A 54483-nucleotide genomic window follows, 5' to 3' on the forward strand; every position below is an offset into this window, starting at 1 on the left:
GCCACGGCCGCGGGCGCTCGCGGTGGCGGCTTGTGCCGGCGGGTCCGCCGGGACAGCGCGGGCCGCAGCGGGCAGGATCGGGGGATGCAGTTGGTGATCACCGCCGACACCCACGTACCGAAGCGCGCACGCGACCTGCCGGCCCCGCTGTGGGCCGCGATCGACGCCGCCGACGTGGTGCTGCACGCCGGGGACTGGGTGGACGTGTCGCTGCTGGACGCGCTGACCGCGCGGGCCAGGCGGCTGGTCGCCGTGTACGGCAACAACGACGGCCCGGACCTGCGCGCCCGGCTGCCCGAGGTGGCCCGGGTCGAACTCGCCGGGCTGCGGGTGGCGGTGGTGCACGAGACGGGGCCGAAGACCCGCCGCGAGGAGCGCTGCGCGGCCCGCTTCCCCGACTGCGACCTGCTGGTCTTCGGGCACTCCCACATCCCGTGGGACAGCGTCGCTCCGGGCGGGCTGCGGCTGCTCAACCCGGGCTCACCGACCGACCGGCGGGCCCAGCCGCACGCGACCTATCTGACCGCGCGGGTGGCGGCGGGGCGGCTCGACGAGGTCGAGCTGCACCGCCTGCCCCCGCGCTGACTACTGCCCGCGCCCGGTCTCCGCCTGGAGCTCGTCGATCCGGCGGGACGCCTCCGCCTTGGTCAGCCCCTCCGGCACCTCCTCGCCGGCCTCCCGGGCGAGGGTGTGCAGGTACGACTCCTGGGCGGCGGTCGGCGGCTCCTCGCCGGTCACCCACTCGTCCGGGTCCTTGATAGCCGCCTGCGGGTTGGGCTTGCCGCTGTCGCGGTCGGTCATCTCGATCACCTCTCCTCGAACACCTGTGCCAGTACCCCCGGTCCGTGCGCTTCATGCCGCCCGCCGCCCGGGCCGCATACGATCACCGGGTGACAGCGGACCGGACGGGCGTGGTGGTGGTCGGCGCCGGAATCGCCGGGGTGGCGTGCGCCGCCGAGCTGGCCCGGGCGGGCATCCCGGTGCAGGTCCGCGAGCGGGCCAGGGTGACCGGCGGGCGGATGGCGAGCAGGCGCTTCGACGGCCGACCCGCCGACCTCGGCGCCGCCTACTTCACCGTCAGCCACCCCGACTTCGCCGGCGTGGCCGAGGAGTGGCGGGCGGCCGGGCTGGCCCGGGAATGGACCGACACCCTGGTCGCGTACGGGCCGGACGGCCGGCGTGAGCTGTCCGGGTCGACCCGCTGGTCCGCCCCGCGCGGACTGCGGTCGCTGGTCGAGCACCTGGCCCGGGAGCTGCCCGTGACGCATGATTGGCTGGTGCTCTCGGTCGAGCCCGGCCCACGGGTCGACGGCCGGGACTGCACCGCGGTCGCGCTGGCCATGCCGGGTCCGCAGGCGGCCCTGCTGCTCGACCCGGCGCTCGCCGCGGCAACCGGGGCGGTGACGGCCCAGCAGTGGTCCCCGGCGCTGGCCGCCGTGCTGCGCTTCCCGCAGCGCCGGTGGTCCGACTTCCGGGGCGCCTTCGTCAACGAGCACCCGGTGCTCGGCCTGATCTGCGACGACGGGGACCGGCGGGGGGACGCCGCGCCGGTGCTGGTCGCGCACACCACCGCGGAGTTCGCCGCCGGTCACCTGTTGCAGCCCACCGCCGCCGGCCCGGCCATCGAGCAGGCGGTGCGGGACCTGTTGGGCCTGCCCGAGCCGGCCGAGCTGGTGCACGTGCACCGCTGGACGTACGCGAAGCCCACCGCGGGCGGGGACGGGACGTACCACCTGGACGACGACGGGATCGGCCTCGCCGGGGACGCCTTCGGCAAGCCGCGGGTGCAGAGCGCCTGGCGCTCCGGGCGGGACCTCGGCCGGGCACTGGTCGGCCGGCTCGGCGGCTGACCGGCGGCCCGGATCAGCCCAGCGCGGGTTCCTTCTCGCGGCCCCGCTCGGACGGGTCGCGGGTCCGCTCGCCCGCCCGGTCCAGCAGCTGCATGACCGGGGTGGCCGCGATCCCGTGCACCACCACCGAGACGATCACCACCAGGCCGACCGTGGCCCAGATCAACTCGGCCTGCGGGAAGTCGGTCCTGCTGGTGGCGTACGCCAGGTAGTAGAACGAGCCAACCCCCCGGATGCCGAAGAGCGCGATCACCCAGTGCTCGGCCGGTCTGCCGGGCGCCCCGCGCAGCGACAGCCAGCCGGTCAGTGGCCGGATCACGAAGACGAGCGACAGCCCGACCATTGCCGCCGGCCAGGTCAGCGGGGCGAGCAGGCCACCGATCACCGCGCCGCCGAACAGCAGCAGCAACAGCACGGTCAGCAGCCGCTCGATCTGCTCGGCGAAGTCGTGCAGCACCGAGTGGAACTCGTGGGTCCGCTCGGCGGCCCGGATCGCCCGGGCGGCCACGAAGACCGCCAGGAAGCCGTACCCGCCGACCACCTCCACCAGCCCGTACGCCAGGAAGGTGGCGGCCAGCGCGAGGAAGCCCTCGGCGTGCCGAGCCAGTCGCAGCTCGCTCGGCGCCCGGAAGAAGAGCTTGCCGAGCAGCCAGCCGATGAGCAGCCCACCCCCGACGCCGACGGCGAGTTTGTAGAGCACGTCGACGGTGAACCAGTGGGCCAGCCAGTCCGCCGGGGCGAGGCTGGTGGTGGCGATCGCGATGGCGGCGTACACGAACGGGAACGCCAGGCCGTCGTTCAGGCCGGCCTCCGAGGTGAGCGCGAAGCGCACCTCGTCCTCGGAGTCCTCCACGTCGGTCGGCTCACCCACCTGCACGTCGGCGGCGAGCACCGGATCGGTGGGGGCGAGCGCGGCGCCCAGCAGCAGCGCCGCCGCCGGTACCAGCCCGGCCCACCACCAGCCCAGCAGCGCCACCGCCGCGATGCACAGCGGCATCGCGATCGCCAGCAGCCGCCAGGTCGACGACCAGCGTGCCCAGCTCAGCGGCCGGTCGATCTTCAGGCCGGCGCCCATCAGCGCCACGATCACCCCGACCTCGGTGAGATGGGTGGTGAGCTCGGGCCAGCGCAGCGGGTCCGGCGTGGGCAGCCCGGTCGGCAGCAGGAAGACCAGCATGCCGAGGCCGAGGAAGGCGATCGGCATGGACAGCGGGCGCCGCTCCAGCACCCGCGGCAGGACGCCAGCCAGCAGCGCGCCCACACCCACCAGCGCGAACGCGACGTCCACCGGTTCCACAGCACCACCCTTCCCGCCACCCGCGGCGCGGGTAGGTGGTCACCAGTGCCCCCTCCTGCCGCCGGCTATGCGTCGGTGTCCGGCTTGTCCTCACGTGAGGCGGGTCACGCGTCAGCCCACCGTGCCCGTGACCGGGCGGGCGCGCGGGCTCAGCGGAGGCCGGCGACGGCGCTTTCGCCGAGGCCGTCGAGCAGCGCGGCCGGGTCGTCGTAGACGGCCACCGCACCGGCGCCGGCCAGCTCGGCCCGGCTGGTGCCGCCGCAGGTCAGCCCGATGCAGGGGATCTTCAGCTTGCCGGCGGCGGCGACGTCCCAGACCGAGTCGCCGACGAAGACCACCCGGTCCGGGGTGAGCCCGGACTGCGCCAGCGCGGCCTCCAGGATGTCCGGCGCCGGCTTGCTCTCCTCCGCGTCCGCCGAGGAGGTGACGGTGTCGATCACGTCGTCGGCGTCGAGGACGGCGCGCAGCGCGCCCACCTCGTGCTCGGCGGCCGAGGTGGCCAGCACCACCCGCAACCCGCGCGCCGCGCAGGCCCGCAGCAGCTCCGCGGCGCGGGGCAGCGGGGCCAACCGCTCCCAGTACTCGGCGTACAGGCTGTCGTGCGCGTCACGCAGCTTGCCGTCGCCGTCCCGGTCGCGTTCCGGACCGAGCAGATGGTCGAGCAGCTTGTCCGAGCCCATGCCGATCGATCGGTGGATCAGCGCCATGGGCACCCGGTGATCGGCCTGGCGCAGCGCCTCCCACCAGCTCACCGTGTGCAGATAGGTGGTGTCGACCAGGGTCCCGTCCACGTCGAAGAGGACGCCGCAGCGGTTGTCGGTAGGCATGGCTTCCCTTCTACCCGCCCCGGCGCGCGCCGACGCGCGACTCACCCGACGGGGATGAGGATCTCGAACCAGACCGTCGAGCCGCGGACCGTCGGGTCGGTGCCCCAGGCGTCGCTCAGCTCCTCGATCAGCCCCAGGCCGCGGCCCCGGCTGCTCAGCGTGTCCGTCTGCGCCCGGGTCACCGTGCCGCGGGTGCCCGAGTCGGCGACCGACACCAGCAGCCGTTCCGCGCTGAGGTCGATCTCCACCCGGGCGGCCGTGCCGGCGTGCAGCAGCGCGTTGGTGGTCAGCTCGCTGGTGCACAGCACCGCCGCGCCCACCACCGCCTCCGGCACCCGCCACTCGGACAGCTGCGCGGTCATCCAGTGCCGCACCCGGCTCGGTGCGGTCGGCTCCGCCGGCACCTCCATGCTGGCCGACCGGCTCGGCTTCACCGCGTGCTCCACCGCCAGCACCGCGACGTCGTCCTCGGTGGCCCCCGGTACGGCGGCGGTGGCCACCGCGCACAGCGCCCGTGGGTCGCCGCTGCCGGCCGCGGTGACCGCCCGGGCCAGCCCGGACAGCCCGCTGGTCAGGTCCTGCCAGCGCCGCTCCACCACCCCGTCGCTGAACAGCAGCAGGGTGTCTCCGGGGCGGAACGGCACGGTGGCCGTCCGGGGCCGGCAGCCGAGTCCCAACGGGGCGCCGGGCGGCACGTCGACGTACTCGGCGGTGGGCTCGCCGGTCGGCGAGCAGCGCCGGATCAGCGGGGCGGGGTGGCCGGCGCTGGCCAACGTGATCCGCTCCCGGTCCGCCTCGATGACGCCGAAGGCCACGGTCACGAAGAGCTCCTGCGTGCCGGCCTCGGCGCCCAGGCTGGACACCAACCGGTCCAGCCCGCCGAGCACCGCGTCCGGGCGGGGGTCGGTGAGCGCGAGCGCCCGCAGGGCGGCCCGCACCTGCCCCATTCGGGCGGCGGCCTGCACGTCGTGCCCGGCCACGTCGCCGAGGACCACCCCCAGTGCGCCGGTGGGCAGCAGGAAGGCGTCGTAGAAGTCGCCGCCGGCGGCGTTGCCGTCGACGCCCGGGTCGTACCGGGCGGCGATGCGCAGCCGGGGCAGGTCGGGTAGCTGTTCCGGGAGCATGCTGCGTTGCAGGAGCTGAGCGGTGCCGTGCTGGGTCTCGAACCGGCGGGCCCGCTCGGCCGCCTGGCCGACCAGCTCCGCGGAGGCGGTCAGCAGCGCCCGCTCGGCGGGGGACCAGGTGTGCGGCGCCTGGTAGCCGACCGACAGCGCGCCACGGACCACTGAGGAACGCAGCGGCAGTGCGGCCAGCGCCCGGATCTTCTGGTCGTGCCGGTCCACCGCGATGTCCCGCAGCGGCTGGCCGTCGCTGGTGTAGAAGGGCACGCCGCTGCGGGCGGTGACCACCATCGGCGCCGAGGAGTCGGCGGGGGCGCGCCGCCACAGCGGCGGTAGCCGCTCGTCGGCCTCGTCGAGCAGTTCGCCGCGGATCCGCCGGACCAGCCGCCAGTTGCCGCCCTCGTCGACGGTGAAGTCGACCCGGTCGGCGTCGAACGATTCGATGGCGTACCCGAGGGTGACCCGGGCGACGTCGTCGAGGGTGAGAGTGCCGGACAGCGCGGCGGCGAAGTCGCTCAGGCTCTGCAACTGCTGGGTGAGCTGGGTGGTCTGCGCGGCGACGGTGAGCACGCCGATGATCCGGCCGGCGCTGTCGCGTACGGGGGAGTGGCCCCGGGTGAACACCGCCGGCTCGGCCGCGCCGACGAGGTGCGGGTCGGCGGGCAGCATCGCCTCCCGTTCGAGGAAGGACTCGCCCTGCCGGTACGCCCGCTCGAGCACGTCGCCGTTGCCCGGCTCGTGCCAGATGTCCGCGAAGACCTCGGCGGCCGGCCGGCCGAGCGCCGTCGGGTGCCGGGCGCCGATCAGCTCGGCGTACCCGTCGTTGTAGAGCAGCACCAGATCGTCGCCGTAGAGCAGGGCCATCGGCACCGGCGAGGCGAGGACCAGGTCGACCACGGCGCGTAGCGCCGGGCCCCATGCCTCGGGCGGGCCGAGCGGGGTGCCCGCCCACGGGTGGGCGAGCACGGCGGCCGCCGCGCCGCCGCTGCTGGCGCCGGAGCCCGCAGGTGCTCCCGGGACGGGGGCTGATGGCGTGGGGACTCGCCCGACCGTGCCTGGCATGACCGCAGCCTAACCGGAGCGTGACGTGGAGGTTCCGATCATGCGTCCGGGCGCGCCTCGGGTGCCCGCCGGGCCGGCCGTTCCGGCAGGTGAGGGTGCTTTCCGGGAGAGATGTCGGGAAATTGGCGACCCGTGGCGCGGCGTGCCCCGGGGGTGACCGGGTATGCGGGCGGCGCAGTTCACGCGACAGGAGGGACATCATGCTGAAAACCCTCGCGGCCGGGCAGGCCGACATCGGTGACGCCGTGGCCGACACCTGGAGGTCGGTGCTGCTCTTCATTCCGCGGGCCGTCGCGTTCATCGCGATCCTCGTGGTGGGCTGGCTCATCGCCCGAGCCGTCCTGAAGCTCGTGGACGCGGCACTGGAACGGGTGGGCTTCGACCGGGCCGTCGAACGGGGCGGGATCAAACGCGCGCTCGAAAGAACGAAGTACGACGCCAGTGACATCCTGGCCAAACTGGGCTACTACGCCGTCCTGCTGTTCACCTTGCAGTTCGCCTTCGGCGTCTGGGGACCGAACGCGATCAGCGACCTGATCCGGGGTGTGGTCTCCTGGCTGCCGCGGGCCTTCGTGGCGATCGTGATCGTGGTGGTCGCGGCGGCCATCGCCAACGCGGTCCGGGATCTGGTCACCGGCGCGCTGGGTGGGCTGTCGTACGGCAAGATCCTCGGCGACCTGGCGGCGATCTTCATCCTGGCGCTCGGTGTGATCGCCGCGCTCAACCAGGTGGGCATCGCCACCACGGTGACCACGCCGGTGCTGATCGCGGTGCTCGCCACGGTGGCCGGCATCCTGATCGTCGGTGTCGGCGGTGGTCTGGTGAAGCCGATGCAGAGCCGCTGGGACGGCTGGCTCGACCGGGCCGCGGAGGAGTCCCGCGCGATCCGGGAGCAGCGTTCGGCGCAGGGCGCCGGTCGCAGCGACTACGAGCGGCAGATGGCCGACCGGGCCGGCGCCGAGCGTACCCGGGTGGCCCGGGAACAACAGGCGATGTCCGGCGCCCCGGGCACGTACCAGCCGGGGACCGTGGGCGACGAGACTCAGCAGATCCGCCGCCCGGGCGGCTAGCGCCGATGGCGGCAGGGGAGGGTGTCCGCGGGGCGATCGCGGCGCCCTCCGCCGCATTCAGGCCAGGTGTCGGGGATCCAGCGAGCGGGCGAGGGCGCAGACCGCCAGCAGGCGGGTGTGCAGCCAGTCCGGCCCCGACCAGTCGGTCGGCTCCGCGGTCGGCTGCCAGCCGTGGTCGAGGGCGGCGGCGCGGATGCCCTCGGCGTACCCGGCGAGCGCGGCGACGGTCAGCGGCCGGCGGTCGCCGTCCAGGCTGTCGCGGACGGCCGCGGCGTGCTGGTCGACCAGAGCGAGCAGCCCGGGGCTGGCGGCGGCCGCGGCCAGCCCGGCGGTGCCGACGGACGCGGTGAGCGCGACCAGGGCGGATCGCGCGGAGCCGGCGGCGGAGCGGGTCGCGACCCGATTGTTCGGCACACGCATGGGAACCGAGGCTAATCACGCCGTGACCGGGTCGACCTCGGCCGACCGGCTGACTGCCCGTCGGCCGGGCGGTGGCCAGGTTCCTCCGCCGGGATTGACCCGGGCGGGACCGGGCAGAAGGAGAACCGCGCGAACCGGCGCAGGGAGCCCCGCGGAGGAACGGAATGGGACAGCACGTGGACGGACCGGAGGAGCGGCACCGGCGCCCGGCCGGTGTGAGTGACGACACGGTCGAGGCGCTCGGCAAGCTCAGCGAGGCCCTGGAGACCGTCGAGCGGGCCCGCGGGCACCTCTACTCGCTGCACCAACTGATCGGCCACGCCGACCTCATGCTCGACGACGCGGTCGAGCTGTTCCGCAGCGCCGGGCACGGTGAGATCGCCGACCGGATCGACCGGGACCTGCTGGGCCGCAACGTGATCGCCGGACGCTGGACGTTCCAGATCGTCGAGGACTTCGACGACGGCTACTACGCGCTCTTCCGGGAGCTGGACCGCCGGGCCCGGGACGAGCTGGCCGGCGGCCGACGGCACCTCTACGAGGCGGAGATGAAGGAGCGCCGCCGCACCCGTGGGCGGCCCGGACACGAGGCGCGCCCCGGCGCGCAGGGCTAGTCCGACGAGGCGGCGCCCGCCGGGCGGCGCCGGGCCGCGTCGTCGGCGATGATCACGGTGGCCACCATCAGCGCGACGCAGAGGCTGAACAGCCAGGAGTCGTCGGCGACGAGTTTCGCCGCGATGGGCGCCTGGATGGCGGCGAGCAGAAAGCCCAGCCAAGCCAGGCGGCGCTGACGTGGGGTGAGGATGCCGGAGCCCTGTTGCATCCCGAAAGTCTGACGCGGGACCCGGCCATTGCCGTCACCCGTTCGGCCGATTCTGGACGACCTGTCCGGTTCCTCGACCATCCGGTTCGTACTTTTTGTCCTTTCGGGGGACCGGGTCGGGCGCCACTGACCGTCCCGCCGGATGCGGCAGGATGACCCACCGTGTCGACCACCACCACCACGCCCCGGGCGTCCCTGCTCCTGCTGGCCTATCTCGCCTTCGTGAGCCTCGGCCTGCCCGACGGGCTGATCGGGGTGGGCTGGCCGTCCATCCGCGCCGACCTCGGCGTGCCGACGGAGGCGGTCGGCGTGGTGCTCACCGCGGGCATGGTGGGTTACCTCACCTCCAGCGTGCTCGCCGGCTTCACCCTGGCCCGGCTCGGCGTCGGCTGGCTGCTCGCCGGCAGCACCCTGCTGGCGAGCCTGGCCCTCACCGGGTACGCGCTGACCCCCACCCTGGCCCTGATGGCCGGCTGCGCGCTGGTGCTCGGGCTGGGTTCGGGCGCGATCGACGCCGGGCTCAACGCGTACGCCGCCGGGGCGTTCGGGCCCCGCCACATGAACTGGATGCACGCGTTCTTCGGGCTCGGCGTGGCGATCGGCCCGCTGATCATGACCGGTGCGCTCAGCGCCGGCCTGGCCTGGCGGTGGGGGTACGGCACCGTCGCGACCGCCCAGCTCCTGCTGGCCGCGGCGTTCGCGCTCACCGTCCGTGCGTGGCGGGAGCGGACGCCGGGCGCCGCCGACGCGCTCGTACCGCCCGATCCGGTCGCGCCCGCGATGGTGCCCGGCCCGGACGCGGTGGCCGGCGCCGGGCCGGTCGAGGCCCGGCCGGTGCGGGTGGTGGAGACGCTGCGGCTGCCGGCGGTCTGGCTCGGCGGAGCCGCCTTCGCGGTCTACGTGGCCCTCGAGGTGGCCACCGGGCTCTGGGCCTTCCTGCTGCTGACCGAGGGGCGGGGCCTGGCCGCGGCGGTGGCCGGCCTCTGCGTCTCCGGCTACTGGGGCAGCCTCTTCGTGGGGCGGGTGGTCCAGGGGGTGGTCGCCGAACGGCTGGGCAGCGCGCGGGTGCTGCGCGGCAGCCTGCTCGGCCTGGCCGCCGGCGCGGCGCTGATCGCCCTGCCCGCCCCGGCCTGGTTGGCGGTGGCCGGGCTGCTCGTGGTCGGCTTCGCCGCCGCGCCGGTCTTCCCGCTGCTGACCCTCAGCACGGCCGAGCGGGTGGGTGGGGCGCACGCCGACCGGGCCATCGGCCTGCAGATCGGCGCGGCCGGCCTGGGCGCCGCCCTGGTGCCGGCCGCGATCGGGGTGCTGCTGGGACGTACCTCGGTACAGGCGCTGGGCCCGGCCCTGCTGGTGCTGGCGGTCGCGCTGATCGCCCTGCACGCCGCCGCCTCCCGGCGGGGCTGATCGGGCCGGCGAGGGCCGGCGGCGGATCCGCGACCCCGGCGGTGCCGCGCCCGTCCGCCCCCCGCCACCGCGGCGACCCCGCCGGCCGCCGGACTCAGACGTCCGGGCCGGTCCGTCCGGTCGTCGACGGGCGGTACGCCCGCTCCGGGTCGGTCATCTCCCGGCGCTCGCCCTCCGGGCCGGCGCCGCGGTCCACCGCCTCGGGACCGTGCCCGAACGCGGCCTCCTCGCCGGCGTCGTTGCCGGTGACGTCGTCGGCCTGCCCGTCGAGGCTGGAGCCCGCGAGCGCCCGCTCCAACTCGCGCAGCGGGGTCCGCTCCTCGTCGCGCCACACGTGACTGTCGTTGTCGGTCATTCCCCAGCGGTACCCGGGCGCGGTGATCGCAAACGGCCGCCGCCGGCACGGCGATGGCCGCCGGATCACCGGCGGCCAGCGGAGCTGTCTCGTATCCGGGGGTCAGGGGGTCACGGCGTCGGCCGGTCGACCTTGCCGCGCCAGGCGCCGGTCTCCTGACCGCGCCGCTCGATGAACTGCTTGAACCGCGCCAGGTCGCCCTTGGCCCGGCGGTCGACCACGCCCAGCTTGTCGCCGGCCTGCTCGACCACGCCGTGCGGCTCGAAGTCCATCTGCAGGGTCACCCGGGTGGTGCCCTCGTCGAGCCGGTGGAACGTCACCACACCGGCCTGGTGCGTGCCGCCGGTCGACTTCCAGGCGACCCGCTCGTCCGGCAGCTGCTCGGTGATCTCGGCGTCGAACTCCCGCTTCACCCCGGCGATCTCCACCGTCCAGTGGGTCATCGTGTCGGAGAGCTGCCGAACCTCCTGCACGCCCTCCATGAAGTGCGGGAACTCCTCGAACTGGGTCCACTGGTCGTAGGCGGTCCGGATCGGGACCGAGACGTCCACGTGCTCGATAACGCCGCTCATGAAGAATCCTCCTCTGCCCGCCGGTGCTGCTCCGGATCGTGGATCGATCCGGGTCACCAGCGCGTCGTCTCGTTCTTGTTCCCGAGCGCGGCCCACACCTCGGAAACCGTCTGGTAGCGGATGCCCTCGGGCAGGCCTTGCAACTGGGCCACGATGTCGTCGGGCGCCTCGTTGTCCCGCGCGTTCGCGATCAGCGCCTCCCGGTCACCGGGCAGCGCCGACATGGTGATGAACCGGCCGAGCCGGCTGCGCCGCTCGACGTCCTGCGAGCTCATCCCCTTCGGGGCGCCGGTGCGCAGCTCGCCCGCCGGGGCCGTGGTGGTCTCCGGCTGGTCCTCGCCGGCCGGTTCCGGCACGCGGTGCTCCTCGACCCGGGAGCCGCCGGTCCCCGGACCCTGAACGAGTCCACTGACCTCCTGGCTCATCTGTTCGTCGACCCTGGGTGAGTGCTTGCTGCTGGCACGTTCCATGCCCTCTGACATGCCCGAGGGGACCGCCGGTAAACCGGTGCGGGGCCGCGGAGCTGGTCATACCGTCACGAATCGGCAGCCGCGCGGGGCGGCAGGACCGGCTCGCCCGGGTCCTCCGCGCCGGTCTGGAGCACCCGGCCGCGCTGCAACTCCGCGTTGACCTGTACGCCGAGCATGAGGGCGCAGTTGGACAGGTACAGCCAGACCAGGAAGGCGATGACGGCGCCGAGACTGCCGTACGTGACGTCGTACGAGCCGAAGTTGGCGACGTAGAGGCCGAAACCGAAGGAGGCGAGCACCCACGCCAGCAGGGCGAGCCCGCCACCCGGGGTGAGCCAGCGGAACCGGGGTTGCTGGACGTTCGGCGCGATCCAGAACAGCAGCGAGAGCAGGCTCATCATCACCAGGGCCAGCACCGGCCACTTCGCGACGCTCCACACCGTGCGGGCCAGCCCGCCGGCGTGCACCAGGTCGCCGACCGCGTCGGTGACCGGGCCGCTGACGATCAGGCCGACGGCCACCACCGCGAGCAGGACCAGCGAGATCGCCGCCAGCCCGATCTGCAGCGGCCGCAGCCGGTAGAAGGGACGGCCCTCCGCCACCCCGTAGATGGCGTTGGAGGCCCGGGTGAACGCCCCGATGTAGCCGGAGGCGGACCAGAGCGCGCCGAGCAGACCGAAACTGAGCAGCACTCCCGAACTCTGCTGGTCGACCACGCCGCGCACCACCTTGACGAAGCTGTCGTCGCCCACCACCGAGCCGGCCCCGACGTCGCGGGCCAGGCCGATGACGGTGTCGACGGCGCGCTCCCCGTCGGAGACCAGCCCGACCAGGGCGACCACCACGATGGTGGCGGGGAACAATGCCAGCACCCCGTAGTAGGTGAGCGCCGCCGCCCAGTCCGCGCAGTTGTCCTTGAGGAAGTTCCGCCCGCTGCGGACCAGCACCCCCCGCCAGGTTGCCCAGCTCAGCTGCCGTACCCGCCGGGGGATCCGGGCCCGCTGCCGGTCGGTGACCACCGGCTCCGTCGTCGCTGCCATGACCGCTCCCTGTGTCCCACCGCCCGGGCGCCCCCCCGCACGTGGCCCCGGCGGTACCCCGCCGGGGAAATCGGCAAACCGGATGCCGGTTTGCCGCCGGGGGGTGCGGGAACTCCACTGGGTAACCCATCGACACGGAGGAGGACGAGATGCCCGGGCGCGAGGTACTGCCCAGCACGCTGCGGCGCTCCCCGGATAAGGCCCAGCGGACGTGGGAGAAGACGCACGACTCGGCGGTGGAGACGTACGGCGAGGGCCAGCGCGCCCATCGCACCGCGTTCGCCGCGGTCAAGCACGAGTTTGAGAAGGTCGGGGACCACTGGGAGCCGAAGGGTCGCAAGGGCCCGAGCGACCGGCAGGCCGCCGGGGGCGGCCCCGAGCGGCGGGCCCCCACGGCCGCCGGCGTGGACGCGAATGCGCCCAAGGAGCACCTGATGGAGGTGGCCAAGAAGCTGGACGTGCCCGGGCGGTCCCGGATGACCAAGCCGGAGCTGGTCAAGGCGATCCAGAAGGCGAACGACAAGCAGACCCGTGAGGCGCGTGCCCGCCGCTGACCGCCCCGGCACGACGGGAGCCCGGGACCGAATGGGTCCCGGGCTCCCGTGGCGTCGTCACCAGTGGCCGCCGCCCGGCGCCTCGATGTGCACGGCCTTCACCGTGCTGAACTCGTCGAGCAGCTCCGGACCGTATCCGAAACCCTGGCCGCTGCCGCGGCGGGGCTGCGCGGCGCCACCCGGCGCGCCGCCGAAGACCGCATTGACCTTGACGGTGCCGACCGGCAGTTCCCGCCAGGCCCGCTGGGCGTGGCTCATCGACCCGGTGAGCACCGTGGCCGCCAGTCCGTACGGCGAGTCGGCGGCGCAGCGCAGCCCCTCCGTGAACGAGTCGACCACCACCACCGGGGCGACCGGCCCGAAGGTTTCCTCGCGGACCAGCGTCATCTCGTGCCGACAGTCGGTGACCACGGTCGCCGGGTAGAACGCCCCCGGCCCGTCCGGCTCCGTCCCGCCGGTACGCACCCGCGCCCCCTCGGCCACCGCCGCGGTGACCTGCCCGTGCACGTGGTCCCGATGCCGGCGGTCCACCAGCGGGCCCAGCTGCGTACCCGGGTCGCGGCCCGGGCCGGTGGCCAGCGCCTCGGCGCGCTGCACCAGCGCGTCGACGAAGTCCTCCGCCACGTCCCGGTGCACGTAGATCCGCTCCACCGCCACGCAGATCTGCCCGGCGTTGGCGAAACAGCCGAGCGCCGCCTGCTCGGCCGCCCACACCGGGTCGACGTTCCCGTCCACCACCAGCGGATCGCTGCCACCGTTCTCCAGCAGCACCTTCGCGCCGGTCCGCGCCCCGGCGGCGGCGATCTGCCGGCCGGTGGCGGTGGAGCCGACGTGAGCGACCACGTCCACTTCCTGCCCGGCCAGCGCCGCGCCCACCTCGGCCCCGCCGGTGAGCAGCGACAGCACCCCGGCCGGCAGCGCGGAGTCCAGCGCCTTCGTCAACAGCCAGCCGGTCGCCGGGGTCCGCTCGCTCGGCTTGTAGAGCACCACGTTGCCGGTGACCAGGGCCGCGCCGAGCAGCCCGCAGGAGACCGCCACCGGGTCGTTCCACGGGGTGATCGCGGCGACCACTCCGTGCGGCTCGGGGGCCATGAAGTCGAGGGACGAGTGCCCGCCGTGCAGGGTCCGGCCGCCGCGCACCGGCCCGAGCTCCGCGTACTGTCGCAGGGTGCCCACGCCCGCCGCCACCCCACCGCGCGCGTCGTCCAGCGGCTTGCCCATCTCGGCGGTCGTCGCCTGCGCCAGCTCCTCGGCGGCGGCCTCCACCGCGTCCGCGGCCCGGTGCAGCGCGGCCGCCCGCTCCGCCGGGGCGGTCGCCGCCCACTCCGCCGTCACACCCCGGGCGGCCTCGACCGCCTTGGCCACCTCGTCCGCCGTCGCCACCGGCACGGTGGTCACCGGGGAGCCGTCGGCCGGATCGTGGACGACCAGCTCACCTCCCGCGCCACCCGCGCCCCACACTCCACCTATGAGTTGCGCAACCGTGTACATGCGGCAGTGGATGCCCCGGTCCCGGCGAGGCAAACGCGTTTCGTCCGGTAACCGGCCGGGTAGGCGGCTCGGATGACTTCGACCGCCACGGCGAGCGCCGACGCCGTCGTCATCGGGGCCGGCCACAACGGTCTGGTCGCCGCGAACCTGCTGGCCGACGCGGGCTGGGACGTGCTGGTGCTGGAGGCGACCGGCACCCCGGGCGGCGCGATCCGTTCCGCCGAGGTGACCGCTCCCGGCTATCTCAGCGACCTGTACAGCTCCTTCTACCCGCTCGGGTACGCCTCGCCGGTGCTGCGCCGGCTGGGCCTCGAGCAGTACGGGCTGACCTGGACGCACGCCCCGGACGTGCTGGCCCACCTGCTGCCCGACGGGCGCGCCGCGGTGGTCAACCGGGACCTCGACGTCACCGCCGCGTCGCTGGAGGCGTTCGCCCCCGGCGACGGGGAGCGCTGGCGGCACGCGTACGCCGACTGGTGCGCGGTGGCCGAGCCGATGCTCGACACCATCACCACGCCGTTCCCGCCGGTCCGCGGCGGGCTCGGCCTGCTGCGCCGGCTGCGCGTCTCGGGGGCGCTGCGGCTGGCCCGCCGCCTCGTCGTGCCGGTCCGCAAGCTGGGCGACGAGCTCTTCGCCGGCGACGGCGGGCCGGCCCTGCTGGCCGGCTGCGCCCTGCACACCGACCTGTCCCCGGAGGAGGCCGGCTCCGGGGTGTACGGCTGGCTGCTGGTCATGCTCGGCCAGCAGGTCGGCTGGCCGCTGCCGGTCGGCGGGGCCCAGAAGATCACCGACGCGCTGGTGGCCCGGCTGGTCGAGCGGGGCGGCCGGATCGACTACGGCGCCCGGGTGGACCGGGTGCTCACCGCCCGGGGCCGGGCGATGGGCGTGCGTACCGTGGGCGGCGCCACCTGGCGGGCCCGGCGGGCGGTGCTGGCCGACGTGCCCGCCCCGGCGCTGTTCCTGGACCTGGTGGGCGCGGCGGCGCTGCCGCCCCGGTTGGTGGAGGACCTCGCGCACTTCAAGTGGGACGGCTCCACGCTCAAGGTGGACTGGGCGCTCTCCGCGCCGGTGCCGTGGAAGAACCGGTCCGTCGCCACCGCCGGCACCGTGCACCTCGGCGCCGACCTGAACGGCCTCACCGCCTACTCCGCCGCGCTGGCCCGGGGCGAGGTGCCGCGCGACCCGTTCCTGCTGGTCGGCCAGATGTCGGTGGCCGACCCCAGCCATTCCCCGCCCGGGACGGAGTCGCTCTGGTCGTACACCCACCTGCCGTTCCGCCGGCAGTGGCATGCCGACGACGTCGTGGGACACGTCGAGCGGATGGAGGAGGTGCTGGAGGAGGCGGCCCCCGGCTTCCGGTCGCTGATCGTCGGGCGGCACGTGGCCGGGCCGGCCGACCTGGAGGAGGGCGACCCGAGCCTGGTCGGCGGCGCGCTCGGCGGCGGCACCGCCGCGGCGTACCAGCAGCTCTTCCTGCGCCCGATCCCCGGCCTGGGGCGGGCGGACACCCCGGTGGACCGGCTCTTCCTGGCCAGCTCGTCGGCCCACCCGGGCGGTGGCGTGCACGGCGCGCCCGGGGCGAACGCGGCCCGGGCCGCGCTGGCCCGGGACCGCGCGCTCACCGGTGAGCTGTACGCCGGGCTGATCGGCGCGGCGCACCGAGCGGTCTACCGCTGACCGCGCCGGGTGACGCAGAGCAGCGGGCGCAGCTGCGGTGACGGCCCCGCTCCGACCATCACCGCAGGTGACGACTCGGGGCGGGGCCGGGACGCGAGGGTCAGCCGAGGTTACGGTGCTTGGCGCGCAGCTTGAACGGCATCAGCGCGCTTTCGATCTTGGTGGCCGTGGTCATCTTGGAGATGCCGTCGCGCCGTTCCTCGAAGCGGATCGGCACCTCCAGGATGGTGTGCCCGAGCTTGGTGGCGAGGTAGTGCATCTCCACCTGGAAGCTGTAGCCGTTGGACTGCACCCGGTCCAGGCCGATGTCCCGCAGCGCGTCGGCGCGCCAGATCTTGAAGCCCGCGGTGAGGTCGCGGATCCGCACCTGGAGCAGGGTGTGCACGTACAGGTTGGCCCAGCCGCTGAGCGCCCGCCGGTAGAGCGGCCAGTTCTCGTCCAGCTGCCCGCCGGGAACGTAACGCGAGCCGATCACCACGCCGGCCTGGGTGGAGAGCAGCGCGCCGAGCATGCCGGGCAGCGCCTCCGGGGGATGGGACAGGTCCGCGTCCATCTGCGCCACGTACTCGGCGCCGCCGTCCAGCGCCCGGCTGATCCCGTCCACGTACGCCCGGCCCAGCCCCTCCTTGCCGGCGCGGTGCACGACCTGCACGCGGTCCGGGTGCTCGATGGCCAGCTTGTCCGCCACCTCACCCGTCCCGTCCGGCGAGTTGTCGTCGGCGACGAGCACCCGCAGCCCGGGCAGCGGCAGGGCGAAGAGCCGCTCGACCAGGACCGGGAGGTTCCCCGCCTCGTTGTAGGTGGGAACGACGACGGTCAGGCGTGCGTCCCGCCACGGAACGGGCAGCTGCACGGGTTCGATCATCACGGACATCCTCGGTCGGCCGACAGTGTTCACTGAGAGGGTAGCCAGTTGCCTCCAGCCGGTCCGCACAGACGCCCGTCCGGACGGCTCCGGAGCGTCGCCGCGAGGGCGGTCAGCGTAGCCGGCGGGCCAGGCCGGTCGCCGCCATCACCAGTCCGCCCAGGGCCAGGACGGACGCGCTGGGCTTGTGCGCGCTCACCCAGAGTGCGGCCGAGTGCCGCCGGGCCCGGTCGGTGAAGACCCCGGCCGTGCCCCAGTCCTGCTCGTCGTCGCCCGGCCGGTCCAGGTTGTCCCGCCACTCGGTCGGGTCGATCGGGGCGTCGGTCTGCTGGCTGTCGTACCCGCTGCGGGCCAGCTTCCGGTCCAGCAGGCCGGGAAAGAGCGCGTTGCCCAGCCGCGCCCGCCAGGTCGGGCCGCCCACGTTCAGCTCGCGCGGCCCGTGGTCGGCGGCCCAGACCACCGCCCGGGCGGCCACCTCGGGCGCGAAGATCGGCGGCACCGGCTGCGGGTGCCGCGGCAGCCGGGTGCGCACCCAGGAGAACTGCGGGGTGTTGATCGCCGGCAGTTGCACCATGGACAGCTTCACCCCCGGACAGTCGTGCAGCAGCTCGGCCCGCAGCGAGTCGTTGAACCCCTGCACCGCGTGCTTGCTCGCGCAGTACGCCGACTGCAACGGGATGCCCCGGTAGGCCAGGGCGGAGCCGACCTGCACGATGGCACCCCGGCCCTGCGCGCGCATGTGCCGCAGCGCGGCCAGGCTGCCGTGCACCGTGCCCAGGTAGTTCACCTCGGTGACCCGGCGGAACTCGTCCGCCGTGATCTCCCAGGCCGGCGCGAAGACCGACACCATCGCGTCGTTGATCCAGACGTCCAGGCCGGCGTAGTGGTGCACCACCTCGTCGGCGGCCCGCTGCACCGCGCCCGCGTCGGCCACGTCCACCCGGTACGTCCGCACGTCGGTGGCGCCGAGCCGGCGGCAGTCCCGCTCGGCGCCGCTCAGGCCGGCCCCGCCCCGAGCGATCAGGCCCAGGCGGGCGCCGCGGGCCGCGTACGCCCGGGCGATCGCCCGGCCCACCCCGGCGCTCGCGCCGGTGATCACGACGCGCTGGCTCACCGGTCCGCCCTCTGCCGGGTGGCGATGTCGGAGAGCCGGTTCAACGTCTCCTTGTTGCGCAGGTGCAGCACCAGATCGTTGAGCTTGTTGCGCACCCAGCGCAGCGGTCCGGCGGCGAAGTCCTCACCGATCCGGACGCGGGTGGCGCCGTCGCCCACCGGCTCCAGGGTGAAGACCACGGTCGCCTCGCCGGCCGGCCAGAGCCCCGCCTTGATGACGAGCTTGCGCGGCGGCTCGCAGACCAGCACGGTCGAGGAGTCCTGCAGGGAGAGCGGCCACGGCCCGGCCCGGTGGTGCAACTGGCTGCCCGCCCGCGGCCAGCTGTCGTCCACGTCCCGCACGTGCGCCGTGCCGACCACCCAGTCGCTGTACGTCCACCCGTCGGCGAGCACGTCGAAGACCTGCTGCGGGGGTGCGTCGATCACTTTCTCCACAATCGCCACCGCAATCCCATACCCCCGGCTGGTCCATGGCTAACGGGGCCGACGGGTTAGCTTCTCGGGGGCGGCGGGTAACGCCGCACCGGGCCGGGACAGCGGCGCGACGGCCCGGCCCGAGCGGGACGCCGGCGCGGCGGTCGGGGCGGCTCCGCCGAAGATGATGTTTACTCCTCGGGGCCTCGGGAACCCGCCGGCCGTGCGACGGGACCACGAGCGGGATCAGTGCAGGTCAGCCCGGGTTGCCCCCGGTTCTGACCGATTCCCGCCGAGGCTCTTCGACGCGGTGCTGCTGGACCGCGACGGCACGCTGATCGAGGACGTGCCCTACAACGGCGACCCGGAGAAGGTACGTCCGGTGCCGGGGGCGCGGGAGTCCCTGGACCGGCTGCGCGCCGCCGGACTGCGGCTGGCCGTGGTGACCAACCAGTCGGGGCTGGCCCGGGGCCTGTTCACCCACGACGAGCTGCGCCGGGTGAACGCGCGGGTGGAGGAGCTGCTCGGGCCCTTCGACGCCTGGCAGGTCTGCCCGCACGGCGAGCGGGACGGCTGCGCCTGCCGCAAGCCCGCGCCCGGGCTGGTGCACGCCGCCGCCCGGGCGCTCGGCACCCGCCCCACCCGTTGCGTCATGGTCGGCGACATCGGTGCCGACATGACCGCCGCGGCGGCGGCCGGCGCGACCGGAATCATGGTGCCCACCCCGGCGACCCGGATGGCCGAGGTGGCCGCCGCGCCCACGGTCGCCGACGACCTGCCCGCGGCGGTGGCGCGGATCCTGGATCGGATCGGCCTGGTCGCCGCCCCCGCGGCCACGCCACGGCGGCGGACCGTCCTGGTGGCGCGCAGCGACGCCGCCGGGGACGTGCTGGTCACCGGGCCCGGCATCCGGGCCGTGGCCGCCGGTGCCGACCGGGTCGTGCTGCTGTGCGGGCCGCGGGGGCGGGCCGCCGCCGAGTTGCTGCCCGGCGTCGACGAGATCGTCGAATGGCCGCTGCCCTGGATCGACGGCCATCCCGCCCCGGTCGAACCCGACGACATGCGCCGGCTCACCGCCCGGCTCGCCGGCGTCGGCGCCGACGAGGCGGTCGTCTTCACCTCCTTCCACCAGTCCCCGCTACCGCTGGCGCTGCTGCTGCGGATGGCCGGCGTACGACGGATCAGCGCGATCAGCGACGACTACCCGGGCACCCTGCTCGACGTCCGCCACCGCGTCCCGGTCGGGGTGCCGGAGCCGGAGCGCGCGCTGTCCCTGGCCGCAGCCGCGGGCTTCGCACTCGCGGCGGGGGACGAGCCGGGCCTGCGGCTGCGTGCCGACCGGCTACCGGCGGCGCCGGACGGCCCCGGCGAGCGCGGCTACGTGGTGCTGCACCCCGGATCCTCGGTCGAGACCCGGGCCTGCCCGCCCGAACTGGCCACCCGGATCGTCCGGGTGCTCAGCGCCGCCGGGTACCGGGTCGTGGTCACCGGCGGTCCGGACGAGCGGGAACTGACCGCCCGGGTCGCCGCCGCCGGGGGCACCGACCTCGGCGGCCGCACCGGACTCGGCGAGCTGGCCGCGGTCGTCGCGCGGGCCGGCGCGCTGGTCGTCGGCAACACCGGTCCGGCGCATCTCGCCGCGGCGCTGGGCGTGCCGGTGGTCAGCCTCTTCGCCCCCACGGTCCCATTCGGACAGTGGGGGCCGTACCGGGTGCCCGCCGTCCGGCTCGGCGACGCCGGCGCCGCCTGCCGGGACACCCGGGCCACCCGCTGCCCGGTGCCCGGACACCCGTGCATGTCGGCGGTCGAGCCCGGGCGGGTCCTCGAGGCGCTGCGGCTGCTCGGCGTACCCGCCGACGGGCCGGCCGCGCTCGTCGCCGCGCCGGCGGGCGGACCGGCGGTGACCGCCACCGGCGGGGTGGCCCGATGAACATCCTGCTCTGGCACGTGCACGGCTCCTGGACCACGTCCTTCGTGCACGGCAAGCATCACTACCTGGTGCCGGTCACCCCGGACCGCGGCCCGTACGGCCTCGGCCGGGCCCGGACCTACCCGTGGCCGGACGGCGCCGTCGAGGTGACCCCGCAGGAGCTCGGGCGCACCGACGTCGACGTGGTGCTGCTCCAGCGCCCCGAGGAGTTCGACCTCGCCGCCGAGTGGCTGAGCCGGCGGCCCGGCCGGGACCTGCCGGCGATCTACGTCGAGCACAACACCCCCAAGGGCGACGTGCCGAACACCCGACACCCGATGGCCGACCGCGACGACCTGCTGATCGCCCACGTCACGCACTTCAACGAGCTGTTCTGGGACAACGGCGGCACCCGCACCGGGGTCATCGAGCACGGCGTGGTCGCCCCTGCCGTCGACTGGACCGGCGAACTCGACCGGCTCGCCGTGGTGATCAACGAGCCGGTGCGCCGCTGGCGGGTCACCGGCACCGACCTGCTGCCCCGGTTCGCCGAGATCGCCCCGCTGGACGTGTACGGGATGGGGGTGGCCGGGCTCGCCGACCGGCTCGGGCTGCCGGCCGACCGGGTCACCAGCCACGACGACGTCCCGCAGCACGCCATGCACGCCGAGCTGGCCCGGCGGCGGGCGTACCTGCACCTGTGCCGCTGGACATCGCTGGGGCTCAGCCTCATCGAGGCGATGACCATGGGCATGCCGGTGATCGCCCTCGCCACCACCGAGGCCGTGGCGGCGGTGCCGCCGTCCGCCGGCGCCCTCTCCACCCGGGTGGACGACCTGCTGGACACGGCCCGCCGGTTCGTCGAGGAGCCGGCGGCGGCCCGCCGCGCCGGCGCCGAGGCCCGGACGGCCGCGCGGAACCGCTACGGCCTGGACCGTTTCCTCGCCGACTGGGACCGGCTGCTGGAGGAGGAAGTATGCGCGTCGCGATGATCTCGGAGCACGCCAGCCCGCTCGCCGTCCTCGGCGGCGAGGACGCGGGCGGCCAGAACACGCATGTCGCGGAGCTCTCCGCCGCGCTGGTGGCCGCCGGGCACGACGTCCGCGTCTACACCCGACGGGACGCCGTGGACCTGCCCGTGACGGTACGGGCCCCGGACGGCTTCGACGTGGTGCACGTACCGGCCGGCCCGGCCGAACCGGTCGCCAAGGACGAGCTGCTGCCCTACATGGCCGAGTTCGGCGACTGGCTGGCGGAGCGGTGGCGCACCGGCGACTGGCAGCCCGAGGTGGTCCACGCGCACTTCTGGATGAGCGGCCTGGCCGCGCTCGCCGCCGGCCGGCGCACCGGCGTGCCGGTGGTGCAGACGTACCACGCGCTGGGCACGGTGAAGCGCCGCCACCAGGGGGCGCAGGACACCAGCCCGCCGGGGCGGGTGCGGTACGAGCGGGAGCTGGGCCGCGCCGTCGACCGGGTGGTCGCGCAGTGCCAGGACGAGGTCGGTGAGCTGGTCCGGATGGGGGTGCCCCGGTCCCGGATGACGGTCGTCCCGTCCGGGGTGAACCTCGGCACCTTCGCCCCGCTGGGTCCGGCCGCCGCACGCGACGGCGACCGGCCGCGGATCCTCACCGTCGGCCGGCTGGTGGAGCGCAAGGGCTTCCAGGACGTGATCCGGGCGATCGCCCTGGTCCCCGGGGCGGAGTGCGTGGTGGTGGGTGGCCCGCCGGCGGGCCTGCTGGAGACCGACCCGTACGCGCTGCGGTTGCGGGCCCTCGCCGACTCCCTCGGCATCGCCGACCGGGTGAAGCTGGTCGGCGCGGTGCCCCGGGAGGAGATGGCCCGCTGGTACCGCTCCGCCGACGTGCTGGTCGCCGCCCCCTGGTACGAACCGTTCGGGCTCACCCCGCTGGAGGCGATGGCCTGCGGCGTGCCGGTGATCGGCACCGCCGTCGGCGGGCTGATCGACACGGTGGTCGACGGGCGGACCGGCGACCTCGTCCCGGCCCGCGACCCGCGGGCCCTGGGCGCGGCGATCCGGCGGTTGCTCGGCGACCGGATCCGCCGCTTCGGATACGCGACGGCGGCGCGGGAACGGGCCCGCCGCCGCTACTCCTGGTCGACCACGGCGGACCGGCTGACGGAGGTGTACGGCCAGGTGGCGACCGTGCGTCGGCCGACCCGGGTGGTCGCCTGATGACGGCGTCCGGCCGGAGCGACGCCGGGACGGTGCTGGACACCCACCTGGCCCACCTCGCCGCGGCGCTGCTGCCCTTCCGCCGGGCCGAGGAGCTGCTCGCCCGGTGGGGCGCCGAGCTGGCCGAGCGGCTGGCCGGTGGCGGCCGGCTGCTCGTCGCCGGCAACGGCGGCAGCGCCGCCGAGGCCCAACACCTCACCGCCGAACTCGTCGGCAAACTCCGCGACGACCGCGAACCCCTCTCCGCCATCGCCCTGCACGCCGAAACCTCCGCCCTCACCGCCATCGGCAACGACTACGGCTACGACCAAATCTTCGCCCGCCAGGTCCGCGCCCACGGCCGCCCCCACGACATCCTCCTGCTCATGTCCACCAGCGGCACCAGCACCAACCTCCTCACCGCCGCCCACGCCGCCCACGACACCGGCCTACGCTGCTGGGCCTTCACCGGCCCCACCCCCAACCCCCTCGCCGACGCCTGCCAGGAGGCCCTCGCCATCGACTCGCCGGAGAGTCAGGTGGTGCAGGAGCTGCACCTGGTCGCCACGCACGTGCTCTGCGAGTACGTCGAGCGGGCCCTGCCGGCGGCCCTCGCCGGCCGGGCGGCCGACCCGGCGGTCCCGGTCCGCGCCGACCCGGCGCCCGCGGTTTCCGCGGCCGACCCGGTGCCGGCCGGACACGCCCGCTCCGGCCCGGTGCGCACCGGGGTGGAGGTGGTGCTCGGTGACGAGGCCCCGGAGGTGGAGGCCCGATGAGGAGGTCGAGCGTGACCGGACCGGTGGTGGTGATCGGTGACACCCTGTTGGACCGGGACGTGGAGGGGGTGGTGAACCGGCTCTGTCCGGACTCCCCGGTACCGGTGCTCGACGAGACCACGTACGTCGACCGGCCCGGCGGCGCCGGCCTCGCCGCGGTCTTCGCCGCCGCCGGGGGCGGCGAGGTCGCGCTGGTCACGGCGATCGCCGACGACGCGGGCGGGGCCCGGCTCAGCTCGCTGCTGGTCGCCGCGGGCGTGCAGCTGTACCCGCTGCCGCTGACCGGGGCCACCCCGGAGAAGATCCGGCTGCGGGTGCGGGGCCGGGTACTGCTGCGGCACGACCGGGGCGGGACCGCCGGCCGGCCCGGCGAACCGGGCGAGGAGGTGCTGCGGCTGATCGCCCGCGCGTCGGTGGTGCTGGTCAGTGACTACGGCCGGGGGGTCGCCGGGCAGCCGGCGCTGCGGGCCGCGCTCGCCGCCACCCGGGCGCCGGTGGTCTGGGATCCGCATCCGCGCGGGCCGGCGGCGGTGCCCGGGGTGCGGCTGGCCACCCCGAACGAACTCGAGGCGCGCGAGTTGGCGAAGGCGCCCGCGGGGGCGTCCCGGCTGGTCACCGCGACCCGGGGCGCGCAGGCGCTGCGCGAGCGGTGGCGGGCCAGCGCCGTGGCGGTGACCCTGGGCGGCGACGGCGCGCTGCTCTGCCACGCCGGCACCACCCCGCTGGTGGTGCCGGCGCCCGCGAGCGCCGAGGGGGACACCTGCGGGGCGGGGGACCGGTTCGCGGCCGCGGCGACCCTCGCCCTGGCCCGCGGCGCGCTGACCTCCGAGGCGGTGCAGGCGGCGGTCGCCGAGGCGTCGGCGTACGTGGCGAGCGGGGGAGTGGCCGCCGCGCTGCCGCCGCCGCTGACGACGCCGTACGACCGGCCCGCCGTGGTGGCCGGGTCGGCCGTGACCGGGAGCGGCGGGGAGCGGATCGGTCCGGCCGCGGCCGGCGCGGTGATCGCCGAGGTACGCGCCGCTGGCGGCACGGTGGTGGCCACCGGCGGCTGCTTCGACCTGCTCCACGCCGGGCACGTGGCAACCCTCGAGGCGGCCCGGCAGCTCGGCGACTGCCTGGTGGTCTGCCTCAACTCCGACGCCAGCGTCGCCGGCCTGAAGGGGCCGGACCGTCCGGTGGTGCCGCAGGGTGACCGTGGCCGGCTGCTGGCGGCGCTGAGTTGCGTGGACGCTGTGTTGATCTTCGACGAGTCCACCCCGCACGCGGCCCTGTCCTGGCTCCGCCCGGACATCTGGGTCAAGGGCGGCGACTACGCCACCGGGGGTGGCGCGGAGACGTTGCCGGAGGCGGAGATCCTGCGCCGCTGGGGTGGGCAGACCGTGGTGGTGCCGTACCTGGACGGGCGCTCCACCACCGACATGATCGCCGCGGCCCGCGCCGGTCGCCGGGGCACCCCCGGCGGGCCGACCGTGGCCGGGCCCGGCGCAACGGCCGTCCGGTCGACGGCGGAGGGGGCACGATGAGCGGCGCTTCCCTGGGGGCCGGCCCCACCGTCCTGGTCACCGGCGGCGCGAGCGGCCTCGGCGCCGCCGTGGTCACCTCCGTCGCCCGCGCCGGCGGTCGGCCGCTCGTGCTGGACCGGCACCGGCCCGGCGACGGTGTGCCGTGGGTGGAGTGCGACCTGGCCGACACCCGGGCCGCCGAGGCGGCGACCCGCGAGCTCGCGGAACGCTCCGGCGGCCTCGATGCCGTGGTCACCGCGGCCGGCACGGACGTGCCCGGCAAGCTGGCCGACGTGCCCGGCGAGACCTGGGAACGGATCGTCGCGGTGGACCTGCTGGCCACGGCGGCGGTGATCCGCGCCGCGTTGCCGTACCTGGAGGCGTCCCGGGGCAGCATCGTCACCATCGCCTCGACCCTTGGCGTGAAGGCGGTCAGCGACGCCACCGCGTACTGTGCGGCGAAGTTCGGGGTGGTCGGCTTCACCCGGGCCCTCGCGGCCGAGCTCGCCGGGTCGGTCGGGGTCACCCTGCTGATCCCCGGCGGCATGCGGACCGCGTTCTTCGACGAGCGCGACGCGCAGTACCGGCCCGGCCCGGACGCCGCGCTCAACGAGCCGGCCGACACCGCCGCCGCGATCATGTTCGCGCTCTCCCAACCGCCGGGTTGCGCGGTACGGGAGATGGTCATCTGCGCCGCGCGCGAGTCGTCGTACCCGTGATCCTGGTCCTCCGGGCGCTCGGAGTCGGCGACCTGGCCACCGCCGTTCCGGCGCTGCGCGGGCTGCGGGCGGGGTTCCCCGACCGGGAGCTGGTGCTGGCCGCCCCCGGTTGGCTGGCGCCGCTGGCCGACCTGGTCGGCGGCATCGACCGGCTGCTGCCCACCGACGGCCTGGACCACCCGGTCCGGCCGGGACGGCCGCCCGCCGTGGCGGTCAACCTGCACGGCCAGGGCCCGCGCTCGCACCGGCTGCTCGCCGCCGCCGGGCCGGGCCGGCTGCTCGCCTTCACCAACGCCGCCGCCGGCCACACCGACGGCCCGGGCTGGGACGACGACGAGCACGAGGTCCGCCGCTGGTGCCGGCTGCTGCACTGGTACGACCTGCCGGCCGACCCCGCCGACCTGGCGCTGCTGCCGCCGCCCGCCGCCGCGGTCCCGGCCGGCGCCACCGTGCTGCACCCGGGCGGCAAGGTGCGCGCCAAGCGCTGGCCGGCGCGGCGGTTCGCCGCACTCGCCCGGGCCCTGGCCGACCGGGGCCACCGGGTGGTGCTGACCGGCTCGGCCGACGAGCGCGACCTCGCCGCCCGGGTGGCCCGCACCGCTGGGCTGACCGCGGACGCGGTGCTCGCCGGCCGGACCGGCCTGGCCGACCTGGCCGCGCTGGTGGCCGGCGCCCGGCTGGTGGTCAGCGGGGACACCGGGGTCGCCCACCTGGCCACCGGGTACGGCACCGCGTCGGTGGTGCTGTTCGGGCCGGTCTCCCCGGCCCGGTGGGGGCCGCCGCCGGACCGGCCCCGGCACCGGGTGCTCGACGCCGTCCGGCGCACCGGGATCGACCGCGATTGGGCCGCGACGGACGGGGTAGGAACGCGTCCGACGTTGGCGGCGATCTCGGTCGACGAGGTGCTGGCCGCCGTGGACGAGGCGGAACGGGCGGTGCGGGTCTCCGGTGCGGTTGCGGCGTAGTGATCCGGGCGGGCCGGGGTACGGACGCCGGCCGCGCGGCGAGGGCTGGCTCTTCCTCGACCCAGAGGGCCAACCGGTCCGCGACCCCGACGAGCTGGCCCGGCTGCGCGACCTCGTCATTCCGCCGGCCTGGCAGGACGTCTGGATCTCGCCGTACCCGAACGGGCACATCCAGGCCACCGGCATCGACGCGGCCGGCCGCAAGCAGTACCTCTACCACCCGCAGTGGCGGCAGAAGCGGGACGAGGCGAAGTTCGACCACGTGCTGGAGGTGGCCCAGCGGCTGCCGGTGCTGCGCGAGCGGGTCGACCAGGACCTGGCCCTGCGCGGACTTCGGCGCGAACGGGTCCTCGCCACCGTGGCCCGGTTGCTGGACATGGGCATGTTCCGGGTCGGCAGTGACCAGTACGCGACCGGCGAGGACCCGACCTTCGGCGTCTCCACGCTGCGTCCCGAGCACGCCCGCTCCCGTGGCGGCTGCGTGGTCTTCGAGTTTCCCGCCAAGGGTGGCATCGACCAGGTGCGCCGGATCGAGGACCCGGAGCTGTGCCGGGTGCTGACCGATCTGCGCCGGCGGCGGCGGACCGAGGAACGCCTCTTCGGTTACTGGGACGGCCGCAGCTGGCGGGACGTCCGCAGTGACGAGGTGAACGACTACCTGCGCGACGCCAGCGGCGGGGAGATGACCGCGAAGGACTTCCGCACCTGGCACGCCACGGTGCTGGCGGCGACGGAGCTGGCCATGGTCGGCCGGCAGCGGTCGGCCACGGCCCGGAAGAAGGCGGTGGCGGCGGTGATGCGCGCCGTCGCCGAGCTGCTCGGCAACACCCCGACCGTGGCCCGGACGTCCTACGTGGACCCACGGGTGGTGGACCTCTACCACGACGGGGTGGTGGTGCAGGTGGCGCCGGAGATGCCGCGCGGCGAGGTGGAGAAGGTGGTGCTGGCCCTGCTGGAGGAGGCCTGACCGACCCCGCCGCCTGTCCTGGGGGAAGAACGGCGAGGCCGGAGTCGGCGTGGCGCGGCAAGGGAACCCGGTGACGGCCGCCGGTGCGAGCGGGAGCCTCGGCACCGGGCGGTCGCCCGCGACGGACCGTCGCGGACGCCTCGCCACGGCCCCCCGATACCAGTGGGCCGGGCCGGTTTCCCGGCTGACGGCCCCGGATCAGTATGTCCGCCCGAAGTTGACGATGGATGCCACGGTGTTGCCGATCCGTGCCGGGTACCGGGGCGCGGGGTGGCCGGACCGTCAGTCGTTGAGCACCTGGGAGAGCCGGTCCCGGAAGCGGCGCTCCGAGTCGCTGACCACGTCGCCGCCGAGGCCCAGCATGCCGCCGCTGGGCGCCGCGGTCACCACCTGCTCGGCGATCTCCACCAGCCAGTGCTTGTACGCGCCGGCCTGCCCCTCGTCGACCCGCGCGGCCAGCAGGGCCGCCGCCTGCCCGGCCCGGGCCAGCACGTCGTCGATCATGGCGCGCGGGTCGGCGGGCGCGATGACCGGCAGTTCCTCGCCGGCCTCCGGGTCGCCCACCCGGCCGACGATCTCACCGGCGACCGCGGCCACCAGCGGGCTGGCCGACTCGCGCCCGGCGGCGATGCCCTCCAGCCCGGCGGCGCTCTCCGCCATGGTGCGCCTGGTGCCGTCCGACTCGGCCGCGCTCGCCGCGGTCAGCACGGACTGCGGCAGGCCGACCAGCAGCCCCCACTCCTCGTCGGAGAATCCGAACCCGGTGTACGCCGGCTGCTCGATCACGAGTGAGCCCCTCTCGCCTGGTCATGGTTTGTCGGTGGTGCCGGGCGCCGCGAGGGCGCCCGGGTCAGGCTAGTCCAGTTCCAGCAGGCCCTGTTCGGACACCACGCGCACGGACAGCGTCTTGTACCCCACCTCGTCGAAGAGCACCGTCATCCGGTCCTCCTCGTAGCTGAGCACCAGCCCGGCGCCCCACTCCGGGTGCCGGATCTGGCTGTGCACCGGGAAGGGCCCGCTGGCCCCGTCGTCGGCGACGCTGGTGCCGGCGTGGCAGTTGTCGCAGTGCCCGCAGACCTCGCTCATCTGCTCACCGAAGTACGCCAGCAGCGCCTGCCCCCGGCACCCGGTGGTCTCGGCGAAGGCCCGCATCATGTCCGTACGCGACCGGGTGACGGTCTGCTGCCGTTCCGCCTCGGCCACCGCCGCGGCCGCGGTCTCCGCCGGCGTCGGGGCGTAGCGCGGCGCGCCGAGCTGCTGCCTGGCCCGCCGCTCGACGGCCCCGACCTGCTCCAGCAGGGCGAGGTACTGGCCGAGCTTGCGCGGGCCGAGGCCGGTCAGCTCGCGCAGCTCCTTCTTGGTCCGGGCCTGCTTGCGCAGCAGCGCGGCGAGGTCCCGCAGCTCGGTGGAGTCCGGCAGGCCGCCGCTGAAGTAGCGCTGCAGCCCGATGTCCTCGGCGCGCCAGAGCAGCAGCACCCGGGCCGGCTCGCCGTCCCGGCCGGCCCGCCCGATCTCCTGGAAGTAGCTGTCCGGGGAGTCGGGCAGCGCCATGTGCACCACCCAGGCGATGTTCGGCTTGTCGATGCCCATGCCGAACGCGGACGTCGCCACCATGATCGGCACCTGGTCGGCGAGGAACGCCTCGTGCAGCTCGTTGCGGGCGCCGGTGGGCATCCCGCCGTGGTAGTACTGGGCCGGGAACCCGGCGTCGGTGAGCCGTTGGGCCAGCTCCTCGGCCGCTCGCCGGGTGGGCACGTAGCAGATGCCCGGGCGCCCGTCGTCGCGGAGCAGGGCGATCAGCCGCCGCCAGCGGTAGTCGTCGGTGGGGCAGTGGGCCACCTCGACGAAGAGGTTGGGCCGGTCCAGCCCGGAGACCACCACCTCGGGGTCGCGCAGCCGCAGCCGGGCGATGATGTCGTCGCGGACCGGCGGCGAGGCGGTGGCGGTCAGCGCGACCACCGGCGGCCGGCCCAGGCCGTCGATCAGGTGCCCGAGGGTCAGGTAGTCGGGGCGGAAATCGTGCCCCCAGGCCGAGATGCAGTGCGCCTCGTCGATCGCCACGAGCGCCGGCTTCAGCGAGCGGACCTCGGCCATCCGGTCCGGGTCACTGAGCGCCTCCGGGGTGATGAAGAGGAACTCGGCCCGCCCCTCCCGGACCTCGACGATCGCCTCGGCCTGCTGGGCCGCGGTCTCGTCGGAGCTGATCCGGACGGCCCGCAGCTCGGGCCGTTGCCGTTCGTTGAGCGCTGCGATCTGGTCCTGCTGGAGGGCCAGCAGCGGGGAGATGACCACCGTCGGGCCGGGGATCAGGCTGGCCGGGATCTGGTAGATCGCCGACTTGCCGGCGCCGGTGGGCAGGACCACCAGGGCGTCGCGGCGCTTCATCACGGCGCGCATCGCGGCCAGTTGGTTGGGCCGCAGCGTGGTCCAACCGAAGAGGTTTCGCGCCGCGCGGCGCAACGTCGTCGAGTGCGTGGTCAGTTTCATCAGTGGCCGCAGGTACCCGAGGGGGGACGGGGCGAAACCGCAGGCGTTGACGTCCGTCGGCGGCGCAGCCATTATGAGTAAGCGTTCATGAACACGCGTTCATAGAGGGGGACCGGGTGGAGACGATCGTCAACACACACCAGGAGCGGGCCTGGAACGACTACGAGGGGCGGCACTGGGCGGAGCACCAGACCCGCTACGACGCGGTCAACAGCGGCTTCAACCCCCCGCTGCTCGCCGCCGTACGGCCCGGCGACCGGGTCCTCGACATCGGCTGCGGCAACGGGCAGCTCACCCGCCTCGCCGCGCGGGCCGCCGACGGCCGCGCCGTCGGCGTCGACCTCTCCGCGCCGATGCTCGACCGGGCCCGGGCGTCCGCGGCGGCGGAGGGCGTGACCAACGTGGAGTTCGTCCGGGCCGACGCCCAGGTGCATCCGTTCCCGGCCGCCGCCTTCGACGTCGCGCTGAGCCGGTTCGGCGTGATGTTCTTCGCCGACCCGGTCGCCGCGTTCGCCAACATCGGCCGGGCGCTACGCCCCGGCGGCCGGCTCGCCTTCGTCTGCCTCGACGACATCCGCGACGGCGACCTGGGCCGGGTGCTCGCCGCGTTCGCCGCCCACCTGCCCCGGCTGGAGACCGACGGCTCCGGGGTCGCCGAGCCGCTCTCCCTCGCCGATCCGACGGTGGTCCACCGCGTGCTCACCGCCGCCGGATTCGCCGGCGTGGACTGCGCCCGGGTGGAGGCGCCGCAACTGTGGGGCCGCGACGTCACCGACGCGGCCGGGTTCCTGGGCGGCTGGGGACCGGTCCGGCACCAGCTCGACCGGGCCGACCCCGACACGGCGGCCCGGGCCCGCGCCGCGCTGGCCGAGGCGCTGCGCCCGCACGAGCAGCCCGACGGCGTGCGCCTGCGCGGCACCGCCTGGCTGGTCACCGCCCACCGTCCGGCCTGACAACCGCCGGCACCGCGGGCCGGTCCGGCCGGGCGGATCGGCGGTCGACGCGGCCGGCGGCCCTAGGATGCCGAGTGATGGCACCGAGAAGAGCGGCAGCGCTGCGCGGCGGCGGGCAGAGCCTGCGGGAGCACCTGATCGCCGCCGCCGGCCGGCTCGTCGCCCGCCGGGGCGTGGCGGGGCTGACGGTCCGGGACATCGCCCGTGAGGCGGAGGTCGCCGACGGAGTGCTCTACAACCACTTCGCCGACAAGGAGGAACTCCTCGCGTACGCGCTGCACGCGCACGTCCGCGCGGTGGAGGCGGAGCAGGAGGGGGCGTCGCCCCGACCGGGCGAGGGGACCGTGGAGGCGAACCTGCGGGCGTACCTCCAGCGGGCGCTGGCCCTGCACGCGGCGATCCTGCCGGCGTTCGCCGGGTTGACCACCCAGCCCAAGCTGCTGGCCCGCCTCGCCGAGCTGCCGACTCCCCTCGACGGCGGCCAGGGACTGCGGACGGAGATCGCCGGCTACGTCCGGGCGGAGCGACAGCTCACCCGGGTGGCCGCGACGATCAGCCCGGACGCGGTCGCCACCCTGGTCGTCGGCGTCTGCCACGACCTCGTCCTCGGCCGGCTGCTCGACCCGGCCGGACCGCCGCCGGAGCCCTCGCCCGACCTCGTGGACGCGCTGGTCGCCACGTTGTTGCACGGCGTCCTCCCGCCCGCCTGACACCGGCCCGGACCGGCCGCACCAGCAACCGCGCGTGGCGGGGGCCATCGGGATGGACACCGGTTGCCCCGTGCCCCCACCATTCGGGGCATGCCTTCGTCCACCGTGCCGAACACCTCCGCCATCCGCCCGTCCCCGCAGCCGGTCGCCGACCGGGTCCGCGTGGCGGCGGCACTCGTCGTGGCGGCGGCCTGGACCGTGGCGGTCTTCCATGGCGGCATACGTGGCTCCTGGGCTGACGGCCCGCTGGGGACGGCGCCGCTCACGCTCGGCCTGTCGGCCCTCGTCGCCATGGCGCTCACCGTGGGGCGGCCGTGGCGCCGCCCGGCGCGGCTCGTCCTGGTGCGCCCGGGCCGGCTGCGGGTGCCGGCCGGTTCCGGCTTCCGTTGGTACGTCGTAGCCCAGATCATGATCCTCACCGGCAGTGCCGTGCCACAGCTGGACGTGGACCCCCTCCGGGACCGGGACGTGCCGGCCGTGACCCTGGCGGCGCTGGCCGCCCTGGTGATCGCGGTGCTGGTCGCGGCGGTGTTCGACGGGCGGCCCCGGCTCGACCTGACCTCGCACGGGATCGAGGTCCGGGACCCCGCAGGCCGGCGGACCATACCGTGGGCGGCGCTGGCTGCCGGCAGGCCGCTGCGGCAGCCCCACGGGCACAAGTTGGTGCTCACCGTGGCGCACCCCGAACTGGTCGAGCAGCGCGGCCTCGTCCGCGGTTCGGCGACCGCGCCGCTGCTCACGCTCACCTGGCTGTGGGTGCAACCGTGGTTCCTGGCGGACGCGCTGCGCTGGTACGTCGACCACCCCGCCGAACGGGCCGCTCTCGGCACCCCGGCCGGCGACGAGCGGCTCCGCCGGGCGCTGGGGGTCGGCTGAGCTCGGGGTCAGCGCAGCCGGGGGAGCACCTCGCGCTGGTAGCGGTCGAACAGCCCCCGCCAGTTCGGGCCGGTGTTCGCCACGTAGACCTCGTCGAAGCCGGCCTTGGCGTACTTGTCGATCATCTCCAGGTGGGCGTCGACGCTGTTGCCGCAGACGAACGACTCCTTCATCATCTCCGGCTTGACCAGCTGGGCGGCCTGCTGGAAGTGGCGCGGTGAGGGGAGCACCTGGGACAGCTCGCCCGGCACCCCCGCGTTCGGCCACTTCTCGTACGCGAGCCGCGCGCCCTCCTCCTCGCTGTCGGCGTACGCCGCCTTGAAGCCGGCCTGGCACGGCTTGGCGCCGCCGCCGTTGTCCCGGAACCGGCGGATCATCTCGGCGTCGGGCATGGTGCTGACGTAGCCGTCGCCGATCCGGGCCGCCAGGTCGATCGCCTTCGGGCCGAAGCCGGAGACGTAGACCGGCGGGGGCGTGTCCGGCAGCGTGTAGATCCGCGCGTGCTCGACGGTGTAGTGCTTGCCGTGGTGGTTGACGAACCCGCCCCGCCACAGCTCCCGCATCACCCCGACCGCTTCCTCCAGCATCTCCAGCCGGACGTCGGCCTGCGGCCAGGCGTCGCCGAAGATGTGCTCGTTGAGCGCCTCACCGGTGCCGACGCCGAGCACGAACCGGCCGTCGTGCATGACCGCGCTGGTCGCCGCGGCCTGGGCGACCACGGCCGGGTGGATCCGGACGGTCGGGCAGGTGACCGCCGTGGTGACGGGCAGCGCGCAGACCTGGCTGAGCGCGCCGATGGTCGACCAGACGAAGGGGCTCTGGCCCTGCGCGTCGAGCCACGGGTGGTAGTGGTCGGAGATCCACAGCGCCTCGAAGCCGGCCCGCTCGGCGCCCCGCGCCTGCTCCAGCAACTCCGCGGGGCCGTACTCCTCGCTGGACAGAAAGTAGCCGATCCTCATCGTTCCCCCTCGCTGCTCCGGCCCGGACGCACCAGCTGGACAACGAGAGCCGTACCCGGGAGGGTGCCGGGCAATCGACGGTCAGCGGCGGAACATCGCCCGGATCGCGAGCAGCAGGAACAGGCCGCCGACGACCAGGCCGAGCAGCCGTACGCCGGGGATGTCCGCCGCGGTGGTGGCGTCGGCGAGCAGTACGGAGTGCATGGTCGCACTCTCCCACTTCGCCCCCGGCGACCGCCAGGCGGAAACAGTAAGGTTTCTTGACTATTTCAGGGCGCGATGTGACCATGGCAGCACCCGCCGGGGCGGCGGGCCGGTGGGGAAGACGGGGGTACGACAGCGCATGAGCGAGCGGATCGTGGGGGCGACCGGAGACCTGGCGAGCCTCGCCGCCGCCGTCCTGCAGCCCGGGTTCGTCGGCACCACCCCTCCACCGTGGGTCTGCCGGTGGCTCGGCCAGGGGCTGGGCTCGGTGGTCCTGTTCGCCCGCAACATCGTCGACCCCGGGCAGCTCGCCGCACTCACCGCGACGCTGCGTGCCGAGCGGCCCGACGTCATCGTCGCCATCGACGAGGAGGCCGGCGACGTCACCCGGATCGAGTCCGCCCGCGGCAGCTCCCGGCCCGGCAACTACGCCCTCGGCGCGATCGACGACCCGGCCCTGACCGAGGCGGTGGCCCGCGACCTCGGCGCCGAGCTGGCCGGCGTCGGCGTCACCCTGAACTACGCGCCGGACGCCGACGTCAACTCCAACCCGGCCAACCCGGTGATCGGCGTCCGCTCGTTCGGCGCCGCCCCCGACCTGGTCGCCCGGCACACCGCGGCCTGGGTGCGCGGGCTCCAGGCCGGCGGCGTGGCCGCCTGCGCCAAGCACTTCCCCGGCCACGGCGACACCCGGGTCGACTCGCACCACGACCTGCCCCGCATCGGCGGCGACCGGGCCCGGCTCGACGCGGTCGAGCTGGCCCCGTTCCGGGCCGCCGTGGCCGCCGGGGTGCAGGCGGTGATGACCGGGCACCTGCTGGTGCCCGCGCTCGACCCGGAGCTGCCGGCCACCCTCAGCGCGCGCATCCTCGGCGGGCTGCTCCGCGAGGAGCTCGGCTTCCAGGGCGTGGTGGTCACCGACGCGGTGGAGATGCGGGCCGTCGCCGACCGGTACGGCTTCGCCGGCGCGGCGGTGCGCGCCCTGGCCGCCGGCGCGGACGCGATCTGCGTGGGCGGGGAGCGGGCCACCGAGGCGGACGCCCGGGAGCTGCGCGATGCCATCGTCGCCGCGGTGGTGGCCGGGGAGTTGCCGGAGGAGCGGCTCGCCGAGGCGGCCAAGCGGGTCGGTCAGCTCGCCGCCTGGACGGTCGCCGCCCGCGCCGACGCCCCGGCCGGCACCCCGGCCGGGGCCGACGGCTCAACCGTCGGGCTGGCCGCGGCCCGGCGGGCGCTGCGGGTCACCGGTCCGGCCGGCGCCGACGCGCTGCCGCTGACCCGGCCCGCGCACGTGGTGGAGTTCGCCCCGCCGCACAACATGGCCATCGGCGCCGAGACCCCGTGGGGGATCGCCGCGCCCCTGGCCGACCTGGTCCCCGGCACCACCACCGCCCGGTACGCCGAGGGCGAGGCGCCGGCCGACCCGACCACCGGCGCGGCGGGCCGCCCCGTCGTGCTGGTCGTTCGTGACCTGCACCGGCACGACTGGATGCGGGCCGCGGTGAGCCGGGCGCTGGCCGCCCGCCCGGACGCGGTCGTCGTCGAGCTCGGCGTCCCGGAGCTGGTTACCGGCGCGGTCCACCTGGCCACCCACGGCGCCACCCGGGTCGCCGCCCGCGCCGCCGCCGAGCTGCTCACCGGCGTTCGCTGACCGCCGGCGCGGCCCCGGTCAGGCCTCGGCGAGCACCAGGTCGGCGTACTCCGGGTGGCGCTTGATGAAGGCGGCCACGAACGGGCACTTCGGCACCACCCGGCCGCCGCGCGCCCGGACCTGGTCCAGGGTGTCCCGGATCAGCGCCGCGCCGACGCCCATGTTCTGGAACTGCTCGTCCACCTCGGTGTGGGTGAAGACCAGCACCTCACCGCGCGGGATGTACGCGGTGAACCCGGCCAGCGCGTCGTCGACCAGGATCTCGAAGCGGTGCTTGGCGGGATTCTCCTCGACCAGGAAGCTCACCGCGCCATTCTCCTCTCACCGGCCATGATCCGGTCAAGTTCGGCGAGCAACCGGTCCACCTCGTCCGCGGTGTTGTAGTGGTAGACGCTGGCCCGGACGGCGCCGCCGCTGTCGCGCAGCCCCATCGTGCGGAAGTACTCGTAGGCGTAGTAGTCGCCGGAGGAGAGGCAGTAGCCCGCCGCGCCCAGCGCCGCCGCGGTGTCGGCCGGCGCCAGCCCGGCGACCCGGAACGACACCGTCGGGCAGCGGCGCGCCGGGGAGCCGTACACGGTCACGCCCGGTCGCGCGGTCAGCCCGGCCAGCAGCCGGTCGAAGACCGCCTCCTCGTGGGCCTGGGCGGCGGCCAGGCCGGCGCGGACCCGCTGCCGCCGGCTCCCGGTCGCGGTGGGGTCCAGGGTGGCCAGGTGGTCCACCGCGGCGGTCACCCCGGCCAGCAGCGGGAAGCTCGGCGTGCCGTACTCGAACCGGTCCGGCACCCCGTCGGCGGAGGGGAGCAGCTTCGCCGGGCGCAACTGCTCCCACCGCGCCGGGTCGGCGACCATCGCGGCCAGGTGCGGCCCGGACCACTTGTACGCGCTGGTGACCAGGAAGTCCGCGCCCAGCGTGGCCAGGTCGGTCGGGCCGTGCGGCACCGAGTGCACCCCGTCGACGCAGACCAGCGCGCCGGCCGCGTGGGCGGTCTTCGCGATCGCGGCGACGTCCGGCGCGGTGCCGATCGCGTTGCTGCCGGCGGTCACCGCGACCAGCCGGGTCCGCTCGCCGACCAGGTCGGCGTACTGGCCGGCGGGCAGCTCACCGGTGGCCGGGTCGAACTCCGCCCAGCGCACGGTGGCCCCGGCCGCCTCGGCCGCCTGCACCCACGGCCGCACGTTCGCGTCGTGGTCGAGCCGGGAGACCACCACCTCGTCGCCGGGCCGCCAGCCCGCGCCGAGGGTCCGGGCCAGGAGGTACGTCAGGGCGGTGGCGCTCGGTCCGAGCACGACGCCGTCCGGCCGCGCCCCGAGCAGGTCGGCCACCGCCGAGCGGGCCTCCGCGACGAGGTCCAGGGACCGCCGACCGGGTACGAAGGCGCTGCTGCGGTTGCCGATCGCCGCGCCCATCGCGGCGGCGACCGCGTCGATCACGGGCTGAGCGGTCTGGGTGCCGCCGGCACCGTCGAAGTGGACGAAGCCCTCGGTCAGGGCGGGGTACGCGGCCCGGGTGCGGGCGATGTCGAACGGCATGCCGGGACCCTAACGCGCCCGGTGGCCGGGCGGCCGGTCGGAGGAGGCCGGGGCGGCCGCACCCACCGGCGACGATCAGCGGTCGCCGGCGACTCGCCGCCGTCTCGTACCCTGTCCGGGTGACGAACCGAAGCGTTTCCCCCTCACTGACCCCCCTCCGCCGGGCCGCCGGCCTGCTCGCTGGCCTGACGCTCGGCGCGGCGCTGCTCGCCGGCTGCAGCTCGGAGGGTGCCTCCACCGACTGCGGCCTGGACGCCTGCACCGTGACCTTCGACCGCGGCGTGGACGCCAGCGCCAACATCTTCGGCGTGGAGGCGAAGCTGATCGGCGCGGAGGGCGACCAGGTGACCGTCGAGGTCGCCGGCGAGCAGCTCTCGCTCACCGCCGGCCAGCAGGCCACCGAGGTCGGCGGCTTCCAGGTCAGCCTGGACAGCGTCACCGAGCAGCAGGTGCAGATCCGCGTGGCGCGCAGTTCCAACGGCTGACCGGCCCGGGCCGGCGGCGGCCGACGTTTGGAAATCTTCGCATCCGGAGATTGTGGCGCCATGTCACTCACCGGGAATGCCGAAGCCACCGCTCACCAGGCTGCGAACAGCAGGTGGCTCGAACTGTTGACCCGGGCCGGATTCATCGGCTACGGGATCGTGCACCTTCTCTTCGCCTGGCTCGCGCTGCAGATCGCCTTCGGCAAGTCGGGTGAGGAGGGCAACCAGAACGGCGCGCTGCGCACCCTGGGCGCCCAGCCGCTGGGCAAGTTCCTGCTCATCACGATCGCGGTCGGCCTGGTGGCCATGGCCATCTGGCAGGCGTTCGAGGCGGCGATCGGCCACCGGGGCCTGCGCGACAAGGACCGTCTCTTCGAGCGGATCGCCTCGGTGGTCCGCACCGTGGTGTTCCTCTGGCTCGCCTGGACCGCGGTCAAGGTCTTCCAGGAGGCCAGCGCCAACGCCGCCGACCAGCAGCAGGCCCTCTCCGAGAGGCTGATGGCCTCCACCGGCGGTCGCTGGCTGGTCGGGCTGGCCGGCCTGGTGATCGCCATCGTCGGCATCGGGATGGTGATCTACGGGCTGAAGAAGAAGTTCGAGCGGAACCTCAAGACCGGTGAGATGAGCCCGAAGACCCACACCGTGACCCGCCGGCTGGGCATGGCCGGCTACGCCGCCCGGGGCGCCGTCTTCGCCGTCGCCGGCAGCCTGATCATCGTGGCCGCGGTGACGTACGACCCGGAGAAGGCCCGGGGTCTGGACGCCGCCCTGCGGACCATGCGCGACCAGCCCTGGGGTCCGGTGGTGCTGGTGTTGATGGCGCTCGGTATCGCCGCCTTCGGGATCTACTGCTTCCTCCAGTCCCGGTACCGGCGGGTCTGACCTGGTCGATTCCCCGACCGCCGGGCACCATTGGGCCCTTGCCCGAAGCACCGTGCCCGGTTGGAGGGAGAAGGACCTGTGCAGAGCTACCTCGTGACGGTCGTCGCCGCGCTCGCCGCGGCGGCGATCGCGCTCTTGCTGGTCGAGGTGGTGCACCGGGTGACCCGCCGGCTCGGGCGGCGCTCGCTGCTGATGACCGAGCTGACCGAGCACTCGCACCGCCCCTTCCAGGTGGCCGGCACCGTGCTCGCGGTGCAGCTCGCCGTCCGGTTCAGCACCCTGTACGCGGTGGGCAGCCCGTGGCGGCAGGTCGTCCTGCACATCCTGGTGCTCGGGCTGATCGCCGCCGCGTCCTGGCTGGTCGCCTCGCTGCTGGTGGTGATCGAGGACACCGCGCTGGCGAAGTTCCGGGTGGACGTGCCGAACAACCGGCACGTCCGCCGGGTGCGTACCCAGGTGGTGCTGCTGCGCCGGCTGACCATCGCGGTGATCGTGGTGCTCGCCGTCGGCGTGATGCTGATGACCTTCCCCGCCGTACGCGGCATCGGCGCCGGCGTGCTGACCAGCGCCGGGGTTTTCGGTGTGGTCGCGGCGCTGGCCGCGCAGAGCCTGCTCGGCAACGTCTTCGCCGGCCTCCAGCTCGCGTTCAGCGACGCGGTCCGCCTCGACGACGTGGTGGTGGTCGAGGGGGAGTGGGGCCGGATCGAGGAGTTGACGCTCAGCTACGTGGTGGTGCAGATCTGGGACGACCGCCGGCTGATCCTGCCCACCTCGTACTTCACCAGCACCCCGTTCGAGAACTGGACCCGGACCGAGGCGGCGGTGCTGGGCACCGCCGAGTTCGACGTCGACTGGTCGATCCCGGTCCAGGCGATGCGCGAGGAACTGCGCCGGCTGGTCGAGTCGAGCGAGCTGTGGGACGGCCGGGTCTGCGTACTCCAGGTCACCGACGCCACCGGCGGCATGGTCAAGGTGCGGGCGCTGGTCAGCGCCGCCGACGCCGGCAGCCTCTGGGATCTGCGCTGCCTGGTCCGCGAGCACCTGGTGGCCTGGGTGCGCGACCACCGGCCGACCGCGCTGCCCCGGATGCGCGCCGAGGTCGGCGACGCCACCGGCGCCCTGCCGTGGCAGGCGGTCCAGCCCCGCCGGCCGGTCCGCCGGCTCGCCGACACCGACGTGCCGGACGATGCCCGGGTCTTCGGCGGCAGCGACGACGGCGAGGCCCGCAGCGAGGTCTTCGTGGGTCGCGAGGAGCACGCCGACGCGCGGCACTGACCGGACCATCCGCGGAGCCCCCGGCCGCCCGCCCGCGCGGCGCCGGGGGCTCCGCGCCGTCCGGGTCCGGCGCGCCGCCGCCGGCGACGAGGGGTGCGGCGGCTCGGGCCGGCCGGCGTGCCGCGCCCGCTGCGTCCTGCACGTGACCTCGCCGCCCGCCGGCCGTTGCACCTGCCAGAGGGGGCGTGCCGCCCTCGGGCCGACCGGCGGGGGTCGCCCGATCCGGCAGACCTCGCCCGCGCGACGTTTGTTCCGCCCGTTCCGGGGGACCTGCTGCGCACGCCCCGGCTCCGGCCCGCGTCCCGCGGCCCCGGACGGCGGGCGGCGTGGCCGGCGCTCCGGGCAGGATTGACGGGCCGCGACTCCGGGCATACAGCGCGGTGATGATGAAAGGAGGACAGCATGGCTGACGTCGCGAGTCGCAGTACGTCCCGGACCGGGAACGAGCCGTCCACCGCCGAACTGGTGCAGCGGGCCACCGAGCAGGTCTCCCGGCTGGTGCGGGACGAGCTGGCACTGGCCCGGGCGGAGCTGACCCAGAAGGGCAAGCACGCCGGCATCGGGATCGGCCTGTTCGGCGGCGGCGGGGTGATGGCCGTGTACGGGGCGGGCGCCCTGGTCGCCACGGTGATCCTGCTGCTGGACCTGGTGCTGCCGGCCTGGGCGGCCGCCCTGATCGTGGCGGTGGCGCTCTTCCTGCTCGCCGGGATCCTGGCCCTGGTCGGCAAGAAGCAGGTCAGCCGTGCCGTCCCGCCGGTGCCAGAGGCGGCGGTCCGCAGCGTCCGGGCGGACGTGGACACCGTCACCGCCGCAGTGAAGGACGGGAGGCGAGCATGACGGGCAACGGTACCGGCGACACGGAGGCGCTCCGCGAGGAGATCCGGCGGACCCGGGTGGAGCTGGGTGAGACGATGGAGCTGTTGGCCGCAAAGGCCGACGTCAAGGCCCGGCTGAAGGACTCCGCCGGGCAGGCGAAGGAACGGATGCGCGAGCAGGCCGCGCTGACCCTGGCCCGGGTGCGCGGGCAGGCGGCGCAGAAGGCCGGCGTCGTGCGCGGCCAGGCGATGCAGAAGGTCGGCGTCGTGCGCGGCCAGGCCGGCGTCGTGCGCGGCCAGGCCGGCGCCGTGCGCGGCCAGGCGGTGCAGAAGGCCGGCGCCGTGCGCGGCCAGGCGGCGCAGAAGGCCGGCCTCGTGCGCGGGCAGGCGGCGCAGCGGGCCGGTGAGGTGCGCGGGCAGGCCGCGGAGAAGGCCCGGGTAGCGCGGGGGCAGGCGTACGAGAAGGGTGCGGTGGTCCGGCGCAACCCGATGCCGTGGGCGGCCGTCGCGGCCGGCGCGTTGGCGACCGTGGTGGTGCTGCTGATCGTCCAGGGGAGGCGCAGGTGAGCAAGGGAATCGGCAGGGTCGCGTACAAGCCCGTCGGGGTGATGTTCGGCCTGGCCGCCGGCACCGTCGCCGGGGTGATCTTCCGGCAGGTCTGGAAGATGACCGCGGGCGACGGCGAGGCGCCCAGCGCCACCGACGAGGACCGCGGCTGGGGCGAGATCCTGGCCGCCGCGGCGTTGCAGGGGGCCATCTTCGCGGTCGTCCGGGCCGCCGTGGACCGGGGCGGCGCGGTCGGTGTACGCCAGCTGACCGGCCGCTGGCCGGACTGACCCGCCGAGGTGTCAGGCCCCTTCCCCGCATCGATGGGGAAGGGGCCTTTCGCATGGTCCCGGCGGCCCACCTAGTGGATCTCGTACATCCGTCAGGTCACATGTCGGAGAAATTCGTCGCCGAGGCTGTGCAGAGTTTTTGCGTACGTGGTTTGCTGTTCCACGCTGTTGAGAGATGGCGTGGGTTGAGAGAAGTCTCCTACCTTGGGGGCCGCCTCAGACGCCGCTGCTCGAAAACGGCCAATCGGCCGCACGGCGTGCTCGGCCGCCAGTTTTAGAAGGAGATACACATGGCGCAGGGAACCGTGAAGTGGTTCAACGCAGACAAGGGCTTCGGCTTCATCACCGTCGACGGCGGGGGTGCTGACGTGTTCGTCCACTTCTCGGCCATCCAGACCAGCGGCTACCGCACGCTGGAGGAGAACCAGCGGGTGGAGTTCGAGATCGCCCAGGGTCAGAAGGGTCCGCAGGCCGAGCAGGTCCGCCCCATCTGAGCAGTGCCGGCCGGCAGCCGCCGGCCACTGCGATCCGGCCCCCCGGATCGATGTGAAGCCCCGCACCCCGCCCGGGATGCGGGGCTTTCCGCGTTTTCGCCCGGTCAGGGACGGTGGCGGCGGTTGCGCATGCCGTACCACAGCCCGGCGAGTCCGATGAGGACCACCACCGGGCCGATCAGCGCCCAGATCCGCTGGTCGGTCATCACGCTGCCACCGACGTAGCCGAGCCCCTGCACGGTCCAGACCGCGCCGACGACCACCGCCAGCAGCCCGAGCGTGAGCGTGAGCCAGCCCTTCATCGGATCCCCCTCCCGGCGTGCGGCACTCCTGCAGCATGCCCGCCGGCGCCCCGCCCGCCGGGCGCCGCGCCGGTCACCACCGCTCGTGCACCTGCGGCCGGATCAGCTCGTCGTACGTCTGCCGGACGGCGGTCAGCTCCGCTTCGGTCAGCGGCGGCAGGTCGGCCGCGGCGGCGTTGCGCCGGGCCTGCCCGGCGTCCCGGGCGCCGGGGATGACCACGGTGACGCCGGGCTGGTCGATGATCCAGCGCAGCGCGAACTGGGCCATCGTCCGCTCCGTGCCGACCAGCGGCGCGAGCCGGCGCACGGCGGCCAGGCCGAGGTCGTAGTCCACTCCGGAGAAGGTCTCGCCGACGTCGAAGGCCTCGCCGTGCCGGTTGAAGCTGCGGTGGTCGTCCGCGGCGAAGGTGGTGTGCTCGTCGTACCGGCCGGAGAGCAGGCCGCTGGCCAGCGGCACCCGCGCGATGATGCCGACACCGGCGGCCGCCGCGGCGGGCAGCACCCGGTCGAGGGGCTTGTGCCGGACCGCGTTGAGGATGATCTGCACGCTGGCCACGCCGGGCCGGGCGATGGCGGTGAGCGCCTGGTCGCAGGTCTCCACGCTGACCCCGTAGCCGGCGACGCGCTGCTCGGCGACCAGGGTGTCCAGCGCGTCGAAGACCCGGTCGTCGGCGAAGACCGAGGTGGGCGGGCAGTGCAGCTGGACCAGGTCGAGGGTCTCGACGCCGAGGTTGGCCCGGGACCGGTCGGTCCAGGCCCGGAAGTTGTCCAGGGTGTACGCCTGCGGCGTCTGGGGGACCCGGCGGCCGATCTTGGTGGCGACGGTGAGCCCGTGTCCGGGGCGGGCACGCAGGAACCGGCCGATCAGCCGCTCGCTGCGGCCGTCGCCGTACACGTCGGCGGTGTCCAGGAAGGTGACCCCGGCGTCGACGGCGGCGGCCAGGATGTCCCGGGCGCTGTCCTCGCTGACCTGGCCCCAGTCGGCGCCCAGCTGCCAGGCGCCGAGCCCGACGACGCCGACGTGTCGGCCGAGCCGGTCGAAGCTGCGCTGTTCCATCCCACCGAGCCTAGTGATCGGCTTGCCCGGTCGCGCGGCGGGCCGTAGGGTTTCAACAAAACGTACGTACGGTTTGGAGGCGCTCATGTGGGATCCGACCAGCTATCTGCGCTACGGCGACGAGCGGTCCAGGCCGTTCCACGACCTGGTGGCCCGGATCCCGGCGCGCCGCCCGCGCGCGGTCGTCGACCTCGGCTGCGGGCCCGGCCAGCTCACCGCCACCCTCGCCGAACGATGGCCGGGCAGCCGGATCGTCGGCCTGGACTCCTCGCCGGAGATGATCGACAAGGCCGGCACGCTGGACGCGCCGGTCAGCTTCGCCGTCGGCGACGTCCTTGACTGGCGACCCGGGCCGGACGTGGACGTGGTGGTCTCCAACGCGGTGCTCCAGTGGGTGCCCGGCCACCGCGAGCTGCTGACCCGCTGGGCCGGCGAGCTGCCCGCCGGGGCCTGGCTGGCGGTTCAGGTGCCGGGGAACTTCGCCGCCGGATCGCACCGGGCGCTGCGCGAGGTCGCCGGCCGGGACCGGTGGCGCGGCCGGCTGGCCCCGCTGCTGCGCGAGGCGCCGGTCGGCGATCCGGTCGACTACGCCGCGCTGCTGGTCGCCGCCGGCTGCGCGGTCGACGCCTGGGAGACTACCTACGTGCACCTGCTTCCGGCCGCCGCTGCCGACCACCCGGTGCTGACCTGGATGGAGGGGACGGCGCTGCGCCCCGTCCGGGCCGCGCTGGACGGCGCCGACTGGGCCGACTTCCGGGCCGAGCTGGGGGTACGCCTCGCCGCGGCGTACCCGGTGCGGCAGGGTCAGGTGTACTTCCCGTTCCGCCGGATCTTCGTGGTGGCCCGCACCGGCGCCCGTGCAGAGGAGAGCAAGTGACCGACCTGTCCACCTTCATCGCCGGACTGCCCAAGGTGGAGCTGCACGTGCACCACGTCGGCTCCGCCTCGCCCCGGATCGTCGCCGAGCTGGCTGCCCGGCACGAGGGGCGCAGCCCCGTCCCGGCGGACCCGGACGCCCTCGCCGACTACTTCGCGTTCCGCGACTTCGCCCACTTCATCGAGGTCTACCTGAGCGTCGTCGACCTGATCCGGGACCCGGAGGACGTCTGGATCCTGACCCACGAGGTGGCCCGCGAGCTGGCCCGCCAGCAGGTCCGGTACGCCGAGCTGACCGTCACCCCGTACTCGCACGTGCACCGGGGCATCCCCGCGCCGGCGTTCTGCGAGGCGATCGAGGACGCCCGCAAGCGGGCCGAGGCCGACTTCGGCGTCGCGCTGCGCTGGTGCTTCGACATCCCCGGGGAGGCCGGCCTGCCCGCCGCCGAGGAGACCCTGCGGATCGCCCTGGACGAGCGGCCGGACGGGCTGATCAGCTTCGGCCTGGGCGGCCCGGAGATCGGCGTGCCGCGGCCGCAGTTCAAGCCGTACTTCGACCAGGCCCGGGCGGCCGGCCTGCGCTCGGTGCCGCACGCCGGGGAGACCACCGGCCCGGAGACGGTCTGGGACGCGCTGCGGGAGTTGGGCGCCGAGCGGATCGGCCACGGCATCTCCGCCGCGCTCGATCCGCAGCTGCTCACGTACCTCGCCGAGCGGCAGATCCCGCTGGAGGTGTGCCCCACCTCCAACGTGCGCACCCGAGCGGTGGCGACCATGGCGGAGCACCCGCTGCCGCAGCTCGTCGAGGCCGGCGTGCCGGTCACCATCAATTCCGACGACCCGCCGATGTTCGGCACCACCCTCAACGACGAGTACGCGGTCGCCGCCCGGCTGCTGAACGCCGGTCCGGCGGGGCTGGCCGGCCTGGCCCGCGCCGCGGTGACCGCGTCGTTCCTGGAGGCCGGCGAGCAGGCGCGGATCAGCGCCGAGATCGACGCCTACCTGGCGGCCGCGACACGCTGAGCGGACGCGACGGCGCCGGCCGGCGGGACACCCGCGTCGGCCGGCGCCGCCCGGCGAGGACGACGTTGATTCCGACCAGCCCACCGAGCGCCGTGGCGATCACGACCTTGGCCAGCGGCGTGCCGAGGGGTGGCCGCCGTAGGCCGTCCGCGAGCACCGGTTCCGGCCAGGCGGCGAGCGTGAGGGCGATCCCCGCCCCGATCACGGCGGCCCAGCGGAGCAGGCGGCTGACGTTCGGCGTCATCACGGTCACCTCACGCCCGGGGTGCGGCTCGACGGGGGAGTGGCGCGCGGCGGGAGCGAGGTGTGGGGGGACCGAACTCCCGCCGCGCGCACGGCTCCACCGGCCGGTGGTGTTACGGGGCGTTCCGGCCGACGGAACTGATGGGTTCGTCCCTGATCCTGTCAGTCCACGGTGGCGTCGACGCCGTTGTTAACTCGGATCTAAGGAAGACTTGCGCCGGCGCACAGCCGGCGGGTGGTCAGCGCTGCCGGGGCCAGCGCCGGCCGCCGGTCTTCGGCTCCCGCGCGTCGCGGGCCATCCGGCCGACCAGGCCGAACCGGTTCACCTGCCGGGGCGTCGCCTCCGGGTCGGCCAGCAGCATCACCACGCTGGCGCCGCCGAGCCGGGCCCGGTCGATGCTCACCGATCCGTTGGCCTGCAACGCCACCCGCTTGGCGATGTCCAGGCCCAGCCCGGTCGAGCCCTGGTCGCTGGCGCCCCGCCGCAGCGCCCGGTCGGGGTTGGCGATACCGGGGCCGGCGTCGTCGATCCGGATCCCCACGTACCCGTCCCGCCGGCTGACCGCCACCTCGAAGGCGGTGCCCTGCGGGGTGTACCGGAACACGTTGCCGATCACCGCGTCGAGCGCGGCGGCCAGTTCGGCCCGGGGCACCGGCGCGGGGATACGCAGCTGCGCCCCGCTGATCCGGTGCGGGCGGTTCTGGTCCTCGGCCAGGGCCGCCCAGAAGACCATCCGGTCCCGGACCACCTCGCTGACGTCGCACATCGCCGGGCCGGTCTCCTGGGTGACCGCCTTGCGGGTGGTCTTGATCAGCTGGTCGACCTCGCCCTCCAGGGTGACGATCGCCTGGCGGATGCGCCGGATGCCGCGCCGGCGGTCCAGCTCCGCCTCGCTGAACGTGCCGATGCTGGTGTCGTCGGACTCCAGCGCCTCGGCGTCCAGGCGGAGCACGGTCAGCGGGGTGCGCAGCCGGTGGGAGAGGTCGGCGACGAGTTCCCGCTCGTCGGCGCGCAGCGCCACCAGCTGGTCCGCCATCCGGTTGAACGCGTGCCCGGCCTCGGCCAGCTCCCGGGGGCCGCTCGGCTCGACCCGGACGCCCAGAGCGCCGTCGCCGATCGCCAGGGCGGCCTTGACCAGCTCGCCGGTGGAGTCCACGGCCCGGGCGGCGACCCGGTCGACCACGATGACCGCGGCGCCCACCAGCGTGACGGCCACCGTGAGCAGCAGCAGCCACCGGCCGCCCGACCCTTCGTCGAGCACCGCGTCGGGAACGAAGACCTCCACCACGGCGACCTTGTCACCGAGGACCACCGGGTCGAGCCGGAGCACCCCGCCCGGCACGTCGGTGACCACCGACCGCCGCTCGGCGCCGGCCCGCGCCAGTGCCGCCGCGTCCGCGCGGCCGGCCGACTCGTCTCCGCCCAGCCCGTGCACGACCGGTCGGGTCGCCGGGTCGTCACCGCTGGCCGCCACCGCCCGCCCGACGACCGCCGGATCGGTGCTGACGGCGAGGGCGCCGGTGACCAGGGCGCTGCGTCGGGCGGCGTCGGCCAGCTTCTCCTGGCGCGCCTGGTCGCCGAGGGTGATCCCGAGGGGAATGAGGAAGGCGAACGCGACGAGGCTGCACATGCCGGCCGTGAGCCAGGCCAGCGCCGGCCTCAGTCCGGTGCCACCAGCCGGAAGCCGACCCCCCGCACGGTGCGCAGGTAGCGCGGCTTCGCCGCGGACTCGCCCATTTTGCGGCGCAGCCAGTACAGGTGAACGTCGATGGTCTGGTCCTCGCCGACCGATGGCTGCCGCCATACCTCCTCCAAGAGTTCCCGCCGGGACACTACCCGGCCGGGACGTGCGGCGAGATACGCCAGCAGGTCGAATTCCTTGCGGGTCAGCGCCAGCGGCTCCCCGTCGAGCAGGGCGCTGCGCTCGCCCACGTCCACCCGCAGCCCACCGACGGTGTGCACCGCCGGGGCGACGGTCCGGCTGGCCCGGCCGGCCCGGCGCAGCACGGTGGTGATCCGGGCGTCCAGGTGCGCGCCGGTGAACGGCTTGACCATGTAGTCGTCCGCGCCGGCCCGCAACAGCCGGACCACGGACTGCTCGTCGTCGCGGGCGGTGGCGATGATGATCGGCACGTCGGTGATCCCGCGCAGCATCCGCAGCGCGTCCGAGCCGTCCAGGTCCGGCAGGCCCAGGTCGAGCACGACCAGGTCGGGGGTCTCGGCGGCCACTCGGCGCAGGGCGTCCAGGGCGGTGCCGACGGCGTGCACGGCGTGCCCCCGGTCGGTGAGGGACCGCAGCATCGCGCCGCGTACGACGTGATCGTCTTCGACCAGGAGCACGGTGGCCACGTCAGAACCGTACTTGGCGTGGCAAGTTGATCGCGTTGCGGCACTACTGGGAAGCGGGCAAGCTGGGACGACGATGACGTTCATCCTCTTTCCCGACGCCCGGCTGGCGCTCGCCCGGGACGCCCTCGCCGGCCTCTCGGTGGGCGACGCGCTCGGGTCGCAGTTCTTCGTCCCCGGCCGGCACCCCACCGATCTCGCCGCCGGACGGCTGCCGCCCCCGCCGTGGTCGTGGACCGACGACACCGAGATGGCCTGCTCGGTGGTGGCCGCCCTGGCTGCCGGCGGGCAGCTCGACCGGGACCGGCTGGCGCTGGACTTCGCCGAGCGCTGCGAGCCCTACCGTGGATACGGGCCGGGTGCGGTGACCATCCTCCGGTTGATCCGCACCGGCACGCCGTGGCCGGTGGCCGCCGCTTCCGCGTTCGACGGGCAGGGCTCCTGCGGCAACGGGGCGGCGATGCGGGTCGGTCCGCTCGGCGCCTGGTACGCCGACTCCACCCGCCGGGCCGCCGACCAGGCCCGGGCCTCGGCCGAGGTGACGCACGCCCACCCGGAGGGGATCGCCGGGGCCGTCGCGGTGGCCGTCGCCGCCTCGCTCGCCGCCCGCGCCCGTCTGGACGGCGACCGGCCCGAACCGGCCCGGCTGATCGGGGCGGTCGCCGCGGCCCTCGACCCGGCCGGGGAACTGCACCGGGGGGTGAGCCGGGCCGTCACCCTGCTGGGCCGCCCGCCGGCGGAGGCCGCGGACGCGCTCGGCAACGGCGCGCGGGTGACCGCCCAGGACACCGTCCCCTTCACCCTCTGGGTGGCCGCCACCCACCTCGACGACTACCCGACGGCGATCCGGGTGTGCGTCGAGGCCGGCGGGGACGTGGACACCACGTCCGCGATCGTCGGCGCGGTGGTGGCCGCGCACACCGGCGTCGGTACGCCCGGCGGCGTGCCGGACGGCTGGCTCGCCGCCCGCGAGCCGCTGCCCGACTGGCTCCCCGCCCGCACCTGATGGGTGCTACCGGGTCAGCCGTTGGCAGACTCGCTGACTGGTAGCCGCCCGGCCCCGTTTCGGTCGTCCTCGGCGGTGTCGTCCGCCGCGTCGGCGGGGAGCGCCAGCGCGCCGCGCCGACGGCGGCTGAACAGCCAGCCGAGTGCGGCGCCGCCGCCCAGCCCGACCAGCAGGCCGCTACCCAGCAGAAGGTCGGCGCTCAGGCCGTCGTCGGCGGCGGATCGGGCCGCCGGGGCCGGGCCGGCCGCGTCAGCCGGTCCCGCGACGGCGGTCCCGGCGTGGGCGTGCCCGCCGGCGTCCGGCACCGGGGGCAGCAGGGCGACCGTCGGCGCGGGGCGCGCCCCGCCCGGCGGGTCCGCCCACCGCACGACGGTGCCGTCGGCGTACGTCTGGACGAGCTGGAAGGTCAACCGGTCCGTGGCCGGCATCGGGCCCATCCCGAGCGACAGCCGGGCGGGGCCCGTCGTCGCGTCCGGCATCCGGATCCAGGTGACCGCCTCGGTCACCTGGTTGAGTTCCGGCGCGTGGATGCCGGCCACCGGCCGGTCCAGGGTGCGGGTCGTGATCCGGGGCGCCCAGCCGGGCACCGACAGCGGGTAGACCTCGCCGACCGGCGCGTCCGCCGGCATCCTCAGCTCGATGCGGCTGGTGCGGCTGCCGGCCCGTTCCTCGGGCAGCACCACGGCCACCTCGACCGCGTCCCCCTGGTGCACCTGGGCCGGGGAGGTGGTGATCGTCACCTCGGCCGCGCGCGCGGGGCCGGGCCAGCCCAGCGTCCCGGCCACCACGGCGGCGCCCAGCGCCACCGCCCGGAACCTGCCCCGACGGGTCATCCTCATCGTCGTCCCCATCCGTCTCGATGCGGCCGGCACCGGTTTCCGGCCACACCGGGTAGTTCGGGCGGCGAGCCGGAAAGGTTCAAGGGCCGGCCGAACCGGACGCCACCGGTCGGGCCGGACCCGGCGTCGCCGACGGTGCGGACCGGGCGACCGATAGCATCGCAGGAGCCGGTCACCCGGCACATCCGATCCGTATCGACGACAGGAGTCACCGTGTCCGCACCCCGTACCCCCGTCGTGGCCGACCCCGTCGTCGTCGCCGCCGGGACCACGGCGGCCGACTCGGTGGCCGCGGCCGGGCTGCCCACCACGGGGCCGAAGGCCATCGTGGTGGTCCGCGACCCGCAGGGCCAGCTGCACGACCTGGACTGGACGCCGGCCGAGGAGGTCGCCGTCGAGCCGGTCGCCCTCGACTCGCCGGACGGCCTCAACGTGCTGCGCCACTCGACCGCGCACGTCCTCGCCCAGGCGGTGCAGGACGTCTTCCCGGAGGCGAAGCTCGGCATCGGCCCACCGATCGACAACGGCTTCTACTACGACTTCGCCGTCGACAAGCCGTTCCAGCCGGACGACCTGGCCAAGCTCGAGAAGCGGATGCAGGAGATCATCAAGTCCGGCCAGCGGTTCCGCCGGCGGCGCTTCCACAGCCTGGACGAGGCGAGGGCCGAGCTGGCCGCCGAGCCGTTCAAGCTGGAGCTGATCGACGTCAAGGGCGAGGGGCTGGACAGCTCCGAGGTGATGGAGATCGGTGGTGGTGAGCTCACCATCTACGACAACCTCGACGCCAAAGAGGACAAGGTCTGCTGGTCGGACCTGTGCCGGGGCCCGCACCTGCCGAACACCCGGCTGATCGGCGCGTTCAAGCTGATGCGCTCGGCCGCCGCCTACTGGCGTGGGTCCGAGAAGAACCCGCAGCTCCAGCGGGTGTACGGCACCGCCTGGCCGACCCGGGACGAGCTCAAGGCGTACCTGAAGCTCCTCGAAGAGGCCGCCCGGCGTGACCACCGCAAGCTCGGCGCGGACCTGGACCTGTTCAGCTTCCCCGACGAGATCGGCTCCGGCCTGGCGGTCTTCCACCCCAAGGGCGGCATCATCCGCCGGGAGATGGAGAACTACTCCCGCCGCCGGCACGAGGCGGCCGGGTACGAGTTCGTCAACACCCCGCACATCACCAAGGCGCACCTCTTCGAGACCTCCGGCCACCTGCCGTACTACGCCGACACGATGTTCCCGCCCATGCAGCTGGAGGGCGCGGACTACTACCTCAAGGCGATGAACTGCCCGATGCACAACCTGATCTTCAGGGCGCGCGGGCGGTCCTACCGGGAGCTGCCGCTGCGGCTGTTCGAGTTCGGCACGGTCTACCGGTACGAGAAGTCCGGCGTGGTGCACGGCCTGACCCGGGTGCGTGGCCTGACCCAGGACGACTCGCACATCTACTGCACCCGGGAGCAGATGCCCGGTGAGCTCTCCACCCTGCTGACCTTCGTGCTCGACCTGCTGCGCGACTACGGCCTGGACGACTTCTACCTGGAGCTGTCCACCCGGGACGACTCGCCGAAGTTCATCGGCTCGGACTCCGACTGGGCGGAGGCCACCCAGGCGCTGCGTACCGCGGCCGAGGCCTCCGGCCTGGACCTGGTGCCGGACCCGGGCGGCGCAGCCTTCTACGGCCCGAAGATCTCGGTGCAGGCCAAGGACGCCATCGGCCGGACCTGGCAGATGTCGACCATCCAGGTCGACTTCAACCAGCCGGAGCGGTTCGGCCTGGAGTACCAGGCGGCCGACGGCACCCGGCAGCGGCCGGTGATGATCCACCGGGCGCTCTTCGGCTCGATCGAGCGCTTCTTCGGCGTGCTGACCGAGCACTACGCGGGCGCGTTCCCGGCCTGGCTGGCCCCGGTGCAGGTGGTGGGCATCCCGATCCGCGAGGACCACACCGACTACCTGCACGGCTTCGTCGCGGCGCTGCGCGCCGAGGGGATCCGGGCCCAGGTGGACGCCGGTGACGACCGGATGCAGAAGAAGATCCGCACCGCCCAGCAGCAGAAGATCCCGTTCATGGTGATCGCCGGCGACGACGACGTGGCGGCCGGCACGGTCTCCTTCCGGTACCGGGACGGGTCGCAGCGCAACGGCGTGCCGATGACCCAGGCGGTCGCCCACGTCCTCGACGTGGTCAGCTCCCGGACCAACGCGGGGCCGTCCGCCGAGAGCTGACGCCCCACCCCGACCGACCACGGCGGTGTCCCGGACGTCCGGGACACCGCCGTTGCGCGTCTGCGCCCTCCGTTCCCACCGGTGCGGACGGGTGCCATCCGGGGCCGTGATCGTAGGATCGGCGGTGTGACTGGGGCGGAACGGCACTTCGACAACGGCACCGACGAGCGGCTGGCGGACGGTCTGGAGCGGCTCTGGACCCCGCACCGGATGACCTACATCTCCGGGGAGGACCGGCCCGAGGGCGGCTACGACAAGCCGGCCGGCTGCCCATTCTGCCTGGCCCCCGGGCTGCCGCCGGAGGTCAGTCTGGTCGTCGCCCGGGGTGCGCACGTCTTCGCGGTGCTCAACCTCTACCCGTACAACCCGGGGCACCTGCTGGTCTGCCCGTACCGGCACGTCGCCGACTACACGGAGCTGGACGGGGCGGAGACCGCCGAGCTGGCGACCTTCACCAAGGACGCCATGCGGGTGGTCCGGCACGTCTCCAACGCGCACGGCTTCAACCTCGGGATGAACCAGGGCGGGGTGGCCGGGGCCGGCATCGCCGCGCACCTGCACCAGCACGTGGTGCCGCGCTGGGGCGGCGACGCGAACTTCATGCCGGTGATCGGTCGGACGAAGGTCCTGCCGCAGCTGCTCGCCGACACCCGGGACCTGCTCGCCAAGGCCTGGCCGGCGGCCTGACCGGGGAGCCGGCCCGGGTCCTCCGGACGCGGTCGCCGGCCCGGGCATCGACCTGCCGCCCCGCCATGGTCAACGGAATCATCGCCGGCGGCCCGGATACGATGCGCCGCATGGCACTGCTGCACCGGGCGGAACTGCGCCCCACCAAGCTCGAACTCCTGGCGGCGTGGCTGCCGGGCCGGCACTGGTTCCAGGGACCGGCGGGCGCCGACGTCGTCCGGGTGGCGGGATACCGCTTCGACGACCCGGCCGGCGCGGTGGGGATCGAGACGATGCTCGTCCGGGCCGGTGACGGGCCGGTCCACCAGGTGCCGCTGACCTACCGCGACGCGCCGCTGGACGGCGCCGACGATTGGCTGGTCGGCACCACCGAGCACTCGGTGCTCGGCCCCCGCTGGGTGTACGACGCCTGCGGCGACCCGGTCTACGCCGCGGCGCTGGCCGCCGCCATCCTCGCCGGCACCGGCCAGGCGGAGGAGTTCTTCGAGGTCGACGGGGAACGGCGGTACCGCGAGCCGAGCATGACCCTCACCGGCGGTGGCGCCGCGGACGCCCCGACCGTCGGCGCGATCCGCCGCGTGGTGGACGGCGATCCGGCGCTGATCGGTACCGACACCGTCGAGTTGGCGGTGCTCCGCCACCCCGGTGCCGGCGCGGAGCGGGCCGGCGTCCCGCTCCTCGGTGCCTGGCCGGGGCAGCCCACCCCGCTGCCGCTGGCGTACGCCGTCCCGCGCTGAACCCGGGCGGCCGGACCGGCCGATGCGCCTCGTCCGGGCCGCCGGTCCGGGTCCCGGCCGCCCGCTACCCGTGGCCGCCGGCCGGGCCCGTCCGGTCCCCGGTGAGCTGCGCCCGCAGGGTCGCCGCCAGCTCCGGCCAGCTCTCCACCCGGTGCACGCCGGCCAGGTGCGCCGCGTGCGCGGTCACCTCGTCGGGCCGGGGCCGGAACAGATAACGCTGCCCCACGGTGTCCAGGTAGCCGAGCACCTCCAGGCGGTCGTCCACGAAGTGGGTCAGCCCCAGTCGCGCCGCGATCGGCCCCTTCTCCGGCCGGGTCCGGCAGAAGCGCAACCGCTCCGGCCCGATCCCGGTCCGCCGGTGGAAGTCGTGGTGCGCCAGCCAGTGCCGGGTCCGCAGCTCCGTCTCCGCGCCGCACTTCGACACCACGTACGCCGCGTCGAAGCGCGGCACCAGCTCCGCCAGCGCCTCGAACACCCCCGCCACCGGCGGCGTGCGCAGGTAGTTCGCGCCGAAGAACGAGGTGTCCTCGTCCCCGTCGCTCGGCTCGATGATCACGCCGCCGACGTCCACGCCCAGCCGTCGCATGCGCTCGATCCTGCACGACGGGTGAGTTTCCTGCCTGCCAGCGCGCGGGAGGTGGCAGGATGCGCCGATGGCAGTGACCACGCGGACTTTGGGCCGCAGCGGCATCGAGGTCAGCGCGCTCGGCATGGGTTGCTGGGCGATCGGCGGCCCCTGGGCCGAGGGCGTCCGGCCGCTGGGCTGGGGCGCGGTGGACGACGACGAGTCGGTCCGAGCGGTCCGGCGCGCCCTCGACCTCGGCGTGACCCTCTTCGACACCGCCGACACGTACGGGGCGGGGCACGGTGAGCGGGTCCTCGGGCGGGCGCTCGCCGGCCGCCGCGACGAGGCGGTGATCGCCACCAAGTGGGGCTACACCTTCGACGAGACGGCCCGGCAGGCGACCGGGGAGGACGCCTCACCGGCGTACCTGCGGCGGGCGGTCACCGACTCGCTGCGCCGCCTCGACACCGACCGGATCGACCTCTACCAGCTGCACCTGGGTGACCTGCCGGTGCCGCGGGTCGAGGCGCTCGTCGGCACGTTGGAGGACCTGGTCGCCGACGGGGTGGTCCGGGCGTACGGCTGGAGCACCGACCGGCCCGACCGGGCGGCGGCCTTCGCCCAGGTCGCCCGGGGCGCCACCGCGGTGCAGCACGGTCTGTCGGTGCTCCGGGACGCGCCGGCCATGCTGGCGGTCTGCGACAAGCACGACCTGGCCAGCGTGGCCCGCGGGCCGCTCGGGATGGGGCTGCTGACCGGGAAGTACAGCACCGACTCGACGCTGCCCCGTGACGACGTGCGCGGCACCGCCCCGAACTGGCTGGAGTGGTTCCGCGGCGGCCGGCCGGCGCCGGAGTGGCTGCGCCGGTTGGCCGCGGTGCGGGGCGCGCTGACCGCCGACGGCCGGACCCTCGCGCAGGGGGCGCTGGGCTGGCTCTGGGCGCGCAGCGGCCGCACCGTCCCGATCCCCGGCGCCCGTACCGTGGCCCAGG

Annotated in this window: 59 protein-coding genes and 1 pseudogene (1 of these 60 running past the window's edge); 33 read left to right on the top strand and 27 right to left on the bottom strand. The window is 74.9% G+C overall.

Features of this window, described 5'->3' with window-relative positions; genetic code table 11:
* Positions 1-84 precede the first annotated feature (84 nt).
* The gene (locus tag I8N68_RS11580) at positions 85-585 is read left to right on the top strand and encodes a metallophosphoesterase family protein (protein ID WP_200209918.1); all 501 of its coding nucleotides are present in this window, start codon (positions 85-87) and stop codon (positions 583-585) included.
* On the opposite strand, the gene I8N68_RS11585 is transcribed toward I8N68_RS11580, so the two are convergent.
* Entirely contained in the window at positions 586-801 is a 216-nt protein-coding gene (locus I8N68_RS11585; protein WP_200209919.1) for a DUF3072 domain-containing protein, read from the bottom strand.
* A 110-nt stretch (positions 802-911) separates the two neighbouring features.
* Between I8N68_RS11585 and I8N68_RS11590 the strand changes: the two genes are divergently transcribed.
* A complete protein-coding gene (locus I8N68_RS11590; protein ID WP_200210105.1) occupies positions 912-1850 on the top strand; it encodes an NAD(P)/FAD-dependent oxidoreductase in 939 nt (312 codons plus the stop codon).
* A gap of 13 nt (positions 1851-1863) precedes the next feature.
* Here the strand turns inward: I8N68_RS11590 and I8N68_RS11595 are convergent, their stop codons facing one another.
* The 3 genes from I8N68_RS11595 to I8N68_RS11605 form a co-directional block, all read right to left on the bottom strand.
* Complete coding sequence (locus I8N68_RS11595; protein WP_200209920.1) at positions 1864-3147, bottom strand: cation:proton antiporter; 1284 nt, start codon at positions 3145-3147, stop codon at positions 1864-1866.
* A 149-nt stretch (positions 3148-3296) separates the two neighbouring features.
* Entirely contained in the window at positions 3297-3974 is a 678-nt protein-coding gene (locus I8N68_RS11600) for an HAD family hydrolase (RefSeq protein ID WP_200209921.1), read from the bottom strand.
* A gap of 41 nt (positions 3975-4015) precedes the next feature.
* Positions 4016-6157: an ATP-binding SpoIIE family protein phosphatase gene (locus I8N68_RS11605; protein WP_200209922.1), complete on the bottom strand. Its 2142-nt coding sequence runs from the start codon at positions 6155-6157 to the stop codon at positions 4016-4018.
* Between the two features lie 200 nt (positions 6158-6357).
* On the opposite strand from I8N68_RS11605, the gene I8N68_RS11610 reads away from it, so the two are divergent.
* Positions 6358-7227, top strand: coding sequence for a mechanosensitive ion channel family protein (locus I8N68_RS11610; RefSeq protein WP_200209923.1), 870 nt, complete (start codon positions 6358-6360; stop codon positions 7225-7227).
* A gap of 57 nt (positions 7228-7284) precedes the next feature.
* Here the strand turns inward: I8N68_RS11610 and I8N68_RS11615 are convergent, their stop codons facing one another.
* Positions 7285-7647, bottom strand: coding sequence for a DUF6401 family natural product biosynthesis protein (locus tag I8N68_RS11615; RefSeq protein ID WP_200209924.1), 363 nt, complete (start codon positions 7645-7647; stop codon positions 7285-7287).
* Between the two features lie 164 nt (positions 7648-7811).
* Here I8N68_RS11615 and I8N68_RS11620 point away from each other — a divergent pair, with 164 nt between their 5' ends.
* Positions 7812-8261 carry a hypothetical protein gene (locus I8N68_RS11620; protein WP_200209925.1) on the top strand — a complete coding sequence of 150 codons (450 nt, stop codon included), beginning with the start codon at positions 7812-7814 and terminating at the stop codon, positions 8259-8261.
* On the opposite strand, the gene I8N68_RS11625 is transcribed toward I8N68_RS11620, so the two are convergent.
* Positions 8258-8470 carry a hypothetical protein gene (locus I8N68_RS11625; RefSeq protein WP_200209926.1) on the bottom strand — a complete coding sequence of 71 codons (213 nt, stop codon included), beginning with the start codon at positions 8468-8470 and terminating at the stop codon, positions 8258-8260. The genes I8N68_RS11620 and I8N68_RS11625 overlap by 4 nt on opposite strands.
* Positions 8471-8632: 162 nt before the next feature.
* Here I8N68_RS11625 and I8N68_RS11630 point away from each other — a divergent pair, with 162 nt between their 5' ends.
* Positions 8633-9874, top strand: coding sequence for an MFS transporter (locus I8N68_RS11630; protein WP_200209927.1), 1242 nt, complete (start codon positions 8633-8635; stop codon positions 9872-9874).
* A 94-nt stretch (positions 9875-9968) separates the two neighbouring features.
* Here I8N68_RS11630 and I8N68_RS11635 read toward each other — a convergent pair whose 3' ends face one another.
* The 4 genes from I8N68_RS11635 to I8N68_RS11650 all read right to left on the bottom strand — a co-directional run bounded on the left by I8N68_RS11635 (position 9969) and on the right by I8N68_RS11650 (position 12311).
* Positions 9969-10229: a hypothetical protein gene (locus I8N68_RS11635; protein WP_200209928.1), complete on the bottom strand. Its 261-nt coding sequence runs from the start codon at positions 10227-10229 to the stop codon at positions 9969-9971.
* Between the two features lie 110 nt (positions 10230-10339).
* Positions 10340-10801, bottom strand: coding sequence for an SRPBCC family protein (locus tag I8N68_RS11640; RefSeq protein WP_200209929.1), 462 nt, complete (start codon positions 10799-10801; stop codon positions 10340-10342).
* A gap of 53 nt (positions 10802-10854) precedes the next feature.
* Positions 10855-11271, bottom strand: a complete 417-nt coding sequence (locus I8N68_RS11645; protein WP_200209930.1) for a DUF2795 domain-containing protein — start codon at positions 11269-11271, stop codon at positions 10855-10857.
* Between the two features lie 65 nt (positions 11272-11336).
* The gene (locus I8N68_RS11650; protein ID WP_200209931.1) at positions 11337-12311 is read right to left on the bottom strand and encodes a YihY/virulence factor BrkB family protein; all 975 of its coding nucleotides are present in this window, start codon (positions 12309-12311) and stop codon (positions 11337-11339) included.
* A 149-nt stretch (positions 12312-12460) separates the two neighbouring features.
* Here I8N68_RS11650 and I8N68_RS11655 point away from each other — a divergent pair, with 149 nt between their 5' ends.
* Positions 12461-12865 (top strand): ChaB family protein, encoded by a 405-nt coding sequence (locus tag I8N68_RS11655; RefSeq protein WP_200209932.1) that lies wholly within the window; start codon positions 12461-12463, stop codon positions 12863-12865.
* A gap of 57 nt (positions 12866-12922) precedes the next feature.
* Here the strand turns inward: I8N68_RS11655 and I8N68_RS11660 are convergent, their stop codons facing one another.
* Entirely contained in the window at positions 12923-14356 is a 1434-nt protein-coding gene (locus I8N68_RS11660) for an aldehyde dehydrogenase family protein (RefSeq protein ID WP_200209933.1), read from the bottom strand.
* Between the two features lie 72 nt (positions 14357-14428).
* On the opposite strand from I8N68_RS11660, the gene I8N68_RS11665 reads away from it, so the two are divergent.
* A complete protein-coding gene (locus I8N68_RS11665) occupies positions 14429-16033 on the top strand; it encodes a phytoene desaturase family protein (protein WP_200209934.1) in 1605 nt (534 codons plus the stop codon).
* A gap of 100 nt (positions 16034-16133) precedes the next feature.
* Here I8N68_RS11665 and I8N68_RS11670 read toward each other — a convergent pair whose 3' ends face one another.
* From I8N68_RS11670 to I8N68_RS11680, 3 genes are all read right to left on the bottom strand, one after another.
* Positions 16134-16898, bottom strand: a complete 765-nt coding sequence (locus I8N68_RS11670; protein ID WP_200209935.1) for a polyprenol monophosphomannose synthase — start codon at positions 16896-16898, stop codon at positions 16134-16136.
* 112 nt (positions 16899-17010) lie between these two features.
* Positions 17011-18012 carry an SDR family oxidoreductase gene (locus tag I8N68_RS11675; protein WP_200209936.1) on the bottom strand — a complete coding sequence of 334 codons (1002 nt, stop codon included), beginning with the start codon at positions 18010-18012 and terminating at the stop codon, positions 17011-17013.
* Positions 18009-18437 carry an SRPBCC family protein gene (locus tag I8N68_RS11680; protein WP_307812790.1) on the bottom strand — a complete coding sequence of 143 codons (429 nt, stop codon included), beginning with the start codon at positions 18435-18437 and terminating at the stop codon, positions 18009-18011. The genes I8N68_RS11675 and I8N68_RS11680 overlap by 4 nt, the downstream gene beginning before the upstream one ends.
* A 175-nt stretch (positions 18438-18612) precedes the next feature.
* Here I8N68_RS11680 and I8N68_RS11685 point away from each other — a divergent pair, with 175 nt between their 5' ends.
* The 8 genes from I8N68_RS11685 to I8N68_RS11720 are packed head-to-tail and all read left to right on the top strand — an operon-like array spanning position 18613 to position 27436.
* Complete coding sequence (locus I8N68_RS11685) at positions 18613-20355, top strand: HAD-IIIA family hydrolase (RefSeq protein WP_200209938.1); 1743 nt, start codon at positions 18613-18615, stop codon at positions 20353-20355.
* Complete coding sequence (locus I8N68_RS11690) at positions 20352-21326, top strand: glycosyltransferase (protein WP_200209939.1); 975 nt, start codon at positions 20352-20354, stop codon at positions 21324-21326. Before I8N68_RS11685 ends, I8N68_RS11690 begins: the two co-directional genes overlap by 4 nt.
* Positions 21311-22528, top strand: a complete 1218-nt coding sequence (locus tag I8N68_RS11695) for a glycosyltransferase (protein WP_200209940.1) — start codon at positions 21311-21313, stop codon at positions 22526-22528. The genes I8N68_RS11690 and I8N68_RS11695 overlap by 16 nt, the downstream gene beginning before the upstream one ends.
* Positions 22528-23283 (top strand): D-sedoheptulose-7-phosphate isomerase, encoded by a 756-nt coding sequence (locus tag I8N68_RS11700; protein WP_200209941.1) that lies wholly within the window; start codon positions 22528-22530, stop codon positions 23281-23283. Before I8N68_RS11695 ends, I8N68_RS11700 begins: the two co-directional genes overlap by 1 nt.
* 11 nt (positions 23284-23294) lie before the next feature.
* Entirely contained in the window at positions 23295-24806 is a 1512-nt protein-coding gene (locus I8N68_RS11705; RefSeq protein ID WP_372433704.1) for a PfkB family carbohydrate kinase, read from the top strand.
* Between the two features lie 11 nt (positions 24807-24817).
* Positions 24818-25504: an SDR family oxidoreductase gene (locus I8N68_RS11710; RefSeq protein ID WP_200210106.1), complete on the top strand. Its 687-nt coding sequence runs from the start codon at positions 24818-24820 to the stop codon at positions 25502-25504.
* Complete coding sequence (locus I8N68_RS11715) at positions 25501-26469, top strand: glycosyltransferase family 9 protein (RefSeq protein ID WP_200209943.1); 969 nt, start codon at positions 25501-25503, stop codon at positions 26467-26469. The genes I8N68_RS11710 and I8N68_RS11715 overlap by 4 nt, the downstream gene beginning before the upstream one ends.
* Positions 26453-27436 (top strand): DNA topoisomerase IB, encoded by a 984-nt coding sequence (locus tag I8N68_RS11720; protein WP_200209944.1) that lies wholly within the window; start codon positions 26453-26455, stop codon positions 27434-27436. Before I8N68_RS11715 ends, I8N68_RS11720 begins: the two co-directional genes overlap by 17 nt.
* A gap of 282 nt (positions 27437-27718) precedes the next feature.
* On the opposite strand, the gene I8N68_RS11725 is transcribed toward I8N68_RS11720, so the two are convergent.
* Together I8N68_RS11725 and I8N68_RS11730 are read right to left on the bottom strand one after the other, a co-directional pair.
* Entirely contained in the window at positions 27719-28222 is a 504-nt protein-coding gene (locus I8N68_RS11725; protein WP_200209945.1) for a hypothetical protein, read from the bottom strand.
* Positions 28223-28291: 69 nt separating this feature from the next.
* A complete protein-coding gene (locus I8N68_RS11730; protein WP_200209946.1) occupies positions 28292-29923 on the bottom strand; it encodes a RecQ family ATP-dependent DNA helicase in 1632 nt (543 codons plus the stop codon).
* 116 nt (positions 29924-30039) lie between these two features.
* Between I8N68_RS11730 and I8N68_RS11735 the strand changes: the two genes are divergently transcribed.
* From I8N68_RS11735 to I8N68_RS11745, 3 genes are all read left to right on the top strand, one after another.
* Positions 30040-30876, top strand: a complete 837-nt coding sequence (locus tag I8N68_RS11735) for a class I SAM-dependent methyltransferase (protein ID WP_200209947.1) — start codon at positions 30040-30042, stop codon at positions 30874-30876.
* Positions 30877-30953: 77 nt separating this feature from the next.
* A complete protein-coding gene (locus tag I8N68_RS11740) occupies positions 30954-31586 on the top strand; it encodes a TetR/AcrR family transcriptional regulator (RefSeq protein WP_200209948.1) in 633 nt (210 codons plus the stop codon).
* A gap of 90 nt (positions 31587-31676) precedes the next feature.
* Complete coding sequence (locus I8N68_RS11745; RefSeq protein WP_200209949.1) at positions 31677-32462, top strand: PH domain-containing protein; 786 nt, start codon at positions 31677-31679, stop codon at positions 32460-32462.
* Positions 32463-32470: 8 nt separating this feature from the next.
* Here the strand turns inward: I8N68_RS11745 and I8N68_RS11750 are convergent, their stop codons facing one another.
* Together I8N68_RS11750 and I8N68_RS33600 are read right to left on the bottom strand one after the other, a co-directional pair.
* Positions 32471-33421, bottom strand: coding sequence for a TIGR03557 family F420-dependent LLM class oxidoreductase (locus I8N68_RS11750; RefSeq protein ID WP_200209950.1), 951 nt, complete (start codon positions 33419-33421; stop codon positions 32471-32473).
* A gap of 81 nt (positions 33422-33502) precedes the next feature.
* The gene (locus tag I8N68_RS33600; RefSeq protein WP_267909564.1) at positions 33503-33625 is read right to left on the bottom strand and encodes a hypothetical protein; all 123 of its coding nucleotides are present in this window, start codon (positions 33623-33625) and stop codon (positions 33503-33505) included.
* Positions 33626-33764: 139 nt separating this feature from the next.
* Between I8N68_RS33600 and I8N68_RS11755 the strand changes: the two genes are divergently transcribed.
* Positions 33765-35273: a glycoside hydrolase family 3 protein gene (locus I8N68_RS11755; protein WP_200209951.1), complete on the top strand. Its 1509-nt coding sequence runs from the start codon at positions 33765-33767 to the stop codon at positions 35271-35273.
* Between the two features lie 18 nt (positions 35274-35291).
* Here the strand turns inward: I8N68_RS11755 and I8N68_RS11760 are convergent, their stop codons facing one another.
* Positions 35292-35579: a GNAT family N-acetyltransferase gene (locus I8N68_RS11760; RefSeq protein WP_200209952.1), complete on the bottom strand. Its 288-nt coding sequence runs from the start codon at positions 35577-35579 to the stop codon at positions 35292-35294.
* Positions 35576-36802: a cysteine desulfurase-like protein gene (locus I8N68_RS11765; RefSeq protein ID WP_200209953.1), complete on the bottom strand. Its 1227-nt coding sequence runs from the start codon at positions 36800-36802 to the stop codon at positions 35576-35578. Before I8N68_RS11765 ends, I8N68_RS11760 begins: the two co-directional genes overlap by 4 nt.
* A gap of 119 nt (positions 36803-36921) precedes the next feature.
* Between I8N68_RS11765 and I8N68_RS11770 the strand changes: the two genes are divergently transcribed.
* The 7 genes and pseudogenes from I8N68_RS11770 (at position 36922) to I8N68_RS11800 (ending at position 41589) form a co-directional block, all read left to right on the top strand.
* Positions 36922-37287 carry a hypothetical protein gene (locus tag I8N68_RS11770; RefSeq protein ID WP_200209954.1) on the top strand — a complete coding sequence of 122 codons (366 nt, stop codon included), beginning with the start codon at positions 36922-36924 and terminating at the stop codon, positions 37285-37287.
* A gap of 60 nt (positions 37288-37347) precedes the next feature.
* Positions 37348-38169: a DUF1206 domain-containing protein gene (locus I8N68_RS11775; protein ID WP_200209955.1), complete on the top strand. Its 822-nt coding sequence runs from the start codon at positions 37348-37350 to the stop codon at positions 38167-38169.
* A gap of 78 nt (positions 38170-38247) precedes the next feature.
* Complete coding sequence (locus tag I8N68_RS11780; RefSeq protein WP_200209956.1) at positions 38248-39444, top strand: mechanosensitive ion channel family protein; 1197 nt, start codon at positions 38248-38250, stop codon at positions 39442-39444.
* 402 nt (positions 39445-39846) lie between these two features.
* The gene (locus I8N68_RS11785; RefSeq protein WP_200209957.1) at positions 39847-40281 is read left to right on the top strand and encodes a phage holin family protein; all 435 of its coding nucleotides are present in this window, start codon (positions 39847-39849) and stop codon (positions 40279-40281) included.
* Positions 40278-40476: pseudogene (locus I8N68_RS34200) on the top strand (DUF3618 domain-containing protein); the annotation flags it as partial. The gene I8N68_RS11785 and the pseudogene I8N68_RS34200, both read left to right, overlap by 4 nt.
* Before the next feature lie 346 nt (positions 40477-40822).
* The gene (locus I8N68_RS11795; protein ID WP_200209958.1) at positions 40823-41095 is read left to right on the top strand and encodes a DUF4235 domain-containing protein; all 273 of its coding nucleotides are present in this window, start codon (positions 40823-40825) and stop codon (positions 41093-41095) included.
* 290 nt (positions 41096-41385) lie between these two features.
* Complete coding sequence (locus tag I8N68_RS11800) at positions 41386-41589, top strand: cold-shock protein (protein WP_007075740.1); 204 nt, start codon at positions 41386-41388, stop codon at positions 41587-41589.
* A 104-nt stretch (positions 41590-41693) separates the two neighbouring features.
* On the opposite strand, the gene I8N68_RS11805 is transcribed toward I8N68_RS11800, so the two are convergent.
* A complete protein-coding gene (locus I8N68_RS11805; RefSeq protein ID WP_200209959.1) occupies positions 41694-41891 on the bottom strand; it encodes a hypothetical protein in 198 nt (65 codons plus the stop codon).
* Positions 41892-41964: 73 nt separating this feature from the next.
* Complete coding sequence (locus I8N68_RS11810) at positions 41965-42948, bottom strand: aldo/keto reductase (RefSeq protein ID WP_200209960.1); 984 nt, start codon at positions 42946-42948, stop codon at positions 41965-41967.
* 85 nt (positions 42949-43033) lie between these two features.
* On the opposite strand from I8N68_RS11810, the gene I8N68_RS11815 reads away from it, so the two are divergent.
* Positions 43034-43825, top strand: a complete 792-nt coding sequence (locus tag I8N68_RS11815) for a trans-aconitate 2-methyltransferase (protein WP_200209961.1) — start codon at positions 43034-43036, stop codon at positions 43823-43825.
* Complete coding sequence (locus tag I8N68_RS11820; RefSeq protein ID WP_200209962.1) at positions 43822-44847, top strand: adenosine deaminase; 1026 nt, start codon at positions 43822-43824, stop codon at positions 44845-44847. The genes I8N68_RS11815 and I8N68_RS11820 overlap by 4 nt, the downstream gene beginning before the upstream one ends.
* On the opposite strand, the gene I8N68_RS11825 is transcribed toward I8N68_RS11820, so the two are convergent.
* From I8N68_RS11825 to I8N68_RS11835, 3 genes are all read right to left on the bottom strand, one after another.
* Complete coding sequence (locus I8N68_RS11825; protein WP_200209963.1) at positions 44804-45091, bottom strand: hypothetical protein; 288 nt, start codon at positions 45089-45091, stop codon at positions 44804-44806. The two genes, I8N68_RS11820 and I8N68_RS11825, sit on opposite strands and share 44 nt — an antisense overlap.
* 238 nt (positions 45092-45329) lie before the next feature.
* A complete protein-coding gene (locus I8N68_RS11830) occupies positions 45330-46721 on the bottom strand; it encodes a HAMP domain-containing sensor histidine kinase (protein WP_200209964.1) in 1392 nt (463 codons plus the stop codon).
* A 29-nt stretch (positions 46722-46750) separates the two neighbouring features.
* Positions 46751-47440 carry a response regulator transcription factor gene (locus I8N68_RS11835; RefSeq protein WP_200209965.1) on the bottom strand — a complete coding sequence of 230 codons (690 nt, stop codon included), beginning with the start codon at positions 47438-47440 and terminating at the stop codon, positions 46751-46753.
* Between the two features lie 73 nt (positions 47441-47513).
* Between I8N68_RS11835 and I8N68_RS11840 the strand changes: the two genes are divergently transcribed.
* Positions 47514-48443, top strand: a complete 930-nt coding sequence (locus I8N68_RS11840) for an ADP-ribosylglycohydrolase family protein (protein ID WP_200209966.1) — start codon at positions 47514-47516, stop codon at positions 48441-48443.
* 14 nt (positions 48444-48457) lie between these two features.
* Here I8N68_RS11840 and I8N68_RS11845 read toward each other — a convergent pair whose 3' ends face one another.
* The gene (locus I8N68_RS11845; protein ID WP_200209967.1) at positions 48458-49282 is read right to left on the bottom strand and encodes a DUF1775 domain-containing protein; all 825 of its coding nucleotides are present in this window, start codon (positions 49280-49282) and stop codon (positions 48458-48460) included.
* Positions 49283-49495: 213 nt separating this feature from the next.
* Here I8N68_RS11845 and thrS point away from each other — a divergent pair, with 213 nt between their 5' ends.
* The 3 genes from thrS to I8N68_RS11860 all read left to right on the top strand — a co-directional run bounded on the left by thrS (position 49496) and on the right by I8N68_RS11860 (position 52926).
* Positions 49496-51502 carry a threonine--tRNA ligase gene (gene thrS / locus I8N68_RS11850; RefSeq protein ID WP_200209968.1) on the top strand — a complete coding sequence of 669 codons (2007 nt, stop codon included), beginning with the start codon at positions 49496-49498 and terminating at the stop codon, positions 51500-51502.
* Positions 51503-51628: 126 nt separating this feature from the next.
* Positions 51629-52189, top strand: coding sequence for an HIT family protein (locus I8N68_RS11855; RefSeq protein WP_307812793.1), 561 nt, complete (start codon positions 51629-51631; stop codon positions 52187-52189).
* A gap of 110 nt (positions 52190-52299) precedes the next feature.
* Positions 52300-52926 carry a CG0192-related protein gene (locus tag I8N68_RS11860; protein WP_200209969.1) on the top strand — a complete coding sequence of 209 codons (627 nt, stop codon included), beginning with the start codon at positions 52300-52302 and terminating at the stop codon, positions 52924-52926.
* Between the two features lie 64 nt (positions 52927-52990).
* On the opposite strand, the gene I8N68_RS11865 is transcribed toward I8N68_RS11860, so the two are convergent.
* Positions 52991-53512, bottom strand: a complete 522-nt coding sequence (locus I8N68_RS11865; protein ID WP_200209970.1) for a hypothetical protein — start codon at positions 53510-53512, stop codon at positions 52991-52993.
* A 67-nt stretch (positions 53513-53579) separates the two neighbouring features.
* Between I8N68_RS11865 and I8N68_RS11870 the strand changes: the two genes are divergently transcribed.
* Positions 53580-54483: the 5' portion of an aldo/keto reductase gene (locus I8N68_RS11870; RefSeq protein ID WP_200209971.1), read on the top strand. 155 nt of this gene lie beyond the right edge of the window; the window shows 904 of its 1059 coding nt (coding positions 1-904); the start codon lies at positions 53580-53582; its stop codon lies beyond the right edge, outside the window.

The organism is Micromonospora coerulea (assembly GCF_016598485.1).
Classification (GTDB): domain Bacteria; phylum Actinomycetota; class Actinomycetes; order Mycobacteriales; family Micromonosporaceae; genus Micromonospora; species Micromonospora coerulea.

Excerpts from the sequence above, each read along its gene's own strand:
- I8N68_RS11580 (WP_200209918.1), top strand. The coding sequence starts at position 85 with ATGCAGTTGGTGATCACCGCCGACACCCACGTACCGAAGCGCGCACGC.
- I8N68_RS11585 (WP_200209919.1), bottom strand. The coding sequence starts at position 801 with ATGACCGACCGCGACAGCGGCAAGCCCAACCCGCAGGCGGCTATCAAG.
- I8N68_RS11600 (WP_200209921.1), bottom strand. The coding sequence starts at position 3,974 with ATGCCTACCGACAACCGCTGCGGCGTCCTCTTCGACGTGGACGGGACC.
- I8N68_RS11605 (WP_200209922.1), bottom strand. The coding sequence starts at position 6,157 with ATGCCAGGCACGGTCGGGCGAGTCCCCACGCCATCAGCCCCCGTCCCG.
- I8N68_RS11610 (WP_200209923.1), top strand. The coding sequence starts at position 6,358 with ATGCTGAAAACCCTCGCGGCCGGGCAGGCCGACATCGGTGACGCCGTG.
- I8N68_RS11615 (WP_200209924.1), bottom strand. The coding sequence starts at position 7,647 with ATGCGTGTGCCGAACAATCGGGTCGCGACCCGCTCCGCCGCCGGCTCC.
- I8N68_RS11620 (WP_200209925.1), top strand. The coding sequence starts at position 7,812 with ATGGGACAGCACGTGGACGGACCGGAGGAGCGGCACCGGCGCCCGGCC.
- I8N68_RS11625 (WP_200209926.1), bottom strand. The coding sequence starts at position 8,470 with ATGCAACAGGGCTCCGGCATCCTCACCCCACGTCAGCGCCGCCTGGCT.
- I8N68_RS11635 (WP_200209928.1), bottom strand. The coding sequence starts at position 10,229 with ATGACCGACAACGACAGTCACGTGTGGCGCGACGAGGAGCGGACCCCG.
- I8N68_RS11640 (WP_200209929.1), bottom strand. The coding sequence starts at position 10,801 with ATGAGCGGCGTTATCGAGCACGTGGACGTCTCGGTCCCGATCCGGACC.
- I8N68_RS11645 (WP_200209930.1), bottom strand. The coding sequence starts at position 11,271 with ATGGAACGTGCCAGCAGCAAGCACTCACCCAGGGTCGACGAACAGATG.
- I8N68_RS11650 (WP_200209931.1), bottom strand. The coding sequence starts at position 12,311 with ATGGCAGCGACGACGGAGCCGGTGGTCACCGACCGGCAGCGGGCCCGG.
- I8N68_RS11655 (WP_200209932.1), top strand. The coding sequence starts at position 12,461 with ATGCCCGGGCGCGAGGTACTGCCCAGCACGCTGCGGCGCTCCCCGGAT.
- I8N68_RS11660 (WP_200209933.1), bottom strand. The coding sequence starts at position 14,356 with ATGTACACGGTTGCGCAACTCATAGGTGGAGTGTGGGGCGCGGGTGGC.
- I8N68_RS11665 (WP_200209934.1), top strand. The coding sequence starts at position 14,429 with ATGACTTCGACCGCCACGGCGAGCGCCGACGCCGTCGTCATCGGGGCC.
- I8N68_RS11670 (WP_200209935.1), bottom strand. The coding sequence starts at position 16,898 with ATGATCGAACCCGTGCAGCTGCCCGTTCCGTGGCGGGACGCACGCCTG.
- I8N68_RS11685 (WP_200209938.1), top strand. The coding sequence starts at position 18,613 with ATGTTTACTCCTCGGGGCCTCGGGAACCCGCCGGCCGTGCGACGGGAC.
- I8N68_RS11690 (WP_200209939.1), top strand. The coding sequence starts at position 20,352 with ATGAACATCCTGCTCTGGCACGTGCACGGCTCCTGGACCACGTCCTTC.
- I8N68_RS11695 (WP_200209940.1), top strand. The coding sequence starts at position 21,311 with ATGCGCGTCGCGATGATCTCGGAGCACGCCAGCCCGCTCGCCGTCCTC.
- I8N68_RS11700 (WP_200209941.1), top strand. The coding sequence starts at position 22,528 with ATGACGGCGTCCGGCCGGAGCGACGCCGGGACGGTGCTGGACACCCAC.
- I8N68_RS11730 (WP_200209946.1), bottom strand. The coding sequence starts at position 29,923 with ATGAAACTGACCACGCACTCGACGACGTTGCGCCGCGCGGCGCGAAAC.
- I8N68_RS11740 (WP_200209948.1), top strand. The coding sequence starts at position 30,954 with ATGGCACCGAGAAGAGCGGCAGCGCTGCGCGGCGGCGGGCAGAGCCTG.
- I8N68_RS11745 (WP_200209949.1), top strand. The coding sequence starts at position 31,677 with ATGCCTTCGTCCACCGTGCCGAACACCTCCGCCATCCGCCCGTCCCCG.
- I8N68_RS11750 (WP_200209950.1), bottom strand. The coding sequence starts at position 33,421 with ATGAGGATCGGCTACTTTCTGTCCAGCGAGGAGTACGGCCCCGCGGAG.
- I8N68_RS33600 (WP_267909564.1), bottom strand. The coding sequence starts at position 33,625 with ATGCACTCCGTACTGCTCGCCGACGCCACCACCGCGGCGGACATCCCC.
- I8N68_RS11755 (WP_200209951.1), top strand. The coding sequence starts at position 33,765 with ATGAGCGAGCGGATCGTGGGGGCGACCGGAGACCTGGCGAGCCTCGCC.
- I8N68_RS11765 (WP_200209953.1), bottom strand. The coding sequence starts at position 36,802 with ATGCCGTTCGACATCGCCCGCACCCGGGCCGCGTACCCCGCCCTGACC.
- I8N68_RS11775 (WP_200209955.1), top strand. The coding sequence starts at position 37,348 with ATGTCACTCACCGGGAATGCCGAAGCCACCGCTCACCAGGCTGCGAAC.
- I8N68_RS11785 (WP_200209957.1), top strand. The coding sequence starts at position 39,847 with ATGGCTGACGTCGCGAGTCGCAGTACGTCCCGGACCGGGAACGAGCCG.
- I8N68_RS11800 (WP_007075740.1), top strand. The coding sequence starts at position 41,386 with ATGGCGCAGGGAACCGTGAAGTGGTTCAACGCAGACAAGGGCTTCGGC.
- I8N68_RS11805 (WP_200209959.1), bottom strand. The coding sequence starts at position 41,891 with ATGAAGGGCTGGCTCACGCTCACGCTCGGGCTGCTGGCGGTGGTCGTC.
- I8N68_RS11810 (WP_200209960.1), bottom strand. The coding sequence starts at position 42,948 with ATGGAACAGCGCAGCTTCGACCGGCTCGGCCGACACGTCGGCGTCGTC.
- I8N68_RS11815 (WP_200209961.1), top strand. The coding sequence starts at position 43,034 with ATGTGGGATCCGACCAGCTATCTGCGCTACGGCGACGAGCGGTCCAGG.
- I8N68_RS11825 (WP_200209963.1), bottom strand. The coding sequence starts at position 45,091 with ATGACGCCGAACGTCAGCCGCCTGCTCCGCTGGGCCGCCGTGATCGGG.
- I8N68_RS11830 (WP_200209964.1), bottom strand. The coding sequence starts at position 46,721 with ATGTGCAGCCTCGTCGCGTTCGCCTTCCTCATTCCCCTCGGGATCACC.
- I8N68_RS11840 (WP_200209966.1), top strand. The coding sequence starts at position 47,514 with ATGACGTTCATCCTCTTTCCCGACGCCCGGCTGGCGCTCGCCCGGGAC.
- I8N68_RS11845 (WP_200209967.1), bottom strand. The coding sequence starts at position 49,282 with ATGAGGATGACCCGTCGGGGCAGGTTCCGGGCGGTGGCGCTGGGCGCC.
- I8N68_RS11860 (WP_200209969.1), top strand. The coding sequence starts at position 52,300 with ATGGCACTGCTGCACCGGGCGGAACTGCGCCCCACCAAGCTCGAACTC.
- I8N68_RS11865 (WP_200209970.1), bottom strand. The coding sequence starts at position 53,512 with ATGCGACGGCTGGGCGTGGACGTCGGCGGCGTGATCATCGAGCCGAGC.